Raw genomic sequence first — 56642 nt, 5'->3', positions numbered from 1 at the left:
TGCGCGGTCGCGCACGTGGGCGCGATGCTCGGCGCTTCCGCGCCGGCCTGATCCGCACCGGCCTGAGCGGCGCCGGCCTGAGCGGCGAATTCTCGCGGCCGGGCTACCGGCGCCGCGCCCGCCGGGCCTATATTCGGATCAGCACCGGGCAGCTCTGGCTGCCGGGCCCCGTCGCACGGCCGCCCACGCGCCTGCGTAGCGATCGTCATCACAAGGAACGTCCCATGACCCGCTCCGGTTTCGTCCGTACGCCGCTGTCCCTCGCCCTGGCGCTGGCCGCGCTGCCGCTGGCCGCCATCGCCGGCACGCGCGCGCCCTCTCCCGCGATGTCCGCGCCCGCCGTTGCCGCCAGCGCCGCGGCGGCACTGCCCAGCAAGCAGTACGGCATCCAGGACTTCATCGATTCGATCGGCGTGTCCGGCGCCTCGTTCTCGGCCGACGAAAGCCGGCTGCTGTTCTCGTCCAACAAGTCCGGCATCTGGAATGCCTATTCGATGCCGGTCGGCGGCGGCGAATGGACGCCGGTGACGCGCTCGACCGTCGACAGCACCTACGCGGTGTCCTACTTCCCCGACGACGACCGCGTGCTGGTCACCCGCGACCAGGGCGGCAACGAACTCAACCATCTCTATGCGATCGGCAGCGACGGCAAGGAGCGCGACCTGACCCCGGGCGACAAGCTCAAGGCCAGCTTCGCCGGCTTCAGCCACGACGGTCGCCATTTCTACGTCAGCAGCAACGAACGCGATCCCAAGGTGTTCGACCTGTACCGCTACGACAGCGGCGACTACACGCGCGAGCTGGTGTATCGCAATGCCGACGCCTACGAGATCGGCCCGATCTCCGCCGACGAGCGCTGGATCGCCTTGTCCAAGACCCACACCACCAACGACTCCGACCTGTTCGTGGCCGAGCTGTCCAGCGGCAAGGCCACCAAGGTCTCCGCGCACAGCGGCCAGGCCCAGTTCTCGGGCCAGGACTTCAGCCCCGACTCGAAGTGGCTGTACTACACCGCCAACGACCAGGGCGAGTTCGCCCAGCTGCGCCGGGTCGAGCTGGCGAGCGGCAAACACGAGCCGGTGCAGCAGGCCGACTGGGACATCACCGACGCCTACTTCTCCCACGACGGCAAATACCGCGTGGTCGCGATCAACGAAGACGGCAGCACCGCGATCCAGGTCTTCGACCACGCCAGCGGGCGCCAGGTCGCGCTGCCGAAACTGCCGTCGGGCGAAATCCGCAACCTGCGCATCTCGCGTTCGGAAAAGCGCCTGGCGTTCTATCTCAACGGCGACCGCCAGCCCAACGATCTGTACGTGCTGGATTTCGGCGGCGAGCCCAGGCAGCTCACCCATTCGCTCAATCCGGCGATCGCCGCCAGCGACCTGGTCGATTCGCAGGTGGTGCGCTTCAAGAGCTTCGACGGCCTGTCGGTCCCCAACATCCTGTGGAAGCCGCACCAGGCTTCGCCGGCCGCCAAGGCGCCGGCGCTGGTGTGGGTGCACGGCGGCCCCGGCGGCCAGACCACACGCGCCCACAGCGCCGTGATCCAGTTCCTGGCCAACCACGGCTACGTGGTGCTGGGCATCAACAACCGCGGCAGCTCCGGCTACGGCAAGACCTTCTTCGCCGCCGACGACGGCAAGCACGGCCGCGAACCGCTGCAGGACACGATCTCGGCGAAGCAGTACCTGCAGTCGCTGGACTACGTCGACCCGGACCGCATCGGCATCATCGGCGGCAGCTACGGCGGCTACATGACCGTGGCGGCGCTGGCCTTCCATCCCGACGAGTTCAAGGTCGGCGTCGACATCTTCGGCGTCACCAACTGGCTGCGCACGCTGGAGAGCATCCCGCCGTACTGGGAGAACATCCGCCTGGCGCTGTACAAGGAGGTCGGCGACCCGGCCACCCAGCGCGATTTCCTGATCGCGACCTCGCCGCTGTTCCACGCCGACAAGATCAACAAGCCGCTAATGGTGCTGCAGGGCGCCAACGACCCGCGCGTGATCAAGCCCGAGTCCGACGAGATCGTGGCCGCGGTGCGCAAGAACGGTGTGCCGGTGGAGTACGTCGTGTTCGACGATGAAGGCCACGGCTTCAGCAAGAAGAAGAACCAGATCGAGGGCTACGGCAAGATCCTGGTCTTCCTCGACACCTATCTGAAGGGCGACGGCAAGGCCAAGGGCCAGCCCTGAGGCCAGGCCGGCGGCGGCCCGCGCGCCCTTGGGAGCTTGCGGGCCGCGGCCTTTCGGCCGGCGTGCCACTGCCTGCCGCGCCCTGGCCGCCCGCCCCCGGCGCAGCCTCCGGCGCCGTCGGGCACGGCCTTGCCGGGGGCCGATCGCCGCGTCCGCACGACAAGATGAACGAGGCGGGCCGGAAACCCGTGTTTCGCGTTGCCCCCCTGGATGGGATGCGGCAAGCTAACGGCCGATTTCTGTCCACCGGATGGCCGCGTGCGCAAACCCCTACGCCTGCTCCCGTTGTCGCTGTGCATCGCCATCGCGCTGCCTTCCCAGGCCACCGCCGGCGAAGACGACGAGAACTGGGGCCTGTGCCCGATCCAGGACGTGGTGCCTGCGTTCACCGACGCCCCGGCCCCGGTCGGCACCGCCGACCAGCGCACCGACAAGCCCACCGACATCGCCGGCGGCACCCTGGCGCGCGCCAGCAACGAGCAGGACATCGTCGTCCAGGACAACGTCAAGCTCAGCCGCGGCGACCAGTTCCTGGGCACCGACAAGCTGTCCTACAACGAAGAAACCAGCAAATACGTCGCCGAGGGCAACGTCCGCTACCAGGACGCCGGCATGCGCATGACCGCGCAACGCGCCGAAGGCGACCAGAACGCCGACACCCACCGCATCGAAGACGTGCAGTACCAGCTGACCCAGCGTCGCGGCAACGGCGGCGCCGAGCGCATCGACCTGACCGGCGCCAAAGGCAAGCTGACCGGCTCGACCTATTCGACCTGCCCGCCCGACCAGCGGGTGTGGGAGCTGCGCGCGAGCCAGATCAACCTCGACACCGACGACGGTTTCGGCGTGGCCCACAACGCGACCCTGCACATCGGCAAGGTGCCGGTGCTGTACGTGCCCTGGTTCAAGTTCCCGATCGACGAGCGCCGCCAGACCGGCCTGCTGTATCCGGGGATTTCGCTGTCGGGCAAGAACGGCTTCGACTACAAGCAGCCGATCTACCTCAACCTGGCGCCGAACTACGACGCCACCTTGTACCCGCGCATCATGGCCAAGCGCGGCGGCGTGCTCGGCGGCGAGTTCCGCTGGCTGTACCCGGAGGGCAAGGGCGAGGTCTACGCCAACTTCATGCCCAGCGACAATCTGCCGGGCGACCGGCCGTCGCGCTATTTCGACTACCGCAACGTGCAGCTGCCGGAAAGCGAGCTGCCGGACAAGAACCGCGGCCAGTTCGCGCTTAAGGCCAGCCACAGCCTGGACGCCAGCTGGTACGCCAGCACCAACCTGTCCTGGGTCAGCGACAAGTACTACCTGCAGGACTTCAGCAACAGCCTGTACGGCGTGTCGGCCTATTCGATCCGCAGCGACATCGGCCTGTTCGGCCGTGGCCGCCACTGGGAGGCCGGCTTCATGGCCGACCACTACCAGCTCGCCGACTACACCCTGACCGAACGCAGCCTGCCCTACGACCGTCTGCCGCGCGCCTACTTCCGCTGGTCGCAGCCGTTCGGCAAGTGGTTCGAAGCCGGCCTGGACACCGAAGCGGTGCGCTTCCAGCACAGCGACGAGAAACTGTTCGACCGCGACGTCGCCCTGCCCGGCGGCAGCCGCTTCGACTTCAAGCCCTACGTGTCCCTGCCGCTGGAAGGCGCGAGCTGGTTCATCCGGCCCAAGCTGGCCTGGCGCTACACCGCCTACGAGCTGGAAGCGGCCAAGGCGCGCCAACTGGCGACCACCAACGCCCTCGCCTACGCCGCCGCCCAGGGCATCGCCTACACCCCGGACCTGGACGCGCGCTTCTACGACAAGTCGCCCACGCGCAGCCTGCCGATCACCTCGGTCGACGCCGGCCTGTACTTCGACCGCGACACCACCATCCGCGGCGACCGCTACCTGCACACCCTGGAACCGCGCGTGTTCTACCTGCGCGCGCCCTATCGCAACCAGGACAGCCTGCCGATCTTCGACACCGACCCCATGACCTTCAGCTGGGGCCAGCTGTTCCGCGACAACCGCTACACCGGCGCCGACCGCCAGACCGACGCCAACCAGCTCACCGTGGCCCTGACCACACGCCTGATCAGCGAGGACGACGGCCGCGAACGCCTGTCGGCCAGCATCGGCCAGATCCAGTACTTCGACGACAGCCGGGTCACCGTGCCGGGCGAAAGCCCGATCGAACAGGGCAAGTCGGCCTGGGTCGCCGATGTCAGCGTGTCGCCCAGCGACCGCTGGACCATCAACGGCACCTACCAGTACAACCCCAAGTTTCGCGGCCAGGACCTGGCCAGCCTGCGCGCGCGCTACCTGTTCGGCGACGCCGGCATCGTCAACCTCGGCTACCGCTACCGCCGCAACCCGGTCGACCGCAAGGACCTGCTGAAGCAGGCCGACCTCTCGTTCCTGTATCCGCTCAACGAGAACTGGTCCGTGGTCGGCCGCTATTACTACTCGCTGCTGGACAAGAAGCCGCTCGAACAGATCGCCGGCCTGCAGTGGGAAAGCTGCTGCCTGGCGGTGCGCGTGGTCGCCCGCCGCTACCTGCGCGACCGCTCCGGCGACCTCAATAATTCGCTTCAGGTCGAGTTCGAACTGAAGGGCCTAGGCTCCGCCGGACAGAACACGGAGCGGGTATTGCGCCGTGCTATCCTCGGTTACGATCGCGACGATCTCTATCTCGTGCCGCCCTCGTCCGTGACCCGCGGCCAGAACGACCCCACCCCCGACCCGACCCTATGAAGAAACTATTCGCGTGTGTCCTGGCCGCCGGCGTGCTGTCCGGCGGGGCGCTCCTGCCCGTCGGCGCGGTATTCGCCCAGGAAGTGCAGCCGATCGACCGTATCGCCGCGGTGGTGGACGAGGACGTGGTCCTCAAGACCGAACTCGACCGCGCCGTGACCAACATCCTGGCCCAGTACGCCGGCCGCGAAGGCCAGTTGCCGCCGCGCGACGTGCTGGAACGGCAGGTGCTCGAACGCCTGATCCTGCTCAAGATCCAGGTCGCCTACGCCCAGAACAGCGGCGTGCGCGTGACCGACCAGGAAATCGACCAGGCCATCGCCGGCATCGCCCAGCAGAACCGCATCAGCCTGGAGCAATTGCGCCAGCAGCTGGCCCGCGACGGCGGTACCTATAGCGAGTTCCGCACCTCGATCCGCGACGAACTGCTGACCCAGCGCCTGCGCCAGCGCTTCGCCCAGACCCGGGTCTCGGTCAGCGACGCCGAAATCGACGCCGCCCTGGCCGCCCAGGCCAATTCCGGCACCCAGTACCACCTCGCCCACATCCTGGTCGGCCTGCCCGAGGGCGCCACCGCCGAGCAGATCGCCACCGCGCAGAAGAAGATCGAGGGCGTGAAGGCCCTGATCGACAAGGGCGAGATGGACTTCGCCGCGGCCGCGGTGCGCTACTCCGACAGCCCCAACGCGCTGGAAGGCGGCGACCTGGGCTGGCGCAGCACCGACGAAATCCCGAACGCGTTCGCCGAGCTGATGCGCGGCATGAGCGCCGGCCAGGTGACCGCGCCGATCCGCGGCCCCAGCGGCTTCCAGCTGCTGAAGCTGGTCGAGACCCGCGACGCCTCGCAGAGCGCGCCGAGCATGGTCACCCAGTACAAGGCCCGCCACATCCTGGTGCGCACCAGCGACACCGTCACCGACGCGCAGGCCAAGGCCAAGGCCGACACCCTGCGCGCGCGCCTGGCCGGCGGCGCCGACTTCGCCGAAGTGGTCAAGGACAGCGAAGACCTGAATTCGCGCGGCAAGGGCGGCGATCTGGGCTGGTTCTCCCAGGACGAGTTCGGTCCCGAATTCGGCAGCGCGGTCGCCGCGCTGCAGGACAACCAGATCTCGCAACCGGTCCGCACCCCGGCCGGCTGGCACATCATCGAGCGCACCGGCAGCCGTCAGACCGACGTCGGCGACCGCAACCGCCGCGCCCAGGTCCAGGAGACCATCGGCCGGCGCAAGCTCGAAGACGAGTGGAACCGCTTCCTGCGCGAGCGTCGCGGCGAAGCGTTCGTCGACATCCGCGTCGGCAAGGGCGCCGCTGCCGATGCCCCCGCGGCGCCTGCCAGCGGCGGCTGAGTGACCCCGCCCCGGCTCGCGCTGGTGCCGGGCGAGCCGGCCGGCGTCGGGCCGGAGCTGTGCCTGCGGCTGATCCAACGGCCGCGCGACTACGCCCTGACCGCCTACGCCGACCCGCGCAGCCTGCGCGCCGCGGCCGAGGCCCTGAACCTGCCCCTGAAGCTGCTGCCGCCCGACCAGGCGGCCCTGCGGCCCGGTGAGCTGTCGCTGGTCGAGATTCCCCAGGCCACCGTGCCGGCGTTCGGAGAACCCGATCCCGGCAATGCCGCGGCCGTGATCCAGGCCCTGCGCGAGGCCGCCCAGGCCTGCCTGAGCGGCGCCTGCGACGGCCTGGTCACCGGCCCCGTGCACAAGGCCGCGATCAACGAAGGCGGCATCCCCTACACCGGCACCACCGAGCTGCTGGCCGCGCAGGCCGGCCGCGAGGTGGTGATGATGCTGGCCAACGACATCGTCCGGGTCGCCCTGGCGACCACCCACCTGCCGCTGCGCGAGGTCGCCGACGCGATCGTGCCGGACGCACTGACCCGCACCCTGCGCATCGTCGACGCCGCCCTGCGCAGCGACTTCGGCATCGCCGCGCCGACCATCGCCGTGCTCGGGCTCAACCCGCACGCGGGCGAGGCCGGGCACCTGGGGCACGAGGAAATCGAAGTGATCGAACCGGTGCTGGCCGCGCTGCGCGCCGAAGGCATGCGCCTGATCGGCCCGCTGCCCGCCGACACCGCCTTCCTGCCGGCCAAACTGCGCGGTTTCGACGCGGTGCTGGCCATGTATCACGACCAGGGCCTGCCGGTGCTCAAGTACAGCGGTTTCGAGCGCGCGGTGAATCTGACCCTGGGCCTGCCCTACCCGCGCGTCGCCGTCGACCACGGCACCGCGCTCGACCTGGCCGGCCGCGGCCTGGCCGACCCGTCCAGCCTGATCGCCGCGGCCGAGACCTGCGCCCGGATCGTGCGCAGCCGCGCTCATGGCGGCGGCACTCATAGCGGCGGCGCCCACAACAGCAGCGCCCACACCGGAGCGACGCCATGAGCGGCACCGCCAAGTCCCACGCCAAGGGCTTCACCGCCGACGCCAAGAAGCATCTCGGCCAGCACTTCCTGCACGACCGCGGCATCATCGAGATGATCGTGCAGGCGGTGGACCCGCAGCCCGGCGAGCGCCTGGTCGAGATCGGCCCCGGCCAGGGCGCGATCACCTACCCGCTGCTGGACCGCCACGGCGAACTGACCGTGATCGAGTTCGACCGCGACCTGATCTTCCCGCTCACCGAGGGCGCGCGCGCCCATGGCACGCTCGAGATCATCCACCGCGACGTGCTCACCGTCGACTTCGGCGCGCTCGCCCACAACGGCGGCCCGATCCGCCTGGTCGGCAACCTGCCTTACAACCTGTCTTCGCCGATCCTGTTCCATGCCCTGGAGCACGCCGAGGCGATCGTCGACATGCATTTCATGCTGCAGAAGGAAGTGGTCGACCGCATGGCCGCCGGCCCCGGCAGCAAGGTCTACGGCCGGCTCGGGGTGATGCTGCAGGCCTACTGCCACGTCACCGCGCTGTTCGACGTGCCGCCGCACGCGTTCCGGCCGCCGCCGAAGGTGGACTCGGCCGTGGTCCGGCTGGTGCCGCGCGCGCCCGACAGCATCGGCATCGACGACCACGCGCGTTTCGCGCGGGTGGTGCGCGACGCCTTCGGCCAGCGCCGCAAGACCCTGCGCAACGCGCTCTCGCAGATCTGCGACGCGGCCGCGATCGAAGCCGCCGGCGTGCGTCCCGAGGCACGCGCCGAGCAGATCGAGGTCGCGGATTTCGTGCGCCTAGCCAATTCGCTCAAGGACCTGGCGCCGGAAAACTGACGCGCGCCGCGAAGCCGCCGAGCCGCGCCGGCGCGCCCGCGCGGCGGCCGGGCGCGCGATCGCGGCAATGCTCATTCCCGCTTCATGCCCGCTTTGCTTACACTGCCGGCATGGAACACCGCCACGACTACGCTTTCGACATCGCCGTCGCGACCCGCTACCTCGACGATCAGTCCGAGCCGGAGCAGGACCGCTACGTCTTTGCCTACACCATCAACATCCGCAATGCCGGGCGCGTGCCCGCGCGCCTGCTCTCGCGCCACTGGGTCATCACCGACGCCAACGGCAAGGTCCAGGAGGTCGAGGGCGAAGGCGTGGTCGGCGAGCAACCGTGGCTGCGGCCGGGCGAGGACTTCGAGTACACCTCCGGCGCCGTGCTGGAAACCAGCCTGGGCACGATGGAGGGGAGTTATGCGATGGTCGCCGACGACGGCACCCGCTTCGAAGCGCCGATACCGGCCTTCACCCTGACCGTGCCGCGCACCCTGCACTGACGCACGGAACGATTCGGATATGAGCGTCTGGGCCATCGGCGACCTGCAAGGCTGCTACGACCCCACTCAGCGTTTGCTGGAGCGGATCAATTTCGATCCCGCCCGCGACCAGCTGTGGTTCTGCGGCGATCTGGTCAACCGCGGCGGCCAGTCGCTGGAGACCCTGCGCCTGGTGCATTCCCTGCGCGCCAACAGCGTGGTCGTACTGGGCAACCACGACCTGTCGCTGCTAGCCATCGGCGAACGCCGCGAGGAAGAGCAGCGCAAGGTCAATCCCGACCTGCAGCGCATCGTCCTGGCCGAAGACCGCGACGAACTGCTGGGCTGGCTGCGCGGCCAGAAGCTGGTCCACTCCGACCGCAAACTGGGTTGGATGATGGTGCACGCCGGCCTGGCGCCGAAGTGGACCACCCAGCTCGCCGAGCGCCACGCCCGCGAGATCGAGGAACGCCTGCGCAGCGATCAGTACCCGCGCCTGCTCAAGAACATGTACGGCGACCGCCCGGCCTGGAACCCCAAGCTGGCCGGCATCGACCGCCACCGCGCGATCATCAACATCTTCACCCGCCTGCGTTATTGCACGCCGCGCGGCCGCATCGCGTTCGAGGACAAGGGCAGCCCGGGCACCCAGCCGGTCGGCCTGTACCCCTGGTACGAAGTGCCGGGCCGGGCCGAACGCGACCTCAAGATCGTCTGCGGCCACTGGTCGACGCTGGGGCTGTTCATTGGTCACGGCGTGCATGCGATCGATACCGGCGCGGTCTGGGGCGGCAAGCTCACCGCGCTGCAGCTGGACACCGACGAGCTGCGCATCGTCCAGGTGCCGGGCCGCGACGTGCCGGCGAACCCGCCCAAACCACGGCCGCCTCGCCCGCCGCGACCGGCCGCGTGAGCCCCGCAGCGGCAATCGCGTTGCGCAGTGCGGCCGCCGCCTTGCTGGCCGCGGGCCTGTGCGCGGGCTGCGCCGATCCGCAACCTTCCGCGCCGCCGCCGGCCGCGTCGGCGAGCGCCGCTGCCGAACGGCCCCAACCGACGCGGGCCGCACCCGCGCACCCGCTGGTGCGCGCGGCGCGCGCCCAGGTCGGCGTGGTCCGCTACTACGACCCGACCTATGTGCGCCTGGACTACCCAGGCGGCGACGTCGCCGCCGACCGCGGCGTCTGCACCGACGTGGTGATTCGCGCCCTGCGCACCCAGGGCCTGGACCTGCAGCGCGCCTTGCACGAAGACATGCGCGCCAACTTCGCCCGCTACCCGCAAAGCTGGGGCGCGCGCGGCACCGACCGCAGCATCGACCATCGCCGCGTGCCCAACCTGCGGCGCTGGTTCGAACGCCAGGGCTGGCAGCAGCCGATCAGCGAGCGCGGCGCCGACTACCGTCCGGGCGACTTCGTCACCTGGGACCTGGGCGGCGGTACCCCGCACATCGGCATCGTCTCCGACCGCAAGTCCTGGGACGGCGATCCGCTGATCCTGCACAACATCGCGCGCGGCACCGAAGAGGGCGACTTGCTGTTCGCTTACGAAATCACCGGGCATTACCGGCCGGTGCTGGATCGCGCGATCGCGAGCACGCCCTAGGCCGCAGCGTCGCCGTTTCCGGATTCGCGCGACGATGCGGTTCGCCTGCGGCTTACCGCATCCTACGATTCGACCGTTGCGGCGCGGCGATACGCCTCAGGCGTCCATCCCAAGGCGCACGTAGTCGACGAACTCGAACCCGAACGCATGGCGCTCGTCGGCGCCGTGGCGTTCGCGCACGGTCACCCGCCACTCCTCGGCGTCGAAACGCGGGAAGTGCGCATCGGCGTCCGCGACCGCGGTGTCGACGTAGGTCAGGTGCATGTGGGTCGCGGCCGGCAGGCACAGCGCGTAGATCTCGCCGCCGCCGATCACGCACAGTTCCGGCGCCGCGTCTTCGACGGCGACCGCGAGCGCGGCCTCGACGGAGGCCACCGCCTGCATGCCCGCGTACGGCACCTCGCCCGAGCGCGTCAGCACCAGATTGCGCCGGCCCGGCAGGGCGCGGCCCAGCGACTGCGCGGTCTTGCGCCCCATCAGCACCGGCTTGCCCAGGGTCAGCGCCTTGAAGCGCTTGAGGTCGTCCGGTAAGCGCCACGGCAGTTCGTTGCCGCGGCCGATGCCGCGGTCGCGGTCCAAGGCCGCGATCAGGGACAAGCGCGTCATGGCCGCTCGCACCAGACGCAGTCCAATAAGTGACGCCCGGCGCCGCTGAACATCGGCCACGGCCCGACCGCGGCCAACGCCGGGAACATGCCGGGATACGTATGCCAACTCGCTATCGGATTCATCCATCCACCTCGTCCGCGAACGCTTGCGCATCCTACGCTGGAACGGGCTGCCGCTTGCCCTCACCCCGACCCCTCTCCCGCAGGCGGGAGAGGGGCTTAGACGGAGAACCTGCTTTAGGCTAGTGCCCTACCGACGGCGGCGCTCGACGCTTCGTGGCGCCGGCTTACTTCTTGCTGCAGGTCATCATCACCGGCACCAGCTTGCTCACCATGTCGGTCATCATGGTCTTGAACGCCGGCGACTGGTCCATCTTGTCGGTCATGTCGTTGATCGCCTTCTCGACTTCGACATTCGACGCCTGGCTGTGCTCCAGGTAGAGCTTGCCGGCCGGCGCGTCGACGAAGGCCAGAAACGCGTCCAAGTCGGCCTCGGTCAGGCGCTTGCGCATCGCGGCGATGATCTCGGCCTTGAGCTCCGGCGAATGGAAGTAGTCGGTGATGGCCTTGCGGAACTCGTTCTTGGAGAATTCGTCGATGGCCTTGCCCAGCGCCGGGCAACTCTTGGCCTCGGGCTTGGACATGGCGCCTTCGCGGAACTTCTCCGACAGCTCTTCGATGCTGAGCTGGTCGATCTGATGGCCGTAGGTCATCGAGTAATAGCGTTCCAGCGCGGCCTCGTATTTCGTCGGCGCCGCCGCTTGCGCGCTGCCCATAGCCAGCACGATGGTCAGCGCCAGCGCGCCGGCAGACAGAATCCCCTTGTTCGACACGTCCCTTCCCCTTGTGGTGATTGCGATCTATCGCGGCGGCGCGGCCTCAGGCCTGCCCCCGGTACTCTTTGCTCAACCGCCCTGCTCGGCGCGGCATTGTTCCACCCGCGCGGTCGCGTTCTGTATCGCCTTGGCGAGCGCGGCGGTGATGCGGCTGTCCTGGGCCAGGCGCTGCTGGAAATCCACGCTGAGCTCCTGAAACGAGCTGGCGAGCTTGGCCGACTGCTCCGGACGGGTCGGCGGGTCGCCGCCGGCGGCGGTGACGCGCAGCTGATCGGCGTCGTAGACGTCGACCATGATGTTCTCCAGGCGTTGCCGCATTTCGGCGCTGAAGAACAGTTCCAGCACCACCGGCAGGGTGTCGCGTTCGAGTTCGGCGCGCAGTTGCGTGGACGCCGCCTTGCAGCCCTCGAACGCGGTCGCCTCGCCGCCGGCCAGGCCTTCCACGTAGGCCTTCTTGGCCATCTCGCGCAGCATCGGCTTGACCCGGTCGTAGGCGCTCGCGGCCAGGGCGCGTTCGTCGGCACCGTCGGCGGCGCGCAGGATCGGCGACGGCAGCCACAGGGCCGCTGCGAGCAACGCCGCGAACGCGGGCCGGGTCAGGGAGTTGAGCCGCATCGGAAATCGATCCTCTCGATCGCTTCGATCATGTCGTCGTCCAGCGCGAAGCCGACCGGGCGCTCGAAGCGCAGCACGGCCATCTTCTCGCCCATGGGTACCATCCACATCGTAGTGGCCTGGCTGGCGTCGCGGACCGAATCCATGCGATAGCCGCGCCGCGCGCCCAGCGTCACCCAGCCGTTGACCTTGCCCAAGGTCTGGCGCTGCATCACCGCCAGCCCGCTCATCAGGATTTCCAGGTTCTTTTCCGAGCGCAGGTCCGGCGGTGCGGCCACGCAGGATTGCAGCAGCATCGCCTTGGCGGTCTTGCCGTTGCGGGTGTGGCTCAGCGGATGCGCGCTGCGCTGGCCGTTGCCGGTGGTCTCGGGTATCGCCGCCTCGGCCTCGATGTCGGCGGGCAGACGGATCGAGCCGGCCGGCCCGACCGCGATCGCGGATACCGGGTCGGCCGCGATCAGCGCGGTCGCGCACATCGCGCAGGCCAGGCCCAGCGCCAACGCGGCGGTGACACGTCCCCTTCGCCTCATCGTCCGTCCCCCCCGGGCGGTTCGCTCAGACCGCGACCGGCGCCTTGATCGCCGGCAGCGGATCGTAGTGTTCGATCGCGATGTCGTCGTAGCGGAAGCCGAAGATGTCGTTCACCTGCGGATTGAGCTTCAGCGTCGGCAGCGCGCGCGGTTCGCGCGACAACTGCTCGCGTGCCTGCTCGTAGTGATTGGAATACAGGTGGGCGTCCCCCAGGGTGTGGACGAAGTCGCCCACGCCCAGCCCGCAGACCTGCGCGACCATATGGGTCAGCAGGGCGTAGCTGGCGATGTTGAACGGCACGCCCAGGAAGATGTCGCCGCTACGCTGGTACAGCTGGCAGCTGAGCTTTCCGTCGGCGACGTAGAACTGGAACATGGTGTGGCAGGGCATCAGCGCCATGCGCGGCAGGTCGGTGACGTTCCAGGCGCTGACGATCAGCCGGCGCGAATCGGGATTGCGCTTGATCTCGTCGACGACCCAGCGGATCTGGTCGATCTCGACCCCGTCCGCGCCGGCCCAGCGCCGCCACTGCTTGCCGTAGACCGGGCCCAGCTCGCCGTCGGCGTCGGCCCATTCGTCCCAGATGCCGACCTTGTTTTCCTTCAGGTAGGCGACGTTGGTGTCGCCCTGCAAGAACCACAGCAGCTCGTGCACGATCGAGCGCAGGTGCAGCTTCTTGGTCGTGACCAGCGGGAACCCCTGGTTCAGATCGAAGCGCAGCTGCCAGCCGAACACGCTGCGCGTGCCGGTGCCGGTACGGTCGGACTTTTCGCTGCCGTGTTCGAGTACGTGGCGCAACAGATCGAGATACTGACGCATGGCTCAGTCCTTCGCGGCTGCGGCGGGTTGCGGTTGCAGGGTCGGCGAGCTGTGCGAGCGCCACAGCCAGTACAGGCCGAGCAGGATCAGCGGCACGCTCAGCAGCTGGCCCATGGTCAGCCAGCCGAAGGCGATATAGCCGGGCTTGGCGTCGGGCACGCGCACGAACTCGACCAGGAAACGGAAGCAGCCGTACAGCAGCGCGAACAGGCCCGACACCGCGTAACGCGGACGCGGCTTGCTGGAATACCACCACAGCAGCGCGAACATGGTCAGGCCCTCGAGCGCGGCCTGGTACAGCTGCGAAGGATGGCGGGCGAAATGGTTGAGGGCGCCGCTCGCGTACTGGCTCTGGATCTGTTGCGTGGTCCAGTTGGCGAACTCCGGCGCGCGCGGGAAGATCACGCCCCAGCCGGCCTCGGTGAACTTGCCCCAGAGTTCGCCGCCGATGTAGTTGCCGATGCGGCCGAAGCCCAGGCCCGGCGGCACCAGCGGGGCGACGAAATCCATCACGTCGAAGAAATGCAGGCGGTGCTTGCGCGCCCACCACAGGGCCGCGGCCATCACGCCGAGCAGGCCGCCGTGGAAGCTCATGCCGCCTTCCCAGATGCGGAACAGCATCAGCGGGTCCTGCAGCAGGTCGCCGAATGCGTAGAACAACACGTAGCCGAAGCGCCCCCCCAGCACCACGCCGAGCATGGCGTAGAACAGCAGATCGCCGTAGGCCTGTTCGTTCACGCCCGGCAGGCGCCCGGCGCGCACCCGGCGCTGACCCAGCCACCAGGCCAGGCCGAAGCCGATGAGGTACATGATCCCGTACCAATGCACTTGCAGCGGGCCAAGATGGACGGCGATCGGATCGATCTGGTGCAGGTAGATCATGCGGTGCAGCGGCCCGGCGGTTGGGGATGCCGGTATTGTGCCCGAGGGAAATGAAGCGTGCCTCGCCCGATACCGACCGGCCCGCGATTGCGACGGAACGATGCGTCGCGGCCGGCCCGGCGACCGCCGCCCGCGCGACCAGGCCTTGGGGTAGGAGCGGCGTCAGCCGCGACCAAGCCAGCCCATCGCCCTGCGCAAGCCGCCACCGCCCGATCGCGACTCACCTCGCTCCCACATAAAGCCAAGGCGACCGCCGAAACCCGCTCAGAGGATCCGCGGCAGGTCCGGCAGCTCGTTGCTGTCCTGATCGCCCTCGGCGCGCGGGTAGTGCTCGGCCAGCAGCGCCGACATCGCCTCGATCCCGCCCAGCACCGCCGCCTCCGGGTCGCCGGCGCGCAGCCGATCCTCGACCAGCTGGCAGACGCCGCGCCACTGTTCGGCGCTGACCAGGCCGTCGAAGCCGCGGTCGGCGACGATCTCGATGCGGTGATCGGCCAACAGCAGGTACAGCAGCACGCCGTTGTTGGCGCGCGTATCCCAGACCCGCAGCTGGGCGAACGCGTCCATCGCCGCGGCGCGGGCCTGGCGCCCGGCCCAGACGGCGCGCGGGTGCAGGCCAGGTTCGACCGCGAAGCAGATTTCGCCGGTATGGCGCAGTTCGCTGGCGGCGATCGCCGCGGCGATGCGGCGCAGGCGCTCTTCCGGGAACAAGCGTTGCGCGGACGGCGCGAACAGGTGCTTGAGCAGTCGCATCAGTGCGGGCCTCCGTTCACCAGCTGCCTCCCGCTCCGCCGCCGCCGGTCATGCCGCCACCGCCGGACCAGCCACCGCCACCACCACCACCACCGAAACCTCCGCCGCCCCAACCGCCGCCGCCTCCACCCCAGCCGCCCCAGCCCGCGTCGCGGGCGAAACGGCCGCTGGGTGCGCTGATCAGGCCCATCACCAGGCCGATCAGCGCGCCGATGCCGCCGACCAGCAGCAAGGACGAGATCAACCAGGCCACTCCGCCGGCCGCGCCGGCGCCGAGCACGGCGCGCAGCGGCCGCGGCGCGCGGCCGAAGATGCCGCGAGCGATCTGGGCGACGATGAAGGCCGCGAACAGGGCGAACAGGAAGCCGCCACCGCCGTCGCCCTGGACACGGTGGTCGGCCATCGGCGGCGGCAGGTCTTCGCCGTCGATCAGCTTGACCAGCGCCGCGCTGGCGTCGGTGACGCCACCGGCGTAGTCGCCGGCGCGGAATTTCGGCAGCAGGTATTCCTGGATCACGCGGAACGCGGTCGCGTCCGGGATCGCCCCCTCCAGGCCGTAACCGGTGGTGATCCAGGCGCGCCGATCGCCCTTGGCGACCACCAGCAGCGCGCCGTCGTTGGTACCGCTACGGCCGAGCTTGTACTGGTCGTAGGCGCGCACCGAGTACTGCGAAATCTCTTCCGGCTGGGTGCTCGGAACGATCAGGATCTGAAGTTGGCTGCCCTTGCGCTGCTGCAGCGCGCGCGCCTGCGCTTCCAGGCTCTGGCGGGTCGCGGCGTCGAGGGTGCCGGTGGTGTCGATCACCGGCGAATCCAAGGGCGGGATCGGCGCCAGCGTCTGCGCCTGTGCGACCGCGCAGACCAGCCACAGCGTCAGCAGCAAGGCCCAGCCGCGCCAAGAGGCGCGGCCTGCCATCGCGAGTCGCTGCATCATCGCCCGGCGTCCGCCGCCGCGCCGCTCAGCCCGCCGGGGCCGGCTGCTGCTGAGGAGCAGGCTGCTGAGGAGCAGGCTGCTGAGGAGCCGGCTGCTGCTGCGGCGCAGGCTGCGCGGCCGGCTGACCGAATTCGACCTTGGGCGCTTCCTGGATCTGCTGCTCGTTCTCGACCGAGAAGTTGGGCTTGGCCTTGTAGCCGAAGATCATCGCGGTCAGGTTCTGCGGGAACGAACGCACGTAGGTGTTGTAGTCCTGCACCGACTGGATGTAGCGCTGGCGCTCCACGGTGATGCGGTTCTCGGTGCCTTCCAGCTGCGCCTGCAGCTGCAGGAAGTTCTGGTCGGCCTTGAGCTGCGGATAGTTTTCGCTGACCACCAGCAGGCGGCCGATCGCGCTCTTGAGTTCGCCCTGCGCCTGCTCGAACTGCTGCACCGAGGCCGGATCGTCGGCGTTGACGTTGATGCTGCCGACCTTGGAGCGCGCTTCGGTGACCTGGGTCAGCACCTGCTGCTCGTGGCTGGCATATCCCTTCACGGTCGCGACCAGGTTTGGCACCAGATCGGCACGTCGCTTGTAGACGTTGAGCACCTGCGACCAGGACGCCTTCACCGCTTCGTCCTTCTGCTGGATCGTGTTGTAGCCGCAACCGCTGAGCAGCGCGGCCGCCGAGACCAACAGCAGCGACATCATGAGCTTACGCATGGCGCAACTCCTTCGTGAGGATGGAGCATTCCAACACCCGCGTCCGCGCCTTGCAATGGACGGCGCGTGAGGGTCGCGCGCAGGCTGCGGCGTCGCCGGACCGGCGACGCCGCGGGCCGGAGCGGCTCAGTCGGCCTGGACCCGGGCCTGGGCGCGGCGCTTGGCCCACAGGTTGAGGCACTCGACCAGGGCGGAGAAGCCCATCGCGCCGTAGATGTAGCCCTTCGGAATGTGCAGCTCGAAGCCGTCGGCGATCAGATACACGCCGACCAGGACGATGAAGGCCAGCGCCAGCATCTTGATGGTCGGGTTGCGGTCGATGAACTCGCCCAGCGGCTTGGACGCCAGCAGCATCACCGCTACCGCTAGCAGGATCGCCGCGACCATCACCGGGGTGTGGCTGGCCATGCCGACCGCGGCGATCACCGAGTCCAGCGAGAACACGATGTCGATCACCGCGATCTGCGCGATCACCGCCATGAACGACACCGCCGGCTTGGTGTGGATGTCCTCGGACTCGTCTTCGCCGGCGACCAGGTCGCGGATTTCCATCGAGCCCTTCACCAGCAGGAACGCGCCGCCCAGGATCAGGACCAGATCGCGCACCGAGATGCCCTGGCCGAACACCGAGAACAGGTCGCTGGTCAGGCCCGCCAGCCAGGCCAGGGTCAACAGCAGGGCGATACGCGTGATGCAGGCCACGGCGATACCGAACTTGCGCGCCTTCTCGCGCTGCGCGTACGGCAGCTTGCTGACCGCGATTGAGATGAAGACGAGGTTGTCGATGCCGAGCACGATCTCGATCGCGCTCAGGGTGACCAGGGTGATCCAGACTTGCGGATCGGAGAGCATCTCAATCACTTGCGGATTTCCTAGGCTTTGCAAAACGTTTCGGGCGCGCACGCGGCGCGCGGCGGGTGTGGGGCGGCGGCGCTCAGAACAGGCGCGGCACGACGATCGCGCCCCAGATCAGCAACACATTCATCATCAGCACGAACACCGCCGCCGAGCCCATGTCCTTGGCGCGGCCGGCGAGTTCGTGGAATTCCGGGCCGTAGCGTTCGATCACGGCTTCGACCGCGGAGTTCAACAGTTCGATGCTCAGCACCAGCAGCATCGAGCCGATCAGCAGCACGCGCTCGACCGGGGTCTGGCCCAGCCACCAGCCCAGCGGCGCAAGCACCACGAACAGGCAGACTTCGAGCCTGAACGAGGATTCGTGCAGCCAGGCCGCGCGCAGGCCCTGCATGGACCACTTCGCCGCTTTGAGAACGCGCACAGGACCGCGCGGCATGTGGCCGAATTCGTCTGCCATGGCGGCCTCAGGCAGCGGGAAGCAAGGGAGCGACCGGGCACGGGCTCGGCAGGGAGGGCGACGCGGCGGCGCGGCCGCGGCGGGACTGCTCGGTCATGGGCATGAGGGGTCGGGCTCTCTCCGGACGGGCCGGTGGGCGCAGCCGGCGGCCGCTACAGGGCATGGATTTTGCCACAAGCCCCGCCCGGTCGCCCCGGCGGGACCGTGCTGGATGCGGCGGTCACGGGGCCGACACGGGGTTTTCGCGTCCGCTTAGCGCCGCCGGCGCTACCCTCGCCGCCCCGGACCACTCGGGAGCAGGGCCATGTCCCGCTGTGTACGGCTCGCCGGTCTGGAAACCCGGTGCGGCACGCGGGCCGAGGTCGCGGCCGGCGATGAACTTGCGGCCGCCGGGCCGGGCCGAGGACGACGCGGCCGGCATGCGCTGGGGCTCGATCCGGGAGGTCTCGGCATCGACGACAGCATTCGGCCATGCGTCCGCCCCCGGACCGCTCCGAATATCCCTGCCGCCGCGGCGCCGATGGCCCGCGCCGAGCCGCCGCCGTCTCAGCCTCCGAGAATCGAACCGTTCAGCATCCCCGCCGCCGAGCAGCTCATCGGACCGCGGTCGATCCGATACTCGCGGACCGACCGGCCGCTGGCGATTTGGCCGATTCCGCCCAACCGATTTCAGCCAACCGATTTCAGCCAACCGATTCCAACCCATTTCGCCCACCCAGGAGACACCGACATGGCAGTACAGCCCCGCCCCGACGGCTACCACAGCGTCACGCCCTACGTGATCGTCCACGATGCCGCCGCCGCGATCGACTTTTACGTGCGCGCGCTCGACGCGACCGAAATCTATCGCCTGCCGATGGGCGACAAGATCGGCCACGCCGAGATCCGCATCGGCGACTCGGTGATCATGATGTCCGACGAGTGGCCGGAGATGAACGCGCTCAGCCCCAAGACCCGCGGCGGCGCGACCACCGCTTTCATGATCTACGTCGCCGACGCCGACGCCGCGTTCGACAAGGCGGTCAAGGCCGGCGGCAAGGTCGACAAGCCGCTGCAGAACCAGTTCTGGGGCGACCGCACCGGCACCATCGTCGATCCCTTCGGCCACAAATGGACTCTGGCCACGCATGTCGAGGACGTGTCGGAGGAGGAGATGCAGAGCCGCATGCAGGAGTGGTCGCAGCAGCAGGGGGCGTAACCTGGTAAGGCCGCGCCGCCGACCGCGGCGCCGCTTTTGCATTTCCCTTCTCCCGCCTGCGGGAGAAGGTGCCCGCAGGGCGGATGAGGGCAGCGGGTGGAGTTCGACGCTCGCGACGCATCCTCACCCCAACCCCTCTCCCGCATGCGGGAGAGGGGCTCGATGCACGGCGTCAGATTTTCCGGAACGAGGTTGAAGTTCAGCGCTAGCGCCGAGCCTCACTCCTCTTCGTGGATCGCCGTCCCACGGCTGCCATCGGGCTTGATCCAGCCGCGGAACATGCTGCCGCTGTTGAACGGCATCGCGATATGGCCTTCGCGGTCCAGCGCGATCGCGCCGCCGTCGCCGCCGGCCGCGGGCACCAGTTTGTTGACCACCTCGTCCGCGGCCGCCTGCAAGCTGTCGCCGCGATAAGCCACGCGCGCGCAGATGTCGTGGGCGACGTTGTAGCGGATGTAGAACTCGCCCCAACCCGTGCCCGACACGCCGCAGCGATCGTCGGCCCAGGTGCCGGCGCCGATCACCGGCGAATCGCCGACGCGGCCGTAGCGCTTGTTGGTCATGCCGCCGGTGCTGGTGGCCGCGGCGATGTGGCCCTGGCGATCCAGCGCGACCGCGCCCACGGTGCCGAAGTATTTGGGCGCATCGCCGGCAGCGTTGGCTTCGCGCTTGCCCTTGGCCGCCTCCTCGCGCTGCGCCTTCTCCAGCTGCTCGCGGCGCTTGGGGGTGTCGAAATAACTGTTGGGTACGCGCTTGATCTCCGGCCGCGTGTCGGCGAACGCCTCGGCGCCGCCACCGGCCATCATCACGTGCGGGCTGTGCTCCATCACCGCGCGCGCCAGCTTGATCGGGTTCTTGACCGTGGTGACGCCGGCAACCGCGCCGGCGCGGCGGGTGTGGCCTTCCATGATCGACGCGTCCAGCTCGTGACTGCCGCGCGCGTTGAACACCGCGCCCTTGCCGGCGTTGAAGATCGGCGAATCCTCCAGCACCACGATCGTCGCCGAGACCGCGTCCAGCGCGCTGCCGCCGCTCTTGAGCACGTCGTAGCCGGCGTCCAGGGCGCGATTGAGATCGGCGTGCGCGGCCTTGCGGTCGGCTTCGCTGAGCGAATCGCGCGGCACGAAGCCGGCGCCGCCGTGGATCACCAGGGCGATCGGGCGTTCGCCGGCAGGCGGGGTTTGGGCGTGGGCGGCAGTGCTGGACATGGCGGCGAGGCTCAACAGCAGGATCGGCAGGCGCATGGCGGTCTCCTTCGACTAAGGCGAGGATAGCCGCCGGCGCGACGCTTGGGGATGCTAGGGCCGCTTGGCCGCCGTAGTCGCCACGTCGCGCTCCCAGTAAGCCCGCAGCTGATTGCGCTGGCGCGGGCTCAGTCCGTCGGCGCAAGCGTCGAGCAAGGCGTTCGCAGCGGCGCCGTCGCCCATGGCCCAGGTCTCCCGCGCGGCTTCCAACCAGGCACGCCGGCGCACATCGAGATTGCCGAACGGATCGAAGTAGGAATCCACGCGCGCGGCGTCCTTGACCCCGTTCCAGGAGAACTTCGCATCGCCGGCCTCGGCAGCGATGGCGCGATAGCGCTCGACGGCTTCCTCGCGCCGGATCCGTCCCTGCAGCAGATCCAGGCGGGTCCGGAACAGCCGCGTCTGCGCGGTGGCGCCGTTCGCTTCCAGCGCTTCCACGGCGCGCGCGACGTAACCGTAGTCCACCGCACCCGACAGCGATTGCAGGCCCAGCAAGTTGAAGCTGGCGATGGCGGCGCGGTATTCGGTCCGGTCGTGCGCGGCGACGTCGCCCGCGCTGGGGCGCCCGAAGCTCGAGGGCTGGATCAGGCGCAGGCCCGGCTCGTCCTTCAGGATCGCCTCGATGTCGTGCTTGTGGAACTCGCCGACGACCACCGCCACCGTGCCGCCCGGATGCGCGCGCGCGGCCGCGGCGATGCGGCGCGCCTGCATATAGGTCCGGTACAAATACAGCCGGCGCGGCAGATCGTCCTTGCCGCGCGCGGCCGGGGTCGACGCCCAATTCGTAACCTTCTGCAGATTGGCCGGATCGTCGGCACGGAAGAAATCCCGCTTCAGCGCCTCCGGCCCGAAGCTGAGAAAGCTGGGGAAGCCCTTGAGCAGGCGCAGCTCCGGCGGCACGTCCAAGCTCATGCCGAAACCCAGGCGCTGGTCTTCGATCGGCGGCTCCCAGTCGATCGGGCACAGCTCGATCCCGCTGCGGCGCGCGAACGGCACCACCACGTCCTGGACCTCGTAGGTGAACTCGTAGTAGTCGTTGCGCGCGTACGATTCGGGCGCGCGCTCGATGCAGACCGCATCGGGTTCGACGCGATCCAGGAACGCCTCCAGCAGCGCCGGCTGGTCGCGCTCGGAGACCAGTTGCGCGGCATGATCGACGCCGAGGATGGTCACCGTCGTCGGCGACGCCGCCAGGTCCGCGGCCTGCGCGCCGAACGCCTGCAACAACAACAGCGCCAATAGCCGCCACTTGCTCATGTCCACTCCGCTCCGGGTCGTCCGGCGCACGATGCCAGGCCGCTGCGGCGCCCGCCCGTGCCGGTGGTCGTGGCCGGCGCGGCACGCCGCGAGGATGAACCGCTACTGCTGCCGCAGCGCCTCGATCGGGTCCAGCAGCGAAGCCTTGCGCGCCGGGTAGTAGCCGAAGAACAGGCCGGTCGCGATCGAGAACGCCGCGGCCAGCCCGACCACCTGCGCGTTCAGCGCCACCGGCAGCGCGCCGAGTTTTCCGACCAGCAGCGCGCCGACCACGCCGATCGCGATGCCGATCACGCCGCCTATCATCGCGATCACCATCGCCTCCGCCAGGAACTGGCGGCGGATGTCGCCGGGACCGGCGCCGACCGCCATGCGCAGGCCGATCTCGCGGATACGCTCGGTCACCGACACCAGCATGATGTTCATGATGCCGATGCCGCCGATGATCAGGCAGATCGTCGCCACCGCGCCCAGCAATTTGGACATCAGGTTGGTGGTGGCGGTGCGCGTGGCCACGACTTCGGCGATGTTGCGCACGTTGAAATCGTCATCGGCACCGGGCTGTATCTTGTGGCGCTGGCGCAGCAGGGCCTCGATCTCGCCCTGCGCGTAGTCCACGTCTTCGGCGCGGCCGACCCCGACAGCGATCTGCATGACCGCGCCGGGCGGCAGGCCCATCGCGCCGAGCAGGCGGCGGCGGCCGGTTTCCAGCGGCACCAGCAGCACGTCGTCCTGGTCCTGGCCGAAACCGCCCTGGCCCTTGGGCTTGAGCGTGCCGACCACGGTGAACGGCACCCGCCCCAGACGGATGGTCTGGCCGACCGCGTCCTCGTCGCCGAACAGTTCGCGGCGCACGGTCTCGCCCAGGATCACCGATTTGCCGCCGCCGCTGTAGTCGCGCGACTCGAAGCCGTTGCCCGCGGCGATGGTCCAGCCGTTGATCTCGAAGAAATCCGGCTGCACGCCCTGCCACTGTGTCGACCAGTTGTTCTCGGCGTAGACGACCTGCGTGCCGCCGCGCAGCGAACCGGCGGCGTACTGCACTTCCGGCACTTCTTCGCGGATCGCCTCGACGTCGCCTTCGTTCAAGGTGAAGAAACTCGATGCGCTCTGGCGCGCGCCGCCGGCGCCGCGGCCGGCGCCGGAGCTGATGTCGAGCCGGTTCGAGCCCAGGCCCGAGACCAGCTTGTCGATCTCGGCCTGGGTGCCCTGCCCGACCGAGACCATCACGATCACCGCGGCGATGCCGATGATCACGCCCAGCGAGGTCAAGGCGCTGCGCAGCCAGTTGCCGCGCAGGGCGAACACCGCGGTGCGCAGGACTTCGAGGAAGTTCATGCCGACGCCTCGCGCTGCTCGTGCAGTTCGCCATCGCGCATCGCGAACACGCGGTCGCAGTGGGCGGCGACGTCGGGGTCGTGGGTGATCAGCACGACGGTGTGGTCTTCGGCTTGCAGACGTTTGAACAGGGCCAGGATCTCTTCGCCGGTTTTGGTGTCCAGCGCCCCGGTGGGTTCGTCGGCGAGCAGGATCGGCGGCCGGTTGATCAGCGCGCGCGCGATCGCCACGCGCTGCTGCTGACCACCGGACAGCTCGCTGGGCCGGTGTCCGGCGCGTTCGGCCAGGCCGACCGCCGCCAGGGCCTCGCGCGCGCGCTGCATGCGCTCCTCGCGCGGCACGTTGGCGTACCCCATCGGCATCGCCACGTTCTCCAGCGCGCTCATGCGCGGCAGCAGATTGAAGCCCTGGAACACGAAACCGATCTTCTCCAACCGCAGCACCGCGCGTTCCTCGGCGTCGAGCGTGGCCACATCGACGCCGTCGCACAGGTATTGGCCGCTGCTGGGCGTGTCCAGGCAGCCGATCAGATTCATCAGGGTCGACTTGCCCGAACCCGACGGGCCCATGATCGCGACGAAATCGCCGCGCGCGATGCGCAGGTCGACGCCGTGCAGCGCGACCACTTCGGCCTCGGTGCCGGGCGAATAGACCTTGCCCAGCGCGCGCGTTTCGATCACCGCGCCGGCGGCGGTGGCGGCCGCCTCGCTCATTTCGCGCTGCGCCCGCTGCCGACGACGACTTCGTCGCCCTGCTGGATATTGCCCGAAACCTCGGTCCAGCTGCCGTCGCTGGCGCCGACCCGGACCATGACCTGCTCGGGCTTGCCGTTCACCAGCTTGTACAACGGCGCACGGCGCGCATTGAGCAGGGCCGCGATTTCGCTGTCCCAGCGCGCCTGCTGCTGCGGATCGAGGGCGGCGCGGAATTCGGCGAACTGCTGGTTGAAACGTTCCTGCATGCGCTGGCGCAGCGCGCCCATCGCCGCGCCGGCACTGCCGCCGCCACTGCGGATCACGATGCCGCCACCGGGGCCGCCGGGGCCGCGACCGCCGCCGAACAGCGCGCTGCCGCCGCCATTCGCGGCAGGCGTGGCCTGTCGCGCGGCCGAGCGCTGCTTCATCGCCTCCAGCGCGGCGTCGAACACGACCTGCTGCTGTGGCGAGAGCTTGAGCTGCTGCGCCACGCGCGGCAGGTCGGTAGCCATACCGCCGCGCGCCCCGCCGCCCTGGCCACCGGGGCCGCCCGGACCGGCCTGGGCCTGCGCGCCCGCGTCCTCTTCGGCCGGCTTGTAGCGCAGCGCGGCGTTGCTGACCCGCAGCACGTCGTCGCGACGGCTGACTTCGATCTCGGCGTTGGCGGTCATGCCCGGCAGCAGGCTTTGCTCGGCGTTGTCCACCGACACCACCACCGGATAGGTGATGACGTTGCTGGTGTTGGTCGCCGATATGCGCACCTGCTGGACCTTGCCGCGGAACTGCCGGTCGGGGAAGGAATCGACGGTGAAGCTGACGCTCTGCCCGGCCTTGACCTGGCCGATGTCGGCTTCGTCGATGGCCAGCACGATCTCCATCTTCGACAGGTCTTCGGCGATCTGGAACAGCACCGGCGACTGCAGGCTGGCGGCGACGGTCTGGCCCGGCTCGACCGTGCGGGTGAGCACCACGCCGTCGACCGGCGCACGGATCACGGTGCGCTCCAGGTTCAGGCGGGAGGTCTGGGTCGAGGCGATCTGCTGGTTGATCTGCGCCTGCGCCGCAGCGACCTGCGCGCGCGCCTGATCGCGCGCGGCGCGGGCCAGGTCGGCGTCGCTGCGCGCGACCAGCTGGCGTTCGACCAGGGCCGACTTGCGCTGGAAATCGAGCTCGGCGTTGCGCAGCGTCGCCTGCGCGGTGGCAAGACCGGCGCGAGCGCTGTTGACCTGGGCCGAACCCTGCGCGATCTGCGCCTGATAGGTGCTGGGATCGATCTTGGCGATCACCTGGCCCTTGGTCACGCGGTCGTTGAAGTCCACGAGCACGTCGGTGACCTGGCCGGAAATCTGGCTGCCGACGTCGACGGTCGAGATCGCGGCGAGCGCGCCGGTGGCCGAGATCGCGACCCGGATGTCGCCACGCTCGACCTTGGCCGTGCGGTAGGCCGCGGCCTCGGCCTCGGCGTTGCGCTGGCGGTAGTAGTAGTAACCGCCGCCGGCGAGGGCCAGCAGCACCGCGGCGACGACGGCGCGGCGGATCCAGGGCGAGGATTTGCGAACGGACGACTGCGGCTTGCGGGCTGCGCTCATGAGGTTCTGGCTGGAAGGTATGGAGGCGGCAACGCGCGTGGCCGCTTTCGGTTGACAGGCCGGGAACTGGATTCGTTCCCGGGCGGGGCCGCAGTCACGGCGCGCTCAGCTTAGCGGCAAGCCGGGCGCGCTCGGTACCGACCCGCACTGGTCCTGCGACCGTTCGGGCATTCCATGGATGCTGGGAGATGCGATTGCGTCGCAGCGCGGCCCGGGCCGGATCGCGCCCATGCCGATGCCGGCGTGCGGCCTGTGGATTCAGCGGTTGAAGCGAATGACGGCCACCGTGCCCTGTCCCGGCACGCTGCTGAGCTGGACCGGCCAGCCGAAGCGTTCGCCAAGCCGGCGCACGATCGACAGCCCCATGCCCTTGCCGTCCACACCGGAGAAATCCGCGCGGTAGAACGGATCGAAGGCGCGGTTGAGGGTTTCGGCCGACATGCCGATGCCGGTGTCGCGGATCTCGATGCGGTCGCGGGCCAGACGCACTTCGATGCGGCCGGAATCGGTGAAGCGCACCGCGTTGCTCAGCAGGTTTCCGACCATCACGCTGAGCACATGCGGCGGCGCCAGCAGCCTCGGTGCGCCGTCGTCGGTCACGCTGAGCTCGACCTCTTTGCCGGTCAGCATCGGCCGCACACGCTCGACCTCGTGGTCGACGATCTCGCGGACCGGGAATTCCTCGCTCTGCGGCGCGACTTCCGCCTCGCGAGCCAGGATCAGGAAGGCGTCGATCACCGCTTCCATGTCGCGCCCGGCGCGTTGCACCCGCGCCAGCGAGCGTTGCGCGCGCACCGGCGTTTCCGGGTCGCCCAGCATCAGGTCCGTGGCGACCCGGATCACGGTCAACGGGGTGCGCAGCTCGTGGCTGGCGTCGCGGGTGAAATCGCGCTCGCGCTGGACGAAGTCGCCGAGGCGCTGGGCCAGGCCGCGCAGCGCGGCCGACAGCTGCCGCACTTCGCTGCCGATCTCGCCGGGCAGGTCCTCCAGGGACACGGCGGCGGCGCGCGGATCGCGCGGGTCCCAGTGCGCGACCGCGGCGGCGAGGCGGTTGACCGGCGTCACCAGGCGCTTGGTGTTGCGGTAGGTCAGCCAGGAGATGAAGTACATGGTCAACAACGACAGCAGCAGCGAGCCCAGCCCGGTGAACACGATCGCCTCGTCGATCAGCTCCGACGAATACAACAGGTAGAACGTGCCCGCCTTGCGCCGGTCGACCAGCATCACGCGCTCGTCGCCCGGCAGTTCGTTCATCCCCTGTCGGACGACGCCGCGCGCGGCCGCGGGCAGGGCCTCTTCGCTGGCGCCGGCGGCGACGAAGTAGCCGACCGTGGTCGAGGTGATGGGCAGGGGGTGTTGCGGGTTGCGCGCATACCCAGCCCAGAACGCATCGGCTTCGCGCTGCATGCGCTGTTCGAGCACCAGGTTGCGCACCGCGAATCCCGCCAGGCCGATGCCCAGCGTAATCACGATGCTGCCGATCAAAGCCTGCGCGATGAAGGCAAGCTTGATCTTGCGCGGCAACCCCTGCGGCATGGCGACAGGCTCAGTCCGGCGGTTGCGAGATGTCCGCGACCCGGTAGCCGGCGCTCTGCACGGTGTGCAGCAGTTGCTTGCCGAACGGCTTGTCGATGGTCTTACGCAGGTTGTAGAGATGGCTGCGCAAGGTGTCCGAGTCCGGCAGGCCGTTGCCCCAGATCTCGCGCTCGATCTCCTGCCGGCTGACTACGCGCGGCGATTCGCGCATCAGGATGGTCAGCAAACGCAGGCCGATGGGCGAGAGCTGCAGCTCGCTGCCGCCGCGGGTCACGCGCAGGCTGGCCGGGTCCAGCACCAGATCGGCGACCTTGAGCACCTCGCCGCCGACCTGGCGGCGCTCGCGCCGGATCAAGGCGCGCAGGCGCGCCTCGAGTTCCTGGATCGCGAACGGCTTGGTCAGGTAATCGTCGGCGCCGGCGCTCAGGCCGGTCAGCTTCTCGTCCAGGGTGTCGCGCGCGGTCAGCATCAGCACCGGCGTCGACTTGCGCGCTTCTTCGCGCAGGCGCTTGCACACTTCGATGCCGTCCAGGCGCGGCAGCATCAGGTCCAGCACGACCACGTCGTAACTGTTTTCGGCGGCCAGGCGGTAGCCGTCCAGGCCGTCCGCGGCGTAGTCGACCTCGAAACCACGGCCTTCCAGGTATTCGCCCACCATCTCGGAGATATTGCGGTTGTCCTCCACGATCAGGACCAAGCCCCCGTCTCTAGTGCCCTGCATGCAGATCTCCAGTTCCCTTCAGTTTTGTGAAGATTGCCGCGACCAGGGTGGACGCACCGTGAAGGCGTGGGGTTTAAGCTGCCCCACTTTCCCGTACGAACCGCACCCATGCTCGCCGACCGCCTGTACCCGATCCTGCTGCTACTGGGCTCCAATCTGTTCATGACCTTCGCCTGGTACGGCCACCTCAAGTACAAGTCGGCGCCGCTGACCGCCGCGATCCTGGTCAGCTGGGGCATCGCCTTCTTCGAGTACTGCCTGATGGTCCCGGCCAACCGCATCGGCAGCGCGGTCTACTCGGCGCCGCAGCTCAAGGGCCTGCAGGAGGTCATCACCCTGCTGGTGTTCGCCGGCTTCTCGGCCTGGTACCTGGAGCAGCCGCTGAAGTGGAACCACTGGGCCGGCTTCGGCATGATCGTGGTCGCGGCCTGGCTGATCTTCCTGGAGTGAGCCTGGGAACCGCAGCCGGTTAGAAGCGGATCTTGCCGGTCAGGATGTCCTTGAACATCACCCAGTCGCCCACGAACGAATAGAGCGGGTGCTTGAAGGTCGCCGGCCGGTTCTTCTCGAAGAAGAAATGCCCGACCCAGGCGAAGCCGTAACCGCAGAACAAGGCCGCCAGCAGCAGCCAGGGGCGGCCCTGGACGAGGGCCAGCGCCAGCAACGCCAATACCCCGCAGCTGCCGATGAAATGCAGGCGGCGGCTGGTGCGGTTGCTGTGTTCGCTTAGATAGAAGGGGTAGAACTCGCGGAAACTGGCGAACCGAGTGGGCATGTCCCTGTCCTCCTATGGTTACGGCTCGGCGTCCATCCCAGGGCCGGAGCGGTGTCGCCGCCGACCCAACGAACAAGCCTCGCACCTACTGTACGCCGCTGGCATTCGTACCCGGCCCATCCGTCCGGCGCTCGAACCGCCGCTTCAGGCTCCGCCGTGGGCTTCGCGCTTGATGCGTTCCCAATAATTTTCCTGCTCTTCGAGCGTACGCTGCGCCAGCGACGTGCCCTCCGCTGCCGCCAGGGCCTCCATCGCCCGGAACCTGCGCTCGAACTTGAGGTTCGCGCGCCGCAGCGCGGCGCCGACGTCGACCTTGCCGTGCCGGGCCAGATTGGCGGCGACGAACAGCAGGTCGCCGATCTCGTCTTCAAGGCGGTCGCGCGCGGCCGCGTCCTCGGGCGCGGCGGCGACGGCGGCGAACTCGGCGCGGACTTCGTCAATCTCTTCGTGCAGCTTGGCGATCACCGGCGTCACCTCGGGCCAGTCGAAACCGACCGAGGCCGCGCGCTTCTGCAGTTTCACCGCGCGCTGCCATTCCGGCAGGCCACGGGCGATGCCGGCCAGCGCGGAGGTGTCGGCCTCGCCGGCGGCCGCGCGCTCGCGCCGTTTCTGCTCTTCCCAGGCCACGGTCTGCGCTTCGGCGTCCTCGACGCTGGCACCGGCGAACACGTGCGGGTGGCGACGCACCATCTTGTCGCTGATCGCCGCGACCACGTCGGCGAACGCGAACGCGCCCTGCTCTTCGGCCATGCGCGCGTGGAACACGACCTGCAGCAGCAGGTCGCCGAGTTCGTCCTTCAGTGCCGGCAGGTCGTTGCGGTCGATCGCGTCGGCGACTTCGTAGGCTTCCTCGACCGTGTACGGGGCGATAGTGGCGAAGGTCTGCTCGACGTCCCAGGGGCAGCCGCCGACCGGGGCGCGCAGGCGCGCCATGATCGCGATCAGGCCGGCGATGCCGTCGGGCAGTTCGGTACCGTCAGCCATCGAGGCATTCCCGCCAGGGCAGCGCCGGATCGCCGACGGCGATGAAGTCGCCGTTGAGGATGCGCGCGCGCTGGTTGTAGCGGAACGGCCGGCCGCTGGGATCCAGCACCTGACCGCCCGCGGCTTCGAGCACGCATTGGCCGGCGGCGGTATCCCATTCGCTGGTCGGGCCGAAGCGCGGGTAGATGTCCATGCCGCCTTCGGCGATCCGGCAGAACTTCAGCGACGAGCCCAGCCCGATCGGCTCGATCTGGCCGCCGGCGAGATCGGACAGCCGGGCCATGAACGCCTCGGTGCGGGCGTCGCGGTGCGAACGGCTCGCGGCCACGCGCAGCGGCGCGGTCGCGGGGATGCGCACCTGCAACTGCCGCTGCTGATCGCCATCGCGACGGAATGCGCGGCCGCCGCGCACGCCGTACCAGAGCCCGCCGCCGACCGGCGCCTGGACCACGCCGAACATCGGCACGCCGTCGTCGATCAGGGCCAGGTTGACGGTGAATTCGCCGTTGCGCTTGACGAACTCGCGGGTGCCGTCGAGCGGATCGACCAGCCACAGCCGCCGCCATTGCCGGCGCTGTTCGAACGACACCTCGTGCGCGGATTCCTCCGACAGCACCGGAATGTCGGGAGTGAGCCTGGCCAAACCGTCGACGATGCAGTGGTGCGCGGCCAGGTCGGCCGCGGTCAGCGGCGAGGCGTCGGCCTTGTGTTCGACGTCGAAGTCTTGCTCGTAGATCGCCAGGATCGCGGCGGCGGCGGCGCGCGCGATCGCGATCGCGCCTTCGATCAAGGCGGTGTCTACATAGTCGGGGGCGGTGTCGGTCATGCTTGGGTACGCAACCATTCGCGGGCGATGAACAGCGCCGCGATGCTGCGGCCTTCGGAAAAGTCCTCGCACAGGATCAGCTCGTGCAGGCGATCGAGCTTCCAGGGCACGACTTCGAGCTCTTCGGGTTCGTCGCCGGGCAGGCGCTCGGGGTAGAGATCGCGCGCGACCACCAACTGCGCCTGGTGGCTCATGTAGGTCGGCGCCAGCGACAGCGAACGCAGCAGGGTCAACGATCGCGCGCCGTAGCCGGCTTCTTCCTTGAGTTCGCGGTCGGCGGCCTGGATCGCGCTCTCGCCCTCGTCGATCCGGCCCTTGACCAGGCCCAGCTCGTAGCGATGCACGCCGGCGGCGTACTCGCGCACCAGCAGCACCGTCTCGGCGTCGAGCATCGGCACCACCACCACGGCGCCGTGGCCGCGCCCGAGCAGGCGCTCGTAGCGGCGGCGCTCGCCGTTGGAGAACTCCAGGTCCAGCCGTTCCAGCTTGTAGGGACCGGCATCGTGCTCGGTGACCGCATGAATAATGGGCAGACGCCGGCTCACGAGACCGCTCCTGCGATAGGTGTGCGGGGCGCAAAAGGCGGGATAATGCCCGGATGCAGGAAACGAATCAGCATGCCGCGATGCTAGCAGAGGGCGGCGTCTCCGAGGCCGAAGCCTGGCGCAAACGCGACCTAGCCGTGCTCTGGCACCCGTGCACGCAAATGCGCGAGCACCCCGACACGCTGCCGCTGCTGCCGGTCGCCAGCGGCCAGGGGCCGTGGCTGATCGGCCGCGACGGGCGCCGCTACCTGGACGCGATCTCGAGCTGGTGGACCAACCTGTTCGGCCATGCCGAGCCGCGCATCGCCGAGGCCATCGCGACCCAGGCGCGCACCCTGGAGCACGTGATCCTGGCCGGCTGCTCGCACGCGCCGGCGGTGGAGCTGGCCGAGCGCCTGCTCCGGATCGCCCCGCGCGAGCCCGGCCGCGCGCCGCTGAGCAAGGTGTTCTACGCCGACAACGGCTCGGCCGGGGTCGAGGTCGCGCTGAAGATGGCCTTCCACTGGTTCCGCAACCGCGGCGTGACCGGGCGCACCAAGTTCATCGCCCTGGACAACGGCTACCACGGCGAAACCCTGGGCGCGCTCGCGGTCGGCGACATCCCGCTGTACCGCCGCGTCTACGCGCCGCTGCTGGCCGAGGCGCTGTTCGCGCCCTCGCCGGACACCTACCTGTGCGAGCCCGGCGAAACCCCGGCACAGCGCGCGCAGCAGGCCGCCGACGGCCTGCGTGCCCTGCTCGAACGCCATGCCGGCGAGGTCTGTGCGCTGATCCTGGAGCCGCGCGTGCAGTGCGCCGGCGGCATGCGCATGCACGACGCCTCCTATCTGCGGCACGTGCGCGCGCTGTGCGACGAGTTCGGCGTGTTCCTGATCGCCGACGAGATCGCGGTCGGCTTCGGCCGCACCGGCACGATGTTCGCGTCCGAACAAGCCGGCATCGCCCCCGACCTGCTGTGCCTGTCCAAGGGATTGACCGGCGGTGCGCTGCCGCTGGCTGCGGTGCTGACCACGCAGGCCATCTACGACGGCTTCCTCGACGATTCGCGCGAACGCGCCTTCCTGCATTCGCACAGCTACACCGGCAACCCCTTGGCCTGCGCCGCGGCGCTGGCTTCGCTGGGCATCTTCGCCAGCGACGACATCGTCGCGCGCAACCGCGCCACCGCCGCGCGCATGGCCGCGCTGGCCGAACCGCTGGCCGCGCATGCCCACGTCGCCGATGCGCGCCAGGCCGGCATGATCGTCGCCTTCGAACTCAGCCGCGGCGGCGACAAGCGCACGCCGTTCGACCCGGCCGCGCGGATCGGCCTGCGCGCCTATCGCGCGGCGCTGGAACGAGGCGTGCTGCTGCGGCCGTTGGGCGATGTGCTGTACTGGATGCCGCCCTACTGCATCGACGACGATGCGCTGGAACTGCTCGCGCGCACCACGCGCGAGGCCATCGATCACGCGGTCGCGGAGGCGCAGGCATGAGGCTGACCCGGGTCCACATCGACCAGACCCTGCATGCCGGCAGCGAGATCGCCCTGCCCGAGGGACCGGCCACGCATCTGGCGCGGGTGCTGCGGCTGGGCGTCGGCGATGCCTGCGTGCTGTTCAACGGCGACGGCCACGACTACCCGGCGCGCATCGTCGCACTGGGCAAGCGCGAGCTGCGGGTGGCGATCGGCGAGGCTTCCGCGGTCGACCGCGAATCGCCGCTGCGACTGATCCTGCTGCAGGGCATCGCGCGCGGCGAGAAGATGGACCTGATCCTGCAGAAGGCGACCGAACTCGGCGTGGCCGCGCTGCATCCGCTGTGGTCGCAGCGCAGCGAGGTCAAGCTGGACGAGGCGCGCGCCGAGAAGCGGCTCGCGCACTGGCGCAGCGTGGTCGCCTCGGCCTGCGAACAAAGCGGCCGCGCGCAGGTGCCCGAAGTGGCCGCGCCGCTGTCGCTCACCGCGGCGCTGGCCGCGCTGCCGGCCGGAGGCTTGCGCCTGATCCTGGATCCGGAAGGCGAACTCGCGTTCTCGACCCTGGCCGTGGACGAGGGCGCGCCGGTCTATCTCGCCATCGGCCCCGAGGGCGGCTGGTCGCCCCTGGACCGCGAGCAGTTGCGCACCGCCGGCTTCGCCGGCCTCAAGCTCGGGCCGCGCATCCTGCGCACCGAAACCGCGGGTCTGGCTGCGATCGCGGCCTTGCAGGCGCGGTTCGGCGATCTGGCCTGAGAACGACGCCCGGATATTGAAGACCTCGATCTGGAAGACCTAGATCTTGAAGTAGATCCGCCGCGCATCCAGCAGCCGCACCACGCCCCACCACAGCGCCACGAACGCGAGCGCATAGGCCAACGACGGCAGAGTCGGGCCGAAACGCGGCGTCATCCAAGCCGCGAAAGCGTGCCGATACAGCGGCTCCAGCCAGCCGCCAGCGACCAGCGCATACAGCAGGAAAGCCGAGCCGGCGTAGGCCGCGATCGCGTTGACGCCGAAGGCGCGGCCGAGCGCAGGCCAGCCGTGCCGGTCGATCGCGAGGTGGAACGCCGCCAGCGTCCAGCAGGCGATACCGCCGGTCCACAACACGTAACTGGACGTCCACAGGTTCTTGTTGAGCGGCTGGACGTAGGACGCGGCATAGCCCAGCGCCATGCACACGGCGCCGGCGAGCCACAGAGCGCTCACGCGTCCGGCACGCAGCCAACCGCCCGCGCGCAGCCCGAGCAGGGTCGTCGCCAACGCGCCCAAGGTGCTGAGCAGGCCTTCGGGATCGTGGCCGCGGCCGCGGCCGGGCTCCAGTTGGTAAACGTGGACGCCCAGCCATTGCGTATCGAAACGGCTGGCGAGGTTGGCGTAGGGCTCGTAGCTGCCGCCCGCGGCCAACAACAGGCCGTAACCGCCCAGCAGCGCGATCAGCAGCGGCCACTGCGCACGCGCCGGCAGCCAGATCGCGCACAGCCCGGCCGCGCCGAAACATAGGCCGATGCGTTGCAGCACGCCCATCACGCGGTAGTGCGCCAGATCGAACGCCCACCACGCGCACAGGTGCAGCAGCAGGCCCAGGCCGAGGATGCGCGCGGCGCGGGTCAGCACGGTGCGGCTCAGCGCGCCCCGCGCGTCGCCGCGCTCCAGGCGCGGGTTCAGGGCCAGCGCGATCGACACGCCGACGATGAACAGGAACATCGGAAAGATCAGGTCGGTCGGCGTACAGCCATGCCAGGGCGCGTGCAGCAGCGGCGCGTGGACGTGGCCCCAGTCGCCGGGATTGTTGACCAGCAGCATCGCCGCGACGGTCAGGCCGCGCAGCGCATCGACAGAGGAGTAACGCGGCGGGGCGGCGGAGGTCGCGGTGACGCCCACGCTGCGTGCGGGGATATCGCTCAGGCGGCCTGCGCGAGCGCGCCGCCGATCAGGGCTTCGACCGCGACCAGGTCGGGCACGTAGGCCACGTCCTCGTTGAGCACGACGCGCGCATGCACGCCCTGCGGGATGCCTTCCTGATTCGCGTCCAGCTGCAGGCCGTCCTGCGACACCGTGACCAGGCGCGGGAAGCCCTGGGTCAGGATCGCGAAGTACGGCGCGCGCGGATCGCCGCCCAGCGCTTTCAGCACGATGACCTTGCTGCCCAGCGCGGCATTCTCGTTGGCGAAGCCGGCCATCTCGGCGAACGCGATCAGCGGCAGCTGCCAGCCGCGCCAGCGCAGACGGCCGAGCAGCCAATGCGGCGCCTCGGCGATCGGCTCCGGCGGCGCATAGGACAGCACTTCGGCGATGGTGGCGTTGGGCAGCAGCAGGCGGGCGCCGGACACCTGGATCAGCACGCCTCGGATGTCGCTCTGCACGGTGGTGTTCTGCTCGGACATGTCGTTCGGTTTCCTCAGGACCAGCGCGCGGCGAGGCGCGCGGCCAGTTCGGCCGGTTGGCCCGCTTCGCCGCCGCGCGCGATCAGCGCGTTGGGCGCAGCCGCGTCGAAGCAGCCGTCGGGCGCCTGGCCGGCGACCAGCGCGCCGGCCCCGGCATGGTTCATCGCCGCGTCGACCAGGTTCGGATCGCTGCCGCTGAGCATCAGCACCGCGCTGTCGGCCGGCGGCAAGGCCGCGAGCACGTCGCCGCCGTCGTCGTTGAACTGGATGCCGGAGTCGGTGACGTTGATGCCGACGCCCGCGGGCAGGATGTAGATCACCCCGCCGATCGCGCGCGAACCCGGCTCGGCCAGCTTCACCAGCACCGAGGTCGCGCGCTGCATCTGCGCGACCAGCTTGTCGTAGCGGCCGCCGTCGAGGCGCTGTTGCACCAGCAGCGGACGCGGGAAGTCTTCGGGCATGGCGCCCAGCAGTTGCCGTACCGCATCGGGCCCGCCGATACCGGCCAGGACCAGCACGGCGCCGCCGACGGCCTGGCTCGGGCGGTCGTCGACCAGCTCCATCGAGGAGATGCGTTCTTCGATCGCGCCTAGATCGTGACGCAGGCGGCCGTCGGCGTTCGCGACCTGTTCGGTCTGACGCAGGGCCGGCGCTTCGTCGTCGAAGCCCCAGTCCGGCGCGATCACCGGCGCCTTCTCGGCCTCGGCACGCGGCGCGGGCTCGGTCGCTTCGGCGTCGGCCGACGCGGCTTCCGGCGGCAGCGGCGGCGGCACGCGTTCGGAGACGAACTCGAACTTGGTCTCGTACATCATCACCGGCGCCGCGGCGGCCGGCGCCGGCGCGGCGATGCGCTCGGGCTCGGCTTCCGGCTCGGCTTCGAAATCGAAGCTGGACTCGAACGGCGCCAGTTCCACCGCCGCCTCGGTCACGGGCGCGGCGTCGGGATCGGCGTCGATATCGAAGGTCGATTCGAACGGCTTCAGTTCGGTCGGGGCGTCGTCGAACGCGCCTTCGAGCTCGATCTGCGGCAGCTCGGGCAGCTCGGGCATTTCCGGTGGCAATTCCGGCGGCAGCTCCGCGACGTGGTCGTTGGCGACGAAGGACAGGCCGCCGCTGGGAATCTCGGCGGCCACCGGGTCGAAGCCGGCGTAGGCCTCTTCGCGCATCGGCGGAACATAGGGACGATCGGTCTCGGGCGCGAACAGCGCCTGCTCCGCTTCCGGCTCGCGGCCCGGCGGCAGCACGTCGTTATGGCGGTGCAGCTTGGCGCTGAGGTGGCGCACCCATCGCGCCGCGTCCCAGCCTTCGCGGGTGGCGGCGAGCTCGGCTTCCTCGAACAGCACCTCGATCGAGGGATCGACCAGCACGCTTTCGAAACGGTCCAGCGCGTCCTCGGTGACCTGGTCGAGTGCGACCACGACCACCTCCGGAGCGACCGCACTGAGCTCGGCCGGCTGCAACCGGGTCGGATCGGCTTCCAGTACCAATTGCGCGCCGGCGTCGTTGAGGGCGCCGCGCAGGCGGTCGCGGGCCGCGCCTTCGCGCGCCAGCAACGCCACTCGTCTGCTCGAATCACTCATGGTGTCGCGCGATTCCCAACAATTCGAACACGTTGCGCATCAGTTCCGGCTCCTGGTAAGGCTTGCCCAGGTAGCGTGCCACGCCGATCTCGAGCGCGCGTTGACGATGCTTGTCGCCGGTACGCGAGGTGATCATCACGATGGGCACGTCGCGCAGGCGCGCGTCCGACTTCATCTGCGTGGCCAGCTCGTAACCGTCCATGCGCGGCATTTCGATGTCGAGCAGCATCAGGTCAGGCACGACGTCGGTCATGCGCTCCAGCGCGTCGAGGCCGTCCTTCGCGGTCACGACCTCGAAGTTGTGGCGCTCCAGCACGCGGCCGGTGACCTTGCGCATGGTGACCGAGTCGTCGACCACCATCACCAGCGGCACGCGGCGGGTCTCGATCGGAACCACCGGCGCCGGCACGTGATCGCGCGGCAGCAGCGCGTGACGACGCACCAGCGGAGCGACGTCGAGGATCACGACCACGCGGCCGTCGCCCATGATGGTGCCGCCGAAGATGCCCGGCACCGAGGCGACCTGCGGTCCGACCGGCTTGACCACGATTTCGCGGTTGCCGACGACCTGGTCGACGGTGACCGCGGCGCGCAGATCGCCGGAGCGGATCAACAGCAGCGGCATCTGCAACTGGCCTTCGGCCCTGGCCGGAGCGTGGCCGAGCAGCAGGCCGAGATCGTGCACGGCGTAGTCTTCGCCGCCGTAACGGTAGTTCGCGCCTTCGGCTTCGAGGCCCTCGCGCGCGATCCGGCCGACGCCGCGCACCGAGGCGATCGGCACCGCGAACGTGGTGTCGCCGATGCGCACGAACACCGCCTGGGTGACCGCGAGCGTCTGCGGCAGGCGCAGGGTGAAGGTGACGCCGTGGCCCGGACGCGATTGGATGTCGAGCGTGCCGCCGAGCTGACGTACTTCGCTGGCGACCACGTCCATGCCGACGCCGCGGCCGGCCAATCGGCTGACCTCGTCGGCGGTGGAGAAGCCCGGCTCCAGAATCAGCGCGTCGAGATCGCTGTCGGCCAGCACCGCTTCGCTGCGAACCAGGCCGCGTTCTTCGCCGCGGCGACGGATCGCGGCGCGGTTCAGGCCGGCGCCGTCGTCGGCCACTTCCAGCACGACTTCGGAACCTTCGCGGCGTACCGCGATACGGACCGTGCCCTCTTCCGGCTTGCCGGCCTTCTTGCGTTGCGCGGGCGTTTCCAGACCATGCGCGACGGCGTTGCGGAGCATGTGCTCCAGCGGCGCGGTCATGCGCTCGAGCACGTTGCGATCGAGTTCGCCCTGAGTGCCGTCGAGCTTGAGCTGGACCTGCTTGCCCAGTTCGCCCGAGGCCTGGCGCACGACGCGGCGCAAGCGCGGCAGCAACGCATCGAACGGCACCATGCGCGTGCGCATGAGGCCTTCCTGCAGGTCCGAGCTGACTCGCGACTGTTGCAGCAGCAGGGTTTCGTACTGGCGCGTGAGGTCGTCGAGCGTGGTCTGCAGGCTGCCCTGGTCGGCCGCGGACTCCGACAGCGCTCGCGAGAGCTGCTGCAGGTTGGAGAAGCGGTCGAGTTCGAGCGGATCGAAGGACTGGTCGCTGACGTCGCCCTCGCGCTGGTAGCGCGCGATGATCTGGGCTTCGGTTTCGATTTCCAGACGGCGCAGCTGGTCGCGCATACGCGTGTTGGTCTGCGCCATTTCCGCGATCGCGCCGCGGAACGCACCCAGCTGCTGCTCCAGGCGGGCGCGGTAGATCGCGACTTCGCCGGCGTAGTTGACCAAACGGTCGAGCAGGTCGGCGCGGATACGCACCTGTTCCTGCGGCGCGCGCACGCCGATGTCCTCGTCGTCGCCAGCGTCCATTTCGACCAATGGCGCCGACAGCGGCTTGAGTTCGACCTTGGGCGCGGTCGCCGGGACGATGGTGCCGTCGTCGGTGACGGTCGGGGCGGTGTAGATCTCACCGCGAGCGCGGGCATCGAATTCGGAGATCAGCGCCTCGGGCATGGCGATCGCACGGCGTGCGCCGACCCGGGTGATCATCGCGTGCAGGCGGTCGAAACCGCGCTCGAGCAAGGGCACGCCGTCGCGGCCGAGCTCGCTGCGCTGGTCGACCACCGCTTCCAGCAGCGACTCCATGGCATGACCGAGTTCGCCCACGGCCATGATGCCGGCCATGCGCGCACTGCCCTTGAGCGTGTGCAGATTGCGCTGCAGGCCCACGAGCGGTTCGCGCTCGTTCGGCATCTCGCGCAGGCGGACCACGTGACCGTCGGACTCGTCGAGCAGGTCGCCGGCCTCTTCGACGAAGATGTCGACCAGTTCCGGATCGAGCTCGCTGAGGTCCAGCGCTTCGTCCGGATCGGGGTTGGCGTCGAGGATGCGTGCCAGGGTTTCCGGCAGCGGCTCGGCCTCGGCCGTTTCGACGGTTTCGGCGACTGCCGGCTCGGCAGCCTCGTCGTTCGCGGCGGGCTGAGGCGCCAGGGCATCGGCACCCGGCGCGACCGCGGCGGCGATCGCGGCTTCGGCGGCCGCCTGCTGTTCGCGGGCGGCGCGTTCGGCTTCGGCGTATTCGGCTTCCAGGCGCGCGTACTCGCGCTCCTCTTCGGCGATGCGTTCGGCTTCCGCCTGTTCCGCAGCGAGGCGCTCGGCTTCGAGACGTTCGGCTTCGGCCTGTTCGGCAGCGATGCGTTCGGCTTCGAGACGTTCGGCTTCGGCCTGCTCGGCGGCGAGGCGTTCGGCTTCGGCGCGTTCGGCTTCGGCCTGCTCGGCGGCGAGGCGTTCGGCTTCGGCGCGTTCGGCTTCGGCCTGCTCAGCGGCGAGGCGCTCGGCTTCGGCGCGTTCGGCTTCAGCCTGCTCAGCGGCGAGGCGCTCGGCTTCGGCGCGTTCGGCTTCGGCCTGCTCGGCGGCAAGACGCTCGGCTTCGGCGCGTTCGGCCTCGGCCTGCTCGGCGGCAAGACGCTCGGCTTCGGCACGTTCGGCTTCGGCTTGCTCCGCGGCGCGGCGCTCGGCCTCGACACGTTCGATCTCAGCCTGTTCGGCGGCGATTCGCTCGGCTTCGACGCGCTCGGCTTCGGCCTGCTCCGCAGCGATGCGCTCGGCTTCGATGCGTTCTGCTTCGGCGCGCTCCGCGGCGATGCGTTCGGCTTCGATACGCTCGGCTTCGGCCTGTTCGGCAGCGGCGCGTTCGGCCTCGGCGGCTGCAGCCAGGGCATCGTCGTCCGAGCTGACCGACGCGATGGCGCCGGCGATCACGCCGACGAACTCGGCGCCCACGGACGCTTCCTGCTCCGGCGCATCCAGATCGACCGCGCTTTGACCGCGCACCAGGCCGGCCGGAGCGACGTCGTCGTCGAGCTGGCCGTACTCGCTCAGGTCGAGCGCGGTGAGTTCGCTGTCCAGGCTGGCGTCGGCGAACGGCGACTCGACCGATTCCACCGTTTCCAGATGCGGCTCTTCGAACTGCTGGTTCGAGCGCGCATCGGGCAGGCTGTCGCGCAGCGCGAGCATGCGCTCGGCCAAACCGGGGAACACCGGCACGCTCTGCGGTTCGGACTTGAGGCTGGCCAGGGTGCGTTCGATCGCGACCGCGACCGCGCCGATGGCGGCGACGCCTTCGTCGCTGGCCGGGCTGCCCGCAGCCAGCAGACGCTTGACGTAAACCTCGGTCGGGGCGATCACGTCGGTGATGACCGGTACTTCGGTCATCGCGAACGCGCCGTTGAGAGTATGGATCGCGCGCTGCAGACCATCGTCCGCCGGCGACGGCGCGGCCTGGGCGGCGACGAGCCAACGCTGGATCGTGACCAGATGGCCGGTGACCTCGGTGTCGAGGATCTCCAGCAGCACCGCATCGACCGAAGCGGGCACGCCGCCCGGCTCGGCAGCGGCGACCGGGGTCGCGGCTTCGACGATCTCCGCTTCCACAGCGGGTGCCGCTTCGGGCTCGATGTCGAGCACGAAGCTTTCGGGTTCGACCGCGACCGGAACCTCGGCGACGGCTTCCGGCACGGGCTCGGCCGGAATTTCCACGGCAGGCACGACCGGCGCGACCAGGTGCATCGGCCGGTAGAAGGCTTCCTCGCCGGTGGCTAGCAGATCGGCGTGGGCCTCGATGCCGGCCAGATCGGCGGTGATCGGGCCTTCGTTGCGCAGCGCCGAATACAGCTGCGGCAAGGCGCGGTGAGCGTGACCCACCAGGTCGATCAGCTCGGGGCTGACCGTACGGCCGTGGTCGCGCACGCGGTTGAGCAGGCTTTCGATCTTCCAGCTGAACTCGCCCAGGGTCTTGGCGCCGACCAGGCGGCCGCTGCCCTTGAGGGTGTGGAAGACGCGGCGGATCGGGTACAGGCGCTCCAGGTCCTCGGGCGCTTCGCGCCAGGCCGGGAGCAGCTCGTCGAGGTTGCCGATCTCTTCCTGGAACTCTTCCAGGAAAATGTCGCGGATTTCGTCGTCGATGTCGTCGCTGTGCGCGAAACCGCCGGTGGCCGCGGACTGGCGCGGAAGTTCGGCGACCGCGGGCACGGGCTCCGCTTGCGGCGCGGGCGCGACCGGCGCGGCGGCCTGGATCTCCGGTGCGACGTACTCCAGGTGCGAGCGACCGGCGACCATGGCGTCGATCTCGGACGCTTCCGGCAGTTCGATACGGCCCGCGGCGGGCGTGGCTTCGACCGTGGCGACGGAGGGATCGGGCTCGCGCACGATCTCCGGCAACGGCCAGTAACGCAGCGCTTCCAGGCTCTGGCGCGCGATGTCGAGTATGTCGTCGCGGTTCGGACGCTGCTCGCGCAGCGCTTCGAGGTAGTACTCCAGGCTCGCGAGCGCGTCGGCGAGCGTGTCGAGCTGCTGGCCGTTGGGCACACGGTGGCGGCCGATCAGCTCGACCTCGGTGTAGCGCTTGACGCCGGTCAGGTAATCGGCCGGCAGCGGCAGTTCCAGCATGCGCAACGCGCCGGCGACTTCGTCCAGCACGCGCGGCACTTCGACCAGCTCGGCGTGATCCCAGTTGGTTTCGACGAAGGCGACGAAGGATTGGCGCGCGTCGCCGAAGTTGGCGATGGCTTCGCGCACGACCACGTCCAGCACCTTGCGCGATTCGCCGGCCAGCAGGTCTTCGTCGGCCTTGGCCTCGGGCAGGCCCAGGCGCGAAACCTGGTCGTCCAGGGAGGCGTCGACGTAGAGCAGCGCGCCGGCGACATCGAGCAGCGCGCCCTCGTCGGCCGGGCGCTTGCCTTCGGCGATTTCGATCATGGCGTCGCGCTGCTGCAGCACCACGGTACGGGCGACGCCCAGCCCCATCATGCCCAGCGTGTCGCTGACGCGGGCCAGCGCTTCGACCTGCGGTCGCAGCTGGCCGGCATCGGTCTGATTGGTGCGCAGGTGCAGGTCGAGCGCGTCCTTGACCCGCAGCAGGTCTTCCTTGATCGCCGCCGACACGGTGTCCAGCAGCGCGCGGTTGCGGCCGCTGAGGCTGCCGCGGGCATGTTCGAGTTCGGATTCGCTGGGCAGGTGCGAGTCGAGCTCGAAGGTCTGACGCAGGTCGTCCAGGGCCGGATGGCGGCCGTCGCTGTGGGCGACGTGATACAGCAGCTGACGGGTCGGCTCGGCCGCGGGTTCGCCGCGCGGAGCGGCGAAGCCGTCGTCGGCGAGCATCTGCCGGGCTTCGCGTTCGACGCCGCCGAAGGCCTGGCGCAGCGCGCGCGTGGCCGGGAGGGCGCCGTCGCGCAGCGCGCCGGCGACCGAGGAGGCCACCCACAGCATGCGCCGCACCGGTTCCAGCACGACATCGGCGAGCAGGCCGTCGACGGCCTGGGCGAGCTTGCCGGCATCGGCCGGCGCGCCGTCTTCCGGCCACGTCGCGAGGGCGTCGCGCAGGGCCGACAGATGCAGATTGGTGTTGCCCCGCGCGGCCGAGCTCGGCGGCGGCGGCGCGAGGTGCGCAGGCAGCGGACGGTCGAGGTCGGGCGCGAACAGCACGCTTTCGTTGAGGCCGGGCTCGCCGCGCGAGGCGCGCAGTTCGTTGAGCAGCGGCAGCAGCACGATCGGAATGTCGCGGTGACCGCCCTGCAGGCGTTCCAGGTAGTCGGGCAGCAGCACGACGCCGCGCATCAGCGCCGCGCAGGCTTCGTCGCGATCGCCGACCTGGCCCTGCTGCAGCGCCAGCGCCAGGCGCTCCATTTCCTCGGCGACCATGGCCGGAGCGTACAGCTCGACCATGCGCAGGGTGCCGTGCACCTGGTGCAGGTGGCTGGCGCAGAAACGCATGCGGCTGGTGTCGGTGGGATCTTCGGCGTAAGCCTCGATCTCCTGACGCGCCTGGCGCAGGGTTTCGTCCAGCTCCGGCTTGATCCAGCCCAGCGTGGTGGTATCGATCGCTTCTCGCAGTGCGGTCATGCCGCACCCCGCCCGTAAGCGAGGCCTCGGCGCGTTCGCCGGTCCTGGAGAAGCCTTGCGGCTGGGATCTTCATCCTGATTGCGACCTCGTCGTCCTGGGCTTAGGCCGGCAGCTTGAAGTCGGCGACCGAGCGGCGCAGGTCGGCGGCCAACTGCGCCAGGTTACCGATCGACTCGGCGGTCTGGTTGGCGCCCTGAGAGGTCTGCGAGGTGATTTGCTGAATCGTGTTCATGGTTTGAGTGATGTTCGAGGCCGCGCTGGACTGCTGCTGCGCCGCGCTGGAAATGCCTTGAATGAGGTTGGACAAGTCGGACGACACCTTTTCGATCTCGCCCAGCGCGGTACCCGCGTCCTCGGCCAGTCGGGCGCCGGCGACCACTTCCGAGGTCGTCTGCTCCATGGAGCTCACAGCTTCGTTGGTGTCGGACTGAATTGTCTGGACCAGCGTCTCGATTCGCTTCGTCGCGTTGGACGCGCGTTCTGCGAGTCGCTGCACTTCGTCGGCCACGACCGCGAACCCGCGGCCCGCTTCACCGGCCGAGGCGGCCTGAATTGCGGCGTTCAGCGCCAGGATGTTGGTCTGTTCCGAGATGTCGTTGATCAGTTCGACGATCGAGCCGATTTCCTGCGAGCTTTCGCCCAGGCGCTTGATTCGCTTCGAGGTTTCCTGGATCTGGTCGCGGATCGAGTCCATGCCCTGAATCGTCTGCCGCACCACGCCCGCGCCCTTGGTCGCGATCTGCACCGAGCGCTGCGCCACGTCCGCCGATTCGGCCGAGTTCTTCGAGACCTGGTCGATCGAGGCCGCGATTTCGCTGATGCGGTCGGAGGCCGAGTTGATTTCCTGCGCCTGGTGTTCCGCGGCTTCGGCCAGATGCATGGCGGTGGCCTGGGTTTCCTGGGCCGAGGACGCCACCTGCACCGAGGTGTCGGTAATCGTCTGCACCAGGCTGCGCAGCTGTTCGACGGCGAAGTTGATCGAGTCCGCGATCGCGCCGGTCATGTCTTCGGTGACCGTGGCTTTAACCGTGAGATCGCCTTCTGCCAGCGAACCCATTTCGTCCAGCAGGCGCATGATCGCCTCCTGGTTACGGTCGTTGAGTTCCTTGGTGGTCTGGTAGCGCTTCTGCTGGGCGCGGTTCAAGGAGAACAGCAAGCCGGCGATCGCGATCAGCGCGACGATACCGGAGATGATCGAGACCAGGATGTGACCGAGCGGGTTGGTGCTGCGCACCGAGCCGAACGAGGTGAAGGCGCTGAACAGGTTTTCGCTGTCGCTCAGCAGCTTTTCCGAACCGCTGGTGATCGACTCGGCCGCGGTCTGCGCGGCGAACAGCTTGGGCGAGCTGGCCGAGATCGCGTCGAGGTCCTTCTTCATCTCGGTCCACAGCGCTTCGGCCTGGCCGAGCGCGGCCAGGGCGCCGCCGTTGCTCAGCGGCAAGACGCCGCTGGAGGTGTCGCCGCCCTTGCGCAGGCCGTTGAGAACGTTGCCGAACACCGCCGCGTCGCGGCCCAGCGCTTCACCGGCGAGCGAGGCGCCGCTGCCGCCGGCGCGGATTTCGGTGATGCGGCGGGCCATGTTGCCGGCCAGCAGGACCTGGCGCAGAGCGATGTAGACCTGCGAGGACGGCGAGCCGGAGGCCGACATCGCGCGGACCAGTTCGTCCAGGCGCGCCTGCAGCTGCGGCACGCGGCCGGAGAAGCTGTCGAAGTTGCCGGCCAGGTCGAGGACCTGCTTTTCCGAGGTCAACACCTGGTCTGCGTTCTTGCCGAGCAGGCCCCAGGTGTTGCTGACGGTCTCGATCGGCCCGGACACCTCGAAGGTGCCGCCGTAGTTGCTGTTGAGCTCTTGGATGTCGGTGTCGATCTGGGTCTTGGTCGCCTTGAACGCCGCGAAGGCTTCCCTGGCGCCGCCGACCGCTTCCCGCCCCTGCACCGCGAGCTTCTGCGAGTTCACCTGCAGCTTGGAGGCCGCGGTGCTCGCGCCGCCCAGGCGCGCCGCCTTCCAGGTCGCATAGCCTGTGTTCAAACCGAACACCGTCACCGAGATGCCCAGGATGATCAGCCAGGTGTTGACGCCCAGGTTGCGGCCCTTGCCGGCCACGTTGTCCATCACAGTGCTCATGTTCGACCTCAGAAAGTGTTGCTTATGCGGATTTGATGGTTGGGCGGGGGATGGTTTTGCGGTGCTGCTGTGGTGCAAGGGCGTTGCGGCGTTGCGTAGCGACAGCTAGTAGCGGACCGGACCGTGGCCCGTCAGGCGGCGGCCTGACGGAATTCGGGCGTGCGGGCCAGCCGTTCCAGGCTGAAGATCCCCCACGGGTGATCGGCCAGGCGGTAGGCCCGGTCGATGAAATTGGCGTAGCGGCCCTCGGACATGCGCTCCAGCGCGATCTCGTCGTCGGCGACCAGCTGCTGGTCGTTGAAGCTGCGCTGGCCGTAAAGCTCGTCGATCAGCACCGCGACGTCGCCGCCGGGCTGGCGCACCAGCAGCACGCGCTGGCTTTCGTGCAGCACGGTGCGGGTGCCTTCGAGAAACTGCTTGAGATCGACCACCGGCAACAGGTTGCCGCGCACGTTGGCCAGACCGAGCATCCACGGCTGCGAGCCGGGCACCGCGGTGACCTGGGGCAGCGGCAGGATTTCCACCACCTCGTCGAAACCCGAGGCCAGGCGGCGATCGCCGATGCGGTAACCGACGCCGCGCCAGAGGCCCGGGGCATCGAGCTGCTCGGGCAAGCCGACCACATGCGCCAAGCTGCGGCGCTCGTAATCGGCCAGCACATCGAACGGCGACTGCGTGTTCATAGACCGTACCTGATGGCGTCAGCCGCCGAGCAACGCGCTGATGCGCGCGATGAGCTCGTCTTCGCGCGGCGGCTTGACGATGTAGTCCTTGGCGCCCTGGCGCATGCCCCAGGCCTTGTCGGTGTCCATGCCCTTGGTGCTCACGATGAGTACCGGGATGGCGCTGGTCGCAGCGTCGCGCGACAACGCGCGGGTCGCCTGGAACCCGTTCATGCCCGGCAGTACCACGTCCATCAGCACCAGATCCGGCAACTCGCGCTTGCACGCTTCGATGCCGTCCTCGGCGCTGCCGGACGTGAACACCTGGTGTCCGTTACGTTCCAGCAGCTGGGTCAGGACCGCCGTATCGGTCGGCGAGTCCTCGATCAGAAGAATGCGTGCCATTGAATGCCTTACCCCCCGGTCAGGCGTGTACGTGCTTGCGGATCGCGTCGAGGAGTTCCTCGCGCGTGAACGGCTTGGTGAGGTACTGCTCCGAACCGACGATGCGTCCTCTCGCCTTGTCGAACAGACCGTCCTTCGAGGACAGCATGATCACCGGCGTGCTCTTGAACAACTGGTTGTTCTTGATGAGCGCGCAGGTCTGATAGCCGTCCAATCGCGGCATCATGATATCCACGAAGATGATTTGTGGATGCTGGTCGGCGATCTTCGCCAGTGCTTCGAATCCGTCCGTGGCCGTGACCACCTCACAACCTTCGCGTTTTAACAGCGTCTCGGCGGTTCGACGGATGGTCTTGGAATCATCGATCACCATGACCTTCAGACCGTCGAGGCTGCCGTTACGAGCCTCATCGAGCATTCTTTGTATCCCCCGGAGCGAAACGCCGCGCAATCCCCGGCGCGTCGCGAAGATGCCTTTATTCCAAGCCGCACGCATGCTGTCAAGCACACTTTTTCCAGCAGCAAGCTGAACGCGTGAACCACAGCGCCCACCGACCCTGTTGCGGGTTGCGGTTGGCATCGCGGTCCGTTCGCGTTCGGGCATGCGCACGAATTGGGTCGGTCCCGTCGGAATCCGGCAAAGGCGACCCGACGGGTCAGAAATGGGCCCGGCAAGGACCATAGCTGACGCTACATGATGGCAGATATCGATGACCCGCCTGCTACCATCGCGCACATTTCCAGGTACGAACCGCCAATGCCGCTCGACATCGTCGTCGTCATGGACCCGATCGGGTCGATCAAGATCGCCAAGGACTCCACCTTCGCGATGCTGCTGGAAGCGCAGCGCCGCGGCCATCGGCTGCACTATGTGCGGCCCGGTGCGCTGAATTTGCGCGACGGCCGGGTCCAGGCCACGGTCGCCGCGCTGAGCGTGCGCGAGGACCCCAAGGGCTGGTACGAACTGGGCCCCTGGTCACAACTCGTGCTGGGGGCCGGCCACGTGATCCTGATGCGCAAGGACCCGCCGGTCGACGCCAACTACCTGCACGATACCCAGATCCTGAGCATGGCCCAGAACGCCGGCGCCCTGGTGGTGAACGACCCCCAGGGCCTGCGCGACTACAACGAGAAGCTGGCGGCGCTGCTATTCCCGCAGTGCTGCCCGCCGACCGTGGTCAGCCGCGACCCAGCCGAACTCAAGGCCTTCGTGCAGGAGCACGGCGAGGCGGTGCTCAAGCCGCTGGACGGCATGGGCGGGCGCTCGATCTTCCGCGCCCGCGCCGGCGAGGCCAACCTCAACGTGATCCTGGAGACGCTGACCGGCGACCACGGCCTGGCCCTGGCCCAGCGCTACCTGCCGGAGATCGCCCAGGGCGACAAGCGCATCCTGCTGGTCGACGGCGTGGCGGTGGACTACTGCTTGGCGCGGATCCCCCAGGGCGACGAATTCCGCGGCAACCTGGCCGCCGGCGGCCGCGGCGAAGGCCGTCCGCTGAGCGAGCGCGACCGCTGGATCGCCGCCCAGATCGGCCCGGAGATGAAGCGCCGCGGCATGCTGTTCGTGGGCCTGGACGTGATCGGCGACTACCTGACCGAGGTCAACGTCACCAGCCCGACCTGCATCCGCGAGCTCGACGCCCAGTTCGGCCTGAACATCGCCGCCGGCCTGTTCGACGCCATCGAAGCCCGGGCGGCGAGCGCCGCATGAGCGCGGCCGCGGCTCCCGCACCCGGCGCTGCCGGCCTGAACGGCGAAGGCCGTTTCAGCGCGACCATGGTGCTGTCGCTGCTGGTGCACGGGGTGTTCCTGCTCGGCGTCGGCTACGCCCTGGAGAGCGCCGCGCCGGTGATGCCGACCCTGGACGTGATCCTGACCCAGACCCAGACCGCGCTGACGCCCAAGCAGGCCGATTTCATGGCCCAGGCCAGCAACCAGGGCGGCGGCGAGCACGACAAGAGCAGCCGTCCGCGCGAAAACCAGTCCGGCCCGGCTCCGCAGCCGGAGCCCGGGGTCGCCGCGCGCGCCCTGCAGGCGCAGTCGCCCGCCCCCGCCCCGCCGCCGCAGGCACGGGTGATCAGCTCCAGCCGCGGCGAGACCGTGACCGCGCGCGCCCTGGCCACCACCCCGCCCGCCGAACGGCCGCTGCCGGTGGGGCCGGAGAAGATCGAGCGCGACATCCGCATGGCGCGCCTGGCGGCCGAGATCCACCTGCGTTCGGAGCGCTACGCCAAACGCCCCAAGCGCAAGTTCGTTTCCGCCAGCACCCAGGAATACGCCTGGGCCGGCTACCTGCGCAGCTGGGTCGACCGGGTCGAGCGGGTCGGCAACCTCAACTACCCCGACGAGGCGCGCCGGCGCCGGCTGCAGGGCCAGGTGGTGATCAGCGTGGCGGTGCGCCGCGACGGCAGCGTCGAGCGCGCCGACATCGTCCAATCCAGCGGCATTCCGCTGCTCGACGCCTCGGCCCTGCGCATCGCCCGCCTGGCCGAGCCTTACCCGCCGCTGCCGCGCACCGACGAGAACCCCGACATCCTGCACGTGACGCGGACCTGGCAGTTCCTGCCGGACGGGGCGCTGGTCGACGAGTAGGCCGGCCCGAAAACGGCCCGCCGCGGCGGCCGGAAGCGCCCGACCCGATCCGGCGCCATGGACAGCCGGCCGAACCTCAGGCCCTGGAAGGGTTCGCCGGGGAACAGGTCCAGCTCCAGCCACGCCTGCGGCGGCCGGACCCCTTTCGCGAAATTGGACGCAAGGCGCCGTCGCGCCGCCGATCCAATCAACGACCGGCGCGCAGCGCCTGCTGTTCGGCGATGGTCAGGGCGACGTTGTTGCGCAGGTAGGCCGGCTCGACGCGCTCCGGCGCCAGGGCTTCGCCGCGTGCGTAGGCCGCGGCCGCGAGCTTGGCCAGATCGGCGGCATGCGGAAGAGCGCTCGCGTCGATGGCGGCGAAACGCGCGCCGCAACGCCGCGCCAGGGCACCGTCGGCGGCGCCGAAGCCGGTGCCCACGCCGAGCCAGCCGTCGCGTTCGTCGGGCAAGGCCACGGCGTCGGGCGCGCGCACGGCCTCGTGGTCGAGCGCGAACGCGTCGCCGTTGCGCAGTTCGAACGCGCCGGTGTAGACCTCGCCCATGCGGGCGTCGATGCAGGCGAGCACGCGGGAAGTCGCGGTTTCATCGGCTGCGACGTCGCGACTCATGCCGCTCCCACCGGGAGCAGCGGACGCCAGGGCATGGGCGCGCATCGCCAAGGTCGCCAGCGTCGACACCGCCACGATCGGCCGGTCCAGCGCCAGCGCGATGCCCTGCCCCAGCGCGATCGCCAGGCGCACGCCGGTGAACGCACCCGGGCCGCGGCCCAGCGCGATCGCGTCCAGCTGCGACTTGCGGATGCCGGCCTCGGCGAGCAACTGCTCGGCCCAGGGCAAGGAGAGTTCGGCGTGGCGGCGCGGCGCGAGTTCGTGGCGCTCGCGCACTTCGCCGTCGATCCACAGTGCGACCGAACAGGCTTCGGTCGCGGTTTCGAAGGCGAGCAGTTTCATGCGGCGAAGGATTTTGCGTGGTTCATGCGGGATCAGGCGGGCGGCGCGGTCGACGCATCGTCGGGCGCCGGCTGCCACAGTTCGATCAGTGCGCCTTCCGGGTCGACCACGTAGCCGAACTTGCCCTGTTCGCTTTCCTCGTAACGGTCCAGCACCTGGCAGCCTTCGGCGCGCAGCGCGGCCAGGGTGCCGGCGAGGTCGTCGACGCGGTAGTTGAGCATGTAGGGCTTGTCGCTGGGCTTGAAGTACTCGGTATCGGCTTTGAACGGCGACCACACCGTGCAGGCGCTTTCGCCGGTGTCGGCACGGTTCCAGAACATCAGCGCGCCGCCCCAGTCCTGGGCGTCGATGCCGAGGTGGCGCGCGTACCACTGCGACAGCGCGGCCGGGTCCTGGGCCTTGAAGAACACGCCGCCCAGTCCGTGCACGCGGGGTTTGCGGCTTTGATCGGTGTCAGTCACGGTCCTGCTCCTCGCTGCGGTCCGAACCGGATTCTAGCGATTCGGACCGCGCGGCATCGGCGCCCGGGGCGAAGAACCCCGCCACGTCGGCGATCTCGCGGGTCCGCGGCAGCGGCGGCAGCGAATCCAGGAACACCCGGCCGTAGCTTTTGGACAGCAGGCGCGGGTCGCACAGCACCAGCACGCCGCGGTCGGTCTCGGTGCGGATCAAACGGCCGGCGCCCTGCTTGAGCGCGATCACCGCCTGCGGCAGCTGCTCGTCGCGGAACGGGTTGCCGCCGCCGCGGCGGATCGCGTCCAGGCGCGCCTCGAACACCGGATCGTCGGGCGCGGCGAACGGCAGCTTGTCGATCACCACCACGCTCAGCGCCTCGCCGGCCACGTCCACGCCCTCGCGGAAACTCGCCGCGCCCAGCAGCACGCCGTTGCCGGAGGCGCGGAAGCGCTCCAGCAGCACCGGTCGCGGCGCTTCGCCCTGCACGAACAGCGGCCAGGGCCCGCCGCGCAGCAGTTCGGCGGCCTCGCGCAGGGCGCGGTGCGAGGCGAACAGGACGAAGGCGCGCCCGCCCGAGGCCTCCAGCACCGGCCGCAGCTTGTCGACCAGACTCTCGTTGTAGTGACGCACCATCGGATCGGGCAGGCCGCGGGGCAGGTAGCACAGCGCCTGGCGCGGCCAGTCGAACGGGCTCGGCGCGAGCAGGGTCTTGGGTTCGACCAGGCCGAGCTTGTGCGCGTAATGCTGGAACTGGCCGCCGACCGCGAGCGTGGCCGAGGTGAACACCCAGGCCGCGCGCGAACGTTCGCGGTGCTCGGCCAGGGGGCCGGCGACATCCAGCGGGGTGCGGCTGAGGCGGAAGCCGCGCGCGGTCAGTTCGTACCAGAGCACGCTGGCGTCTGCCTGCGGCGGCGGCGGTTCCTTGCCGGCATCTTCTTCGCCGAAGCCGTCGGCGTCGCCGCTCGGCAGCGGCACGCGCACTTCGAAGGGGTCGCCTTCCTGGTCGACGATGTCGTCGGCGTCGCCGTGGCTGCGCGGTTCGCCGCGCCAACGGCGCAGGCGCGCTTCGAATTCCTTGGCCCGCGCGTGGCAGCCGTCGAAGCCGGGCGCGGCCTCGCGCAGCGGCGCCAGTGCGGTCTGGATCTGCTGCAGCGCCGCGGCCAGCACGTCGAAGGCGTACTCGACCTCGGGCAGCTCGGCCGCGCGCTTGCGGGTCGCGCGCACCGGCAACTCGTCCATGGCCGCGCGCAGTCCGCGCACCGCCTGTTCGAGATCGCGCGCCGGCCCCTGCATCACCGCCAGCGAACCCGGCGAGTTCTTGCATTCGGCCAGGGCATCGCGCGCCAGCTCGACCAGCGGCCGCGCGCTCAGGGCCTCGCCGAAGAACTGCGCGGCCAGGTCGGGCAACTGGTGCGCCTCGTCGACCACGAAGGCCTGCGCGCCGGGCAGGATTTCGCCGAAGCCTTCCTGCTTCAGGGCCAGGTCGGCCAGCAGCAGGTGGTGGTTGACCACCACCACGTCGGCGGCCTGGGCGCGCTGGCGCGCCTGGACCACGAAGCAGTCGCCGAAGAACGGGCATTCGCTGCCCAGGCAGTTCTCGGCGGTCGAGGTCACCATCGGCAGCAGCGGCGAATCCTCGGGCAGCGCCTCCAGCTCGGCCAGGTCGCCCATGCGGGTGCGCCCGGACCAGGACACGATGCGTTGGAACTGCGCCGCCAGTTCGCGGCTGCCGAAGCGCGGCTCGCCTTGGGCCTGCTTCAGGCGGTAATGGCACAGATAGTTCGCGCGCCCCTTCAGCAGGGCGGTCTTGAGGCCGATCCCGAGCGCGTCGCGGACCCGCGGCAGATCGCGGTGGTAGAGCTGGTCCTGGAGCGCGCGGGTGCCGGTGGAAACGATGGTCTTCAGGCCCGACAGCAGCGCCGGCACCAGATAGGCGTAGGTCTTGCCGGTGCCGGTGCCGGCCTCGGCCAGCAGGGTGCCGCGCGCCTCGAAGGCGTCGGCGATCGCGACCGAGAGGTCCTGCTGCGCCGGCCGCGGCGCGAACGCGGACAGGCTGCGTGCGAGGTCGCCGCCCTCGCTCAATGCGGCGCGGCTGGCTACGCCGAGGCGGCCAGGCTCCATTACAGCGACCTCATCGACGTCAGTACCGCGGCGGCGCGGTAACGGTGCAGGCGTCGACCTGGGCGCGCGCGGCGGCCACGTCCTTGCCGGTCTGGGCGATGTTCGCGCTGGCGGCGGCCATGTCTTCCTTGTAGACCGGCGTGGTCTTCAGCACGTCCAGGCGGTGCTGGCGCACGGCCGCGATCGTCGACCAGTGCCGGCGGCACAGCGGGCCGACCTTGGAACCGCCGTCGAAGGCCTGCTTGGCGTAACGCTCGGCGTCGTCGAGCTTGCGCAGCAGCAGCGCCGCCTCGGCGCGCTCCTGCAGCAGCGCCGGATCGCCGGCGTTGATCGCCAGGGCCTGGTCGAGCGCGGCGGCGGATTCGGCGTACTTGCGCTGTTTTTCCAGCGCCGTCGCGCTCTGGCGCAGGTCCTCGACGCGGTTGTCGCGCAGCGGCTGCACGTCGAGCTCGCGCACGCCGGTCGCAGAACGGCGGATCGCCACGACCGCGGTCTCGGCGTCGTAGGCCGGCTCCGGCGCGGGCGGCGCGGTGACGCAGGCCGCGCACAGGGCGCTCAGCGCCAGCGGCGCGGCGAAACGGAACCTCATACGCACTTCACTGCTCCTGCTGCGGCGGCGGGGTTTCGGCCGGAGCCTGCTGCTCGTCGTCGTCACGTTTGCCGATACCGAACCAGTCGCGCCAGCCGCCGCTTTCCTGCTCCGGCTCGGCCTGCGGCATCGGGCACGGCGCGTAGTCGGGGGCGAAACCGGCGACGAAGGCGAAGCGGCGCGCGCTGGCGCAGCCCGGGTCGGTGGTGTTCTGGTTGACGATGAACTGCCAGTCGATGCCCTTGTCGCCGACCTGCAGCGGCGCGCTGGGCAGGCGCGAGAAGATCGCCGACCACACCCGCATCGCACCGGTGGCGCCGTACAGGCCGGTGGTCTGGTTCTGGTCGTTGCCGACCCAGATCACCGCGAGGTGGTCGCCGGTCCAGCCGGCGAACCAGCTGTCGCGGCCGTCGTTGCTGGTGCCGGTCTTGCCGGCCGGCGACAGGCGGCCGAGGCCGTCGTTGACCAGCTGGCGGCCGGTGCCGCTGGACACCGCCTGCTGCAGGGCGATGGTGATCAGGCGCGCCGCGATCGCGTCGCCTTCCTGGGCCGGCGCCGGTTCCTTGTCGTAACGGTTGACCGCCTTGCCGTTGGCGTCGAGCACGCCGCGCACCGCGTGCAGCGGCTGGATCTCGCCGCCGGAGGCGAGGAACTGGTACAGCTGCGCCATCGCGTACGGGCTCTGGTCGACCGCGCCCAGGATCAGCGAGGGGTTCGGGTCGGTCTCGATGCCGGCCAGGGTCTTGATCAGACCGGCCACGCGCTCGGGCGCGACCTGCATGCCGACCCGCACCGTGGCCTGGTTGTAGGACTGCGCCAGCGCATCGACCAGACGCACCGTGCCGTGGCTGCGCCCGTCGGAGTTGCCGGGGCTCCAGCGCCTGCCCTTGCCCAGGGTCACGGTGACCGGCGAATCGTCGACGTAGCTGGCCAGCGAGTACTTGCCCGGCTGCGCCAACGCGAGCAGATACACGAAGGGTTTGAGCAGCGAACCCACCGGCCGCTGCGCTTCGACCGCACGATTGAAACCGTGCTGGGCGGCCTCGCGGCTGCCGACCACGGCCACCACTTCGCCGTTGTGCACGTCGGTGACCACCAGGCCGGCCTGCAGCGGCGGGCGGCGCTTGTTGTCCAGGCTCTTGAGGGTGCGCGCGACCGCGCCCTCGGCCTGGGCCTGGGCCGACGGCGCCATGCCGCTCATCACGCTCAGGCCGGCGCCGGCCAGCGCATCGGCCGGATAGTCGCGGGCCAGCTGGCGGCGGACCAGATCGACGTAAGCCGGGAACCGGTTGGCGGAGGTGCTGCCCGGCGTCTTGGTGATGCCCAGCGGCGTCTTCAGCGCGCGCTGGTATTCGGCATCGTCGATCAGCTGGGTCTCGTGCATTTCGCCGAGCACGAAGTTGCGCCGTTCCAGCGCGCGTTCGGGATTGCGGCGCGGGTCGTAGTACGACGGCCCCTTGACGATGCCGATCAGCAGCGCGAGCTGCTCGGTGCTGAGGTCGCGCAGGTCGCGGCCGAACCAGAACTCGGCGCCGGCGGCGACGCCGTGGATCGCCTGCGAACCGCGCTGGCCCAGGTAGACCTGGTTGAAATAGGCCTCGAGGATGGTGCGCTTGTCGTAGCGCGCCTCGATCAGCAGCGCGTACAGGATTTCCTTGGCCTTGCGGGTCGGGGTCTGCTCCTGGCCGATGCCGAGCAGGCCGCTGCGCGCGAGCTGCTGGGTCAGGGTGCTGGCGCCCTGGCGGGAGCCGGTCGCGGTCTTGAACGCCGCGCGGATCATGCCGGAGATATCGATGCCGAAATGGCTGTTGAAATCCCGATCCTCGACCGCCTGTAGGCCGGTGACCAACAGTTCGGGCACGTCCTCGATCCGCACCAGGCGACGCTCTTCCTGCTTCTGCCCGTACAGGGTGGCGATGCGCGCCGGGTCCAGGCGCGCGACCTTGAGCGATTTCTTGGTGCCGGCTTCGCGCAGGCTGGCGACGCGGCTGCCGGACAGCACCACTTCGATCCGGCGCGCGGCGACCGCGCCGTCGACGTCGTTGTAGCCGCGGCTGGAGATGATCCAGCGGCCGCCCTCGCGGGCATAGGTGCCGGTGCGCGCGCCGCTGCCGTCGTCGCGGTAGGCCGAGGCATCGAGTTCGGTCTTGAGCGTGCCCGCGTCCAGGGTTAAGCCGGGAGTCAGTTCCAGCGGCCGCGCGTAGACGCGCGTGGGGATCTGCCAGCGCAACTGGCCGAAGCGTTGTCCGACTTCGTGATTGAGGTAGAGCGTATACGGGATCAGGAAACCCAGCCCCAGGCCGATCGCGGCCAGGATCCAGGTGACCAGGCGCCGTTTCCAGGTCGGGGCGCCGCCGTCGTGCGACCGGGAGTCGTCGGAGGTGTCGTCTTCGTCGTAATCGATTCGGGCCACGGCATGGGACAATGACAGGGCTGCGCCCTCGTAGCCTTCGAGTCTAACGCAGCCGGCCGGCGCCGCCGCGCGGCGGGCCCGGCCCCCGACCCCGTAGTAAGGATTCCCTTCAGCATGACGAGCGATCGATGGCGATGAGTTGGACCGATCTTCGGTTTTTGCTGGACCGGGGAACGGGCCTGGCGCGGCGCGGCCTGATCAGCCTGCGGACCCGCGGTCTGAGCGCCTCCTGGCAGCGCGTCCTGCGCCAGTTCCATCGCCTGCCCGACGCTCAGCGTGCGGCCCTGTGGCTGCCGCAGGCCGAACCGTTCGCGCCGTTCGCGCTGCCGACCTCGGACACGCCGCGCGCCAGCATCGTGATCCCGGTCTACAACCAGTTCGCCCACACCCTGGCCTGCCTGCGCGCGCTCGCCGCGCGCCCCGCCGAGGCCGCGTTCGAAGTGATCGTGGTCGACGACGGCAGCTCCGACGCCACCGAAGCCTCGCTGCGCCAGATCGAGGGCCTGCGCTACCACCGCCGCAGCCAGAACGGCGGATTCATCGCCGCCTGCAACGACGGCGCGGCGCTGGCGCTCGGCGAATACGTGGTCTTCCTCAACAACGACACCATTCCGCAGCCTGGCTGGCTGGACGTGCTGCTGGCGACGTTCGGCGAGCACGCCGACGTCGGCCTGGTCGGCGCGCAGCTGGTCTATCCCGACGGCCGCCTGCAGGAAGCCGGCGGCATCGTGTTCGCCGACGCCAGCGGCTGGAACTACGGCCGCTTCGACGCGCCCGATCATCCGCGCTACGCGTTCCTGCGCGATGCCGACTACTGCTCGGGTGCGGCGATCGCGCTGCCGACCGCGCTGTTCGAGCGCCTCGGCCGTTTCGACACGCGCTACGCGCCGGCTTACTACGAAGACACCGATCTCGCCTTCGCGGTGCGCGCGGCCGGGCTGCGCGTGGTCTATCAGCCCAAGTCGCGGGTCGTGCATTGCGAGGGCATCACCGCCGGCACCGATACCGGTTCGGGCGTCAAGGCCTATCAGGTGCGCAACCGCGGCGTGTTCGCCGACAAATGGCGCGATGCCTTGACCACGCAGTGGACGCCGGATACGCCGGCCGATCGCGCCGCGTTCGCGCGCGGCCGCCGCAGCGTGCTGATCGTCGACGCGCTGGTGCCGCAGCCGGACCGCGATTCCGGCTCGCTGCGCCTGGTCAATCTGATGCGGCTGTTGCTGGAGGAAGGCGCGCACGTGGTGTTCGTGCCGGCCTACCTCGCCCACACCGACGCTTCGGTCGAGGCGATGCAACGCATGGGCGTGGAGGTGTGGACCGCGCCGCAACTGGGCCGCCTGCCGGCCTGGCTGCACGAGCACGGCCCGCGCTTCGACACCGTCATGGTCTGCCGCCACTACGTGCTGCGCGAACTGCTGCCGCTGCTGCGCAAATACGCGCCGCAGGCGCGGTTGGTGTTCGACACCGTCGACCTGCATTACCTGCGCGAACGCCGCGGCGCCGAAGTCGCCGGCGACGCGACTCTGGCGCGCGCTGCCGAAGCCACGCGCAAGCTGGAACTGGACATCATCGCGCGCGCCGACGCGACCTTCGTGGTCAGCGAGGTGGAGCG

General features: G+C 69.6%; 50 protein-coding genes and 1 pseudogene (2 of these 51 cut by a window edge). 16 read left to right on the top strand and 35 right to left on the bottom strand.

Going from position 1 to position 56642, the window contains the following annotated elements:
• The 9 genes and pseudogenes from ASE10_RS14935 to ASE10_RS14895 form a co-directional block, all read left to right on the top strand.
• Positions 1-51, top strand: partial view of a histone deacetylase family protein gene (locus ASE10_RS14935; RefSeq protein WP_055900627.1) — the 3' portion only. 876 nt of this gene lie to the left of the window's left edge; only the last 51 of its 927 coding nucleotides appear in the window; the start codon falls outside the window, past its left edge; its stop codon occupies positions 49-51.
• 173 nt (positions 52-224) lie between these two features.
• Entirely contained in the window at positions 225-2198 is a 1974-nt protein-coding gene (locus tag ASE10_RS14930) for a S9 family peptidase (RefSeq protein WP_056305903.1), read from the top strand.
• Between the two features lie 258 nt (positions 2199-2456).
• On the top strand, positions 2457-4937 hold the full coding sequence (gene lptD, locus ASE10_RS14925) for an LPS assembly protein LptD (protein ID WP_055900623.1): 2481 nt from the start codon (positions 2457-2459) through the stop codon (positions 4935-4937).
• Positions 4934-6283 (top strand): peptidylprolyl isomerase, encoded by a 1350-nt coding sequence (locus ASE10_RS14920; protein WP_055900620.1) that lies wholly within the window; start codon positions 4934-4936, stop codon positions 6281-6283. The genes lptD and ASE10_RS14920 overlap by 4 nt, the downstream gene beginning before the upstream one ends.
• A complete protein-coding gene (gene pdxA / locus ASE10_RS14915) occupies positions 6284-7318 on the top strand; it encodes a 4-hydroxythreonine-4-phosphate dehydrogenase PdxA (RefSeq protein ID WP_082559546.1) in 1035 nt (344 codons plus the stop codon).
• On the top strand, positions 7315-8142 hold the full coding sequence (gene rsmA / locus ASE10_RS14910; RefSeq protein WP_055900617.1) for a 16S rRNA (adenine(1518)-N(6)/adenine(1519)-N(6))-dimethyltransferase RsmA: 828 nt from the start codon (positions 7315-7317) through the stop codon (positions 8140-8142). The genes pdxA and rsmA overlap by 4 nt, the downstream gene beginning before the upstream one ends.
• A 110-nt stretch (positions 8143-8252) precedes the next feature.
• On the top strand, positions 8253-8636 hold the full coding sequence (gene apaG, locus ASE10_RS14905) for a Co2+/Mg2+ efflux protein ApaG (protein WP_055900614.1): 384 nt from the start codon (positions 8253-8255) through the stop codon (positions 8634-8636).
• A gap of 19 nt (positions 8637-8655) precedes the next feature.
• Positions 8656-9474: pseudogene (locus tag ASE10_RS14900) on the top strand (symmetrical bis(5'-nucleosyl)-tetraphosphatase); the annotation flags it as partial.
• A 50-nt stretch (positions 9475-9524) separates the two neighbouring features.
• Positions 9525-10217: a DUF1287 domain-containing protein gene (locus ASE10_RS14895; RefSeq protein WP_235567563.1), complete on the top strand. Its 693-nt coding sequence runs from the start codon at positions 9525-9527 to the stop codon at positions 10215-10217.
• Between the two features lie 96 nt (positions 10218-10313).
• On the opposite strand, the gene ASE10_RS14890 is transcribed toward ASE10_RS14895, so the two are convergent.
• The 11 genes from ASE10_RS14890 to ASE10_RS14840 all read right to left on the bottom strand — a co-directional run bounded on the left by ASE10_RS14890 (position 10314) and on the right by ASE10_RS14840 (position 18213).
• Complete coding sequence (locus ASE10_RS14890; RefSeq protein ID WP_200949797.1) at positions 10314-10823, bottom strand: dihydrofolate reductase; 510 nt, start codon at positions 10821-10823, stop codon at positions 10314-10316.
• Positions 10824-11112: 289 nt separating this feature from the next.
• Positions 11113-11658: a hypothetical protein gene (locus tag ASE10_RS14885; RefSeq protein WP_056305849.1), complete on the bottom strand. Its 546-nt coding sequence runs from the start codon at positions 11656-11658 to the stop codon at positions 11113-11115.
• Positions 11659-11730: 72 nt separating this feature from the next.
• A complete protein-coding gene (locus ASE10_RS14880) occupies positions 11731-12276 on the bottom strand; it encodes a hypothetical protein (RefSeq protein ID WP_056305851.1) in 546 nt (181 codons plus the stop codon).
• Complete coding sequence (locus ASE10_RS14875) at positions 12258-12806, bottom strand: hypothetical protein (protein ID WP_157481013.1); 549 nt, start codon at positions 12804-12806, stop codon at positions 12258-12260. The genes ASE10_RS14880 and ASE10_RS14875 overlap by 19 nt, the downstream gene beginning before the upstream one ends.
• Before the next feature lie 25 nt (positions 12807-12831).
• Complete coding sequence (locus ASE10_RS14870) at positions 12832-13626, bottom strand: thymidylate synthase (RefSeq protein ID WP_056305853.1); 795 nt, start codon at positions 13624-13626, stop codon at positions 12832-12834.
• 3 nt (positions 13627-13629) lie between these two features.
• The gene (gene lgt, locus ASE10_RS14865) at positions 13630-14508 is read right to left on the bottom strand and encodes a prolipoprotein diacylglyceryl transferase (protein ID WP_056305855.1); all 879 of its coding nucleotides are present in this window, start codon (positions 14506-14508) and stop codon (positions 13630-13632) included.
• A gap of 264 nt (positions 14509-14772) precedes the next feature.
• The gene (locus ASE10_RS14860; RefSeq protein WP_056104013.1) at positions 14773-15261 is read right to left on the bottom strand and encodes a TPM domain-containing protein; all 489 of its coding nucleotides are present in this window, start codon (positions 15259-15261) and stop codon (positions 14773-14775) included.
• A 16-nt stretch (positions 15262-15277) separates the two neighbouring features.
• On the bottom strand, positions 15278-16192 hold the full coding sequence (locus tag ASE10_RS14855) for a TPM domain-containing protein (RefSeq protein WP_082586123.1): 915 nt from the start codon (positions 16190-16192) through the stop codon (positions 15278-15280).
• 28 nt (positions 16193-16220) lie between these two features.
• Positions 16221-16898: a LemA family protein gene (locus ASE10_RS14850; RefSeq protein WP_056305859.1), complete on the bottom strand. Its 678-nt coding sequence runs from the start codon at positions 16896-16898 to the stop codon at positions 16221-16223.
• Between the two features lie 126 nt (positions 16899-17024).
• Positions 17025-17750 (bottom strand): TerC family protein, encoded by a 726-nt coding sequence (locus ASE10_RS14845; protein ID WP_055900589.1) that lies wholly within the window; start codon positions 17748-17750, stop codon positions 17025-17027.
• A gap of 82 nt (positions 17751-17832) precedes the next feature.
• Positions 17833-18213 carry a diacylglycerol kinase gene (locus tag ASE10_RS14840; RefSeq protein WP_055900586.1) on the bottom strand — a complete coding sequence of 127 codons (381 nt, stop codon included), beginning with the start codon at positions 18211-18213 and terminating at the stop codon, positions 17833-17835.
• Between the two features lie 730 nt (positions 18214-18943).
• On the opposite strand from ASE10_RS14840, the gene ASE10_RS14835 reads away from it, so the two are divergent.
• Positions 18944-19411, top strand: coding sequence for a VOC family protein (locus tag ASE10_RS14835; RefSeq protein ID WP_055900583.1), 468 nt, complete (start codon positions 18944-18946; stop codon positions 19409-19411).
• Positions 19412-19629: 218 nt separating this feature from the next.
• Here ASE10_RS14835 and ASE10_RS14830 read toward each other — a convergent pair whose 3' ends face one another.
• From ASE10_RS14830 to ASE10_RS14800, 7 genes are all read right to left on the bottom strand, one after another.
• The gene (locus tag ASE10_RS14830; protein ID WP_082559544.1) at positions 19630-20655 is read right to left on the bottom strand and encodes an isoaspartyl peptidase/L-asparaginase; all 1026 of its coding nucleotides are present in this window, start codon (positions 20653-20655) and stop codon (positions 19630-19632) included.
• Between the two features lie 54 nt (positions 20656-20709).
• Complete coding sequence (locus ASE10_RS14825) at positions 20710-21912, bottom strand: hypothetical protein (RefSeq protein WP_055900580.1); 1203 nt, start codon at positions 21910-21912, stop codon at positions 20710-20712.
• Between the two features lie 102 nt (positions 21913-22014).
• Entirely contained in the window at positions 22015-23250 is a 1236-nt protein-coding gene (locus ASE10_RS14820; RefSeq protein ID WP_055900577.1) for an ABC transporter permease, read from the bottom strand.
• Positions 23247-23963, bottom strand: coding sequence for an ABC transporter ATP-binding protein (locus tag ASE10_RS14815; RefSeq protein WP_055900575.1), 717 nt, complete (start codon positions 23961-23963; stop codon positions 23247-23249). Before ASE10_RS14815 ends, ASE10_RS14820 begins: the two co-directional genes overlap by 4 nt.
• Positions 23960-25534, bottom strand: coding sequence for an efflux RND transporter periplasmic adaptor subunit (locus ASE10_RS14810; RefSeq protein WP_055900572.1), 1575 nt, complete (start codon positions 25532-25534; stop codon positions 23960-23962). Before ASE10_RS14810 ends, ASE10_RS14815 begins: the two co-directional genes overlap by 4 nt.
• 258 nt (positions 25535-25792) lie before the next feature.
• Positions 25793-27070, bottom strand: a complete 1278-nt coding sequence (locus tag ASE10_RS14805) for a HAMP domain-containing sensor histidine kinase (protein ID WP_055900568.1) — start codon at positions 27068-27070, stop codon at positions 25793-25795.
• Positions 27071-27080: 10 nt separating this feature from the next.
• The gene (locus tag ASE10_RS14800) at positions 27081-27791 is read right to left on the bottom strand and encodes a response regulator transcription factor (protein WP_055900565.1); all 711 of its coding nucleotides are present in this window, start codon (positions 27789-27791) and stop codon (positions 27081-27083) included.
• A 108-nt stretch (positions 27792-27899) separates the two neighbouring features.
• On the opposite strand from ASE10_RS14800, the gene ASE10_RS14795 reads away from it, so the two are divergent.
• On the top strand, positions 27900-28241 hold the full coding sequence (locus tag ASE10_RS14795) for a DMT family protein (RefSeq protein ID WP_055900560.1): 342 nt from the start codon (positions 27900-27902) through the stop codon (positions 28239-28241).
• Positions 28242-28260: 19 nt separating this feature from the next.
• Here ASE10_RS14795 and ASE10_RS14790 read toward each other — a convergent pair whose 3' ends face one another.
• From ASE10_RS14790 to nudE, 4 genes are all read right to left on the bottom strand, one after another.
• Complete coding sequence (locus ASE10_RS14790) at positions 28261-28566, bottom strand: DUF962 domain-containing protein (protein ID WP_055900557.1); 306 nt, start codon at positions 28564-28566, stop codon at positions 28261-28263.
• A gap of 144 nt (positions 28567-28710) precedes the next feature.
• Complete coding sequence (gene mazG / locus ASE10_RS14785; protein ID WP_055900555.1) at positions 28711-29550, bottom strand: nucleoside triphosphate pyrophosphohydrolase; 840 nt, start codon at positions 29548-29550, stop codon at positions 28711-28713.
• Complete coding sequence (gene cysQ, locus ASE10_RS14780; RefSeq protein WP_055900551.1) at positions 29543-30376, bottom strand: 3'(2'),5'-bisphosphate nucleotidase CysQ; 834 nt, start codon at positions 30374-30376, stop codon at positions 29543-29545. The genes mazG and cysQ overlap by 8 nt, the downstream gene beginning before the upstream one ends.
• Entirely contained in the window at positions 30373-30921 is a 549-nt protein-coding gene (gene nudE, locus ASE10_RS14775) for an ADP compounds hydrolase NudE (protein ID WP_055900549.1), read from the bottom strand. Before nudE ends, cysQ begins: the two co-directional genes overlap by 4 nt.
• A gap of 80 nt (positions 30922-31001) precedes the next feature.
• Here nudE and bioA point away from each other — a divergent pair, with 80 nt between their 5' ends.
• On the top strand, positions 31002-32396 hold the full coding sequence (gene bioA / locus ASE10_RS14770) for an adenosylmethionine--8-amino-7-oxononanoate transaminase (RefSeq protein WP_055900891.1): 1395 nt from the start codon (positions 31002-31004) through the stop codon (positions 32394-32396).
• On the top strand, positions 32393-33130 hold the full coding sequence (locus ASE10_RS14765) for a 16S rRNA (uracil(1498)-N(3))-methyltransferase (RefSeq protein ID WP_055900546.1): 738 nt from the start codon (positions 32393-32395) through the stop codon (positions 33128-33130). The genes bioA and ASE10_RS14765 overlap by 4 nt, the downstream gene beginning before the upstream one ends.
• A 39-nt stretch (positions 33131-33169) precedes the next feature.
• On the opposite strand, the gene ASE10_RS14760 is transcribed toward ASE10_RS14765, so the two are convergent.
• The 8 genes from ASE10_RS14760 to pilG all read right to left on the bottom strand — a co-directional run bounded on the left by ASE10_RS14760 (position 33170) and on the right by pilG (position 46328).
• The gene (locus ASE10_RS14760; protein ID WP_255355493.1) at positions 33170-34258 is read right to left on the bottom strand and encodes a heparan-alpha-glucosaminide N-acetyltransferase domain-containing protein; all 1089 of its coding nucleotides are present in this window, start codon (positions 34256-34258) and stop codon (positions 33170-33172) included.
• Between the two features lie 20 nt (positions 34259-34278).
• Positions 34279-34761 (bottom strand): chemotaxis protein CheW, encoded by a 483-nt coding sequence (locus ASE10_RS14755; protein ID WP_055900543.1) that lies wholly within the window; start codon positions 34759-34761, stop codon positions 34279-34281.
• Between the two features lie 14 nt (positions 34762-34775).
• Entirely contained in the window at positions 34776-36341 is a 1566-nt protein-coding gene (locus ASE10_RS14750; protein WP_082559543.1) for a chemotaxis protein CheB, read from the bottom strand.
• Positions 36334-42717, bottom strand: a complete 6384-nt coding sequence (locus tag ASE10_RS14745) for an Hpt domain-containing protein (RefSeq protein ID WP_056305860.1) — start codon at positions 42715-42717, stop codon at positions 36334-36336. The genes ASE10_RS14750 and ASE10_RS14745 overlap by 8 nt, the downstream gene beginning before the upstream one ends.
• 101 nt (positions 42718-42818) lie before the next feature.
• Positions 42819-44843, bottom strand: coding sequence for a methyl-accepting chemotaxis protein (locus ASE10_RS14740; protein ID WP_055900534.1), 2025 nt, complete (start codon positions 44841-44843; stop codon positions 42819-42821).
• A gap of 131 nt (positions 44844-44974) precedes the next feature.
• Positions 44975-45526, bottom strand: a complete 552-nt coding sequence (locus tag ASE10_RS14735; protein WP_055900531.1) for a chemotaxis protein CheW — start codon at positions 45524-45526, stop codon at positions 44975-44977.
• An 18-nt stretch (positions 45527-45544) separates the two neighbouring features.
• Positions 45545-45910: a response regulator gene (locus tag ASE10_RS14730; RefSeq protein WP_055900528.1), complete on the bottom strand. Its 366-nt coding sequence runs from the start codon at positions 45908-45910 to the stop codon at positions 45545-45547.
• Between the two features lie 19 nt (positions 45911-45929).
• Positions 45930-46328, bottom strand: coding sequence for a twitching motility response regulator PilG (gene pilG / locus ASE10_RS14725; protein ID WP_055900524.1), 399 nt, complete (start codon positions 46326-46328; stop codon positions 45930-45932).
• Positions 46329-46667: 339 nt separating this feature from the next.
• On the opposite strand from pilG, the gene gshB reads away from it, so the two are divergent.
• The gene (gshB, locus tag ASE10_RS14720; RefSeq protein ID WP_056305862.1) at positions 46668-47621 is read left to right on the top strand and encodes a glutathione synthase; all 954 of its coding nucleotides are present in this window, start codon (positions 46668-46670) and stop codon (positions 47619-47621) included.
• Between the two features lie 65 nt (positions 47622-47686).
• Positions 47687-48502, top strand: coding sequence for an energy transducer TonB (locus ASE10_RS14715; protein WP_235565776.1), 816 nt, complete (start codon positions 47687-47689; stop codon positions 48500-48502).
• 187 nt (positions 48503-48689) lie between these two features.
• Here ASE10_RS14715 and tsaB read toward each other — a convergent pair whose 3' ends face one another.
• Genes tsaB through mrcB form a run of 5 tightly spaced genes read right to left on the bottom strand, consistent with a single transcriptional unit; the run spans position 48690 to position 55021 of the window.
• Positions 48690-49451 (bottom strand): tRNA (adenosine(37)-N6)-threonylcarbamoyltransferase complex dimerization subunit type 1 TsaB, encoded by a 762-nt coding sequence (gene tsaB, locus ASE10_RS14710; RefSeq protein ID WP_056305864.1) that lies wholly within the window; start codon positions 49449-49451, stop codon positions 48690-48692.
• A gap of 32 nt (positions 49452-49483) precedes the next feature.
• Complete coding sequence (locus ASE10_RS14705) at positions 49484-49912, bottom strand: VOC family protein (RefSeq protein ID WP_056305866.1); 429 nt, start codon at positions 49910-49912, stop codon at positions 49484-49486.
• A complete protein-coding gene (locus tag ASE10_RS14700) occupies positions 49905-52028 on the bottom strand; it encodes an ATP-dependent DNA helicase (RefSeq protein WP_056104049.1) in 2124 nt (707 codons plus the stop codon). Before ASE10_RS14700 ends, ASE10_RS14705 begins: the two co-directional genes overlap by 8 nt.
• A 19-nt stretch (positions 52029-52047) precedes the next feature.
• Complete coding sequence (locus ASE10_RS14695; RefSeq protein WP_055900506.1) at positions 52048-52617, bottom strand: hypothetical protein; 570 nt, start codon at positions 52615-52617, stop codon at positions 52048-52050.
• A gap of 7 nt (positions 52618-52624) precedes the next feature.
• The gene (gene mrcB / locus ASE10_RS14690; RefSeq protein WP_156087879.1) at positions 52625-55021 is read right to left on the bottom strand and encodes a penicillin-binding protein 1B; all 2397 of its coding nucleotides are present in this window, start codon (positions 55019-55021) and stop codon (positions 52625-52627) included.
• A 137-nt stretch (positions 55022-55158) separates the two neighbouring features.
• Here mrcB and ASE10_RS14685 point away from each other — a divergent pair, with 137 nt between their 5' ends.
• On the top strand, positions 55159-56642 hold the 5' portion of the coding sequence (locus ASE10_RS14685) for a glycosyltransferase (RefSeq protein ID WP_055900501.1). The gene runs 622 nt beyond the window's last position; only the first 1484 of its 2106 coding nucleotides appear in the window; its start codon is at positions 55159-55161; its stop codon lies off the right edge, out of view.

This window comes from Lysobacter sp. Root76, assembly GCF_001428685.1.
Classification (GTDB): domain Bacteria; phylum Pseudomonadota; class Gammaproteobacteria; order Xanthomonadales; family Xanthomonadaceae; genus Lysobacter.
The sequence above is the reverse complement of the archived record's forward strand: the minus strand, read 5'-3'. Positions and strand labels throughout refer to the sequence as shown.

Excerpts from the sequence above, each read along its gene's own strand:
- ASE10_RS14930 (WP_056305903.1), top strand. The coding sequence starts at position 225 with ATGACCCGCTCCGGTTTCGTCCGTACGCCGCTGTCCCTCGCCCTGGCG.
- ASE10_RS14920 (WP_055900620.1), top strand. The coding sequence starts at position 4,934 with ATGAAGAAACTATTCGCGTGTGTCCTGGCCGCCGGCGTGCTGTCCGGC.
- rsmA (WP_055900617.1), top strand. The coding sequence starts at position 7,315 with ATGAGCGGCACCGCCAAGTCCCACGCCAAGGGCTTCACCGCCGACGCC.
- apaG (WP_055900614.1), top strand. The coding sequence starts at position 8,253 with ATGGAACACCGCCACGACTACGCTTTCGACATCGCCGTCGCGACCCGC.
- ASE10_RS14890 (WP_200949797.1), bottom strand. The coding sequence starts at position 10,823 with ATGACGCGCTTGTCCCTGATCGCGGCCTTGGACCGCGACCGCGGCATC.
- ASE10_RS14880 (WP_056305851.1), bottom strand. The coding sequence starts at position 12,276 with ATGCGGCTCAACTCCCTGACCCGGCCCGCGTTCGCGGCGTTGCTCGCA.
- ASE10_RS14875 (WP_157481013.1), bottom strand. The coding sequence starts at position 12,806 with ATGAGGCGAAGGGGACGTGTCACCGCCGCGTTGGCGCTGGGCCTGGCC.
- ASE10_RS14870 (WP_056305853.1), bottom strand. The coding sequence starts at position 13,626 with ATGCGTCAGTATCTCGATCTGTTGCGCCACGTACTCGAACACGGCAGC.
- lgt (WP_056305855.1), bottom strand. The coding sequence starts at position 14,508 with ATGATCTACCTGCACCAGATCGATCCGATCGCCGTCCATCTTGGCCCG.
- ASE10_RS14860 (WP_056104013.1), bottom strand. The coding sequence starts at position 15,261 with ATGCGACTGCTCAAGCACCTGTTCGCGCCGTCCGCGCAACGCTTGTTC.
- ASE10_RS14855 (WP_082586123.1), bottom strand. The coding sequence starts at position 16,192 with ATGCAGCGACTCGCGATGGCAGGCCGCGCCTCTTGGCGCGGCTGGGCC.
- ASE10_RS14850 (WP_056305859.1), bottom strand. The coding sequence starts at position 16,898 with ATGCGTAAGCTCATGATGTCGCTGCTGTTGGTCTCGGCGGCCGCGCTG.
- ASE10_RS14845 (WP_055900589.1), bottom strand. The coding sequence starts at position 17,750 with ATGCTCTCCGATCCGCAAGTCTGGATCACCCTGGTCACCCTGAGCGCG.
- ASE10_RS14840 (WP_055900586.1), bottom strand. The coding sequence starts at position 18,213 with ATGGCAGACGAATTCGGCCACATGCCGCGCGGTCCTGTGCGCGTTCTC.
- ASE10_RS14835 (WP_055900583.1), top strand. The coding sequence starts at position 18,944 with ATGGCAGTACAGCCCCGCCCCGACGGCTACCACAGCGTCACGCCCTAC.
- ASE10_RS14830 (WP_082559544.1), bottom strand. The coding sequence starts at position 20,655 with ATGCGCCTGCCGATCCTGCTGTTGAGCCTCGCCGCCATGTCCAGCACT.
- ASE10_RS14825 (WP_055900580.1), bottom strand. The coding sequence starts at position 21,912 with ATGAGCAAGTGGCGGCTATTGGCGCTGTTGTTGTTGCAGGCGTTCGGC.
- ASE10_RS14820 (WP_055900577.1), bottom strand. The coding sequence starts at position 23,250 with ATGAACTTCCTCGAAGTCCTGCGCACCGCGGTGTTCGCCCTGCGCGGC.
- ASE10_RS14815 (WP_055900575.1), bottom strand. The coding sequence starts at position 23,963 with ATGAGCGAGGCGGCCGCCACCGCCGCCGGCGCGGTGATCGAAACGCGC.
- ASE10_RS14810 (WP_055900572.1), bottom strand. The coding sequence starts at position 25,534 with ATGAGCGCAGCCCGCAAGCCGCAGTCGTCCGTTCGCAAATCCTCGCCC.
- ASE10_RS14805 (WP_055900568.1), bottom strand. The coding sequence starts at position 27,070 with ATGCCGCAGGGGTTGCCGCGCAAGATCAAGCTTGCCTTCATCGCGCAG.
- ASE10_RS14800 (WP_055900565.1), bottom strand. The coding sequence starts at position 27,791 with ATGCAGGGCACTAGAGACGGGGGCTTGGTCCTGATCGTGGAGGACAAC.
- ASE10_RS14795 (WP_055900560.1), top strand. The coding sequence starts at position 27,900 with ATGCTCGCCGACCGCCTGTACCCGATCCTGCTGCTACTGGGCTCCAAT.
- ASE10_RS14790 (WP_055900557.1), bottom strand. The coding sequence starts at position 28,566 with ATGCCCACTCGGTTCGCCAGTTTCCGCGAGTTCTACCCCTTCTATCTA.
- mazG (WP_055900555.1), bottom strand. The coding sequence starts at position 29,550 with ATGGCTGACGGTACCGAACTGCCCGACGGCATCGCCGGCCTGATCGCG.
- cysQ (WP_055900551.1), bottom strand. The coding sequence starts at position 30,376 with ATGACCGACACCGCCCCCGACTATGTAGACACCGCCTTGATCGAAGGC.
- bioA (WP_055900891.1), top strand. The coding sequence starts at position 31,002 with ATGCTAGCAGAGGGCGGCGTCTCCGAGGCCGAAGCCTGGCGCAAACGC.
- ASE10_RS14765 (WP_055900546.1), top strand. The coding sequence starts at position 32,393 with ATGAGGCTGACCCGGGTCCACATCGACCAGACCCTGCATGCCGGCAGC.
- ASE10_RS14755 (WP_055900543.1), bottom strand. The coding sequence starts at position 34,761 with ATGTCCGAGCAGAACACCACCGTGCAGAGCGACATCCGAGGCGTGCTG.
- ASE10_RS14750 (WP_082559543.1), bottom strand. The coding sequence starts at position 36,341 with ATGAGTGATTCGAGCAGACGAGTGGCGTTGCTGGCGCGCGAAGGCGCG.
- ASE10_RS14745 (WP_056305860.1), bottom strand. The coding sequence starts at position 42,717 with ATGACCGCACTGCGAGAAGCGATCGATACCACCACGCTGGGCTGGATC.
- ASE10_RS14740 (WP_055900534.1), bottom strand. The coding sequence starts at position 44,843 with ATGAGCACTGTGATGGACAACGTGGCCGGCAAGGGCCGCAACCTGGGC.
- ASE10_RS14735 (WP_055900531.1), bottom strand. The coding sequence starts at position 45,526 with ATGAACACGCAGTCGCCGTTCGATGTGCTGGCCGATTACGAGCGCCGC.
- ASE10_RS14730 (WP_055900528.1), bottom strand. The coding sequence starts at position 45,910 with ATGGCACGCATTCTTCTGATCGAGGACTCGCCGACCGATACGGCGGTC.
- pilG (WP_055900524.1), bottom strand. The coding sequence starts at position 46,328 with ATGCTCGATGAGGCTCGTAACGGCAGCCTCGACGGTCTGAAGGTCATG.
- gshB (WP_056305862.1), top strand. The coding sequence starts at position 46,668 with ATGCCGCTCGACATCGTCGTCGTCATGGACCCGATCGGGTCGATCAAG.
- ASE10_RS14715 (WP_235565776.1), top strand. The coding sequence starts at position 47,687 with ATGGTGCTGTCGCTGCTGGTGCACGGGGTGTTCCTGCTCGGCGTCGGC.
- tsaB (WP_056305864.1), bottom strand. The coding sequence starts at position 49,451 with ATGAAACTGCTCGCCTTCGAAACCGCGACCGAAGCCTGTTCGGTCGCA.
- ASE10_RS14700 (WP_056104049.1), bottom strand. The coding sequence starts at position 52,028 with ATGGAGCCTGGCCGCCTCGGCGTAGCCAGCCGCGCCGCATTGAGCGAG.
- ASE10_RS14695 (WP_055900506.1), bottom strand. The coding sequence starts at position 52,617 with ATGAGGTTCCGTTTCGCCGCGCCGCTGGCGCTGAGCGCCCTGTGCGCG.